Origin of the sequence: Thalassobellus sediminis (assembly GCF_044386045.1) — a bacterium.
Taxonomy (GTDB): Bacteria; Bacteroidota; Bacteroidia; order Flavobacteriales; family Flavobacteriaceae; genus Thalassobellus; species Thalassobellus sediminis.
Genome location: NZ_JBISCD010000040.1, coordinates 1,672,471 through 1,730,141, shown reverse-complemented (window position 1 = coordinate 1,730,141; position 57,671 = coordinate 1,672,471). Strand labels below are relative to the sequence as shown.

General features: G+C 30.5%; 58 protein-coding genes and 2 tRNA genes (2 of these 60 only partly in view). 32 read left to right on the top strand and 28 right to left on the bottom strand.

Annotation, left to right across the window (positions count from 1 at the left end; translation table 11 throughout):
* Window positions 1-1,142: the 3' portion of an aminotransferase class V-fold PLP-dependent enzyme gene (locus tag ACH5TW_RS14230; RefSeq protein WP_439337170.1), read on the top strand. The gene continues 373 nt to the left of window position 1, outside the view; the window shows 1,142 of its 1,515 coding nt (coding positions 374-1,515); its start codon lies beyond the left edge, outside the window; its stop codon occupies window positions 1,140-1,142.
* Window positions 1,143-1,293: 151 nt separating this feature from the next.
* On the opposite strand, the gene ACH5TW_RS14225 is transcribed toward ACH5TW_RS14230, so the two are convergent.
* From ACH5TW_RS14225 to ACH5TW_RS14185, 9 genes are all read right to left on the bottom strand, one after another.
* Complete coding sequence (locus ACH5TW_RS14225) at window positions 1,294-3,897, bottom strand: alpha/beta hydrolase family protein (RefSeq protein ID WP_439337169.1); 2,604 nt, start codon at window positions 3,895-3,897, stop codon at window positions 1,294-1,296.
* A 6-nt stretch (window positions 3,898-3,903) separates the two neighbouring features.
* Window positions 3,904-5,892 carry a TlpA family protein disulfide reductase gene (locus tag ACH5TW_RS14220; protein ID WP_439337168.1) on the bottom strand — a complete coding sequence of 663 codons (1,989 nt, stop codon included), beginning with the start codon at window positions 5,890-5,892 and terminating at the stop codon, window positions 3,904-3,906.
* A 17-nt stretch (window positions 5,893-5,909) separates the two neighbouring features.
* On the bottom strand, window positions 5,910-7,268 hold the full coding sequence (locus ACH5TW_RS14215; RefSeq protein WP_439337167.1) for a RagB/SusD family nutrient uptake outer membrane protein: 1,359 nt from the start codon (window positions 7,266-7,268) through the stop codon (window positions 5,910-5,912).
* A gap of 29 nt (window positions 7,269-7,297) precedes the next feature.
* Window positions 7,298-10,885, bottom strand: a complete 3,588-nt coding sequence (locus tag ACH5TW_RS14210) for a SusC/RagA family TonB-linked outer membrane protein (RefSeq protein ID WP_439337166.1) — start codon at window positions 10,883-10,885, stop codon at window positions 7,298-7,300.
* A 98-nt stretch (window positions 10,886-10,983) separates the two neighbouring features.
* Complete coding sequence (locus tag ACH5TW_RS14205) at window positions 10,984-12,162, bottom strand: FecR family protein (protein ID WP_439337165.1); 1,179 nt, start codon at window positions 12,160-12,162, stop codon at window positions 10,984-10,986.
* Between the two features lie 203 nt (window positions 12,163-12,365).
* Complete coding sequence (locus ACH5TW_RS14200; RefSeq protein WP_439337164.1) at window positions 12,366-12,908, bottom strand: RNA polymerase sigma-70 factor; 543 nt, start codon at window positions 12,906-12,908, stop codon at window positions 12,366-12,368.
* A 169-nt stretch (window positions 12,909-13,077) separates the two neighbouring features.
* Window positions 13,078-13,152, bottom strand: a tRNA-Pro gene (locus ACH5TW_RS14195).
* Window positions 13,153-13,219: 67 nt separating this feature from the next.
* Complete coding sequence (gene trxB, locus ACH5TW_RS14190) at window positions 13,220-14,200, bottom strand: thioredoxin-disulfide reductase (protein WP_439337163.1); 981 nt, start codon at window positions 14,198-14,200, stop codon at window positions 13,220-13,222.
* 631 nt (window positions 14,201-14,831) lie between these two features.
* Complete coding sequence (locus tag ACH5TW_RS14185) at window positions 14,832-15,860, bottom strand: LacI family DNA-binding transcriptional regulator (protein WP_439337162.1); 1,029 nt, start codon at window positions 15,858-15,860, stop codon at window positions 14,832-14,834.
* 159 nt (window positions 15,861-16,019) lie between these two features.
* Between ACH5TW_RS14185 and kduI the strand changes: the two genes are divergently transcribed.
* Window positions 16,020-16,862: a 5-dehydro-4-deoxy-D-glucuronate isomerase gene (kduI, locus tag ACH5TW_RS14180; RefSeq protein WP_439337161.1), complete on the top strand. Its 843-nt coding sequence runs from the start codon at window positions 16,020-16,022 to the stop codon at window positions 16,860-16,862.
* Window positions 16,863-16,873: 11 nt separating this feature from the next.
* The gene (locus ACH5TW_RS14175; protein WP_439337160.1) at window positions 16,874-17,665 is read left to right on the top strand and encodes a gluconate 5-dehydrogenase; all 792 of its coding nucleotides are present in this window, start codon (window positions 16,874-16,876) and stop codon (window positions 17,663-17,665) included.
* Between the two features lie 65 nt (window positions 17,666-17,730).
* On the opposite strand, the gene ACH5TW_RS14170 is transcribed toward ACH5TW_RS14175, so the two are convergent.
* Window positions 17,731-17,805 (bottom strand) — tRNA-Pro (locus ACH5TW_RS14170).
* Between the two features lie 143 nt (window positions 17,806-17,948).
* Between ACH5TW_RS14170 and ACH5TW_RS14165 the strand changes: the two genes are divergently transcribed.
* From ACH5TW_RS14165 to ACH5TW_RS14095, 15 genes are all read left to right on the top strand, one after another.
* The gene (locus ACH5TW_RS14165; RefSeq protein ID WP_439337159.1) at window positions 17,949-20,237 is read left to right on the top strand and encodes a TonB-dependent receptor family protein; all 2,289 of its coding nucleotides are present in this window, start codon (window positions 17,949-17,951) and stop codon (window positions 20,235-20,237) included.
* Between the two features lie 22 nt (window positions 20,238-20,259).
* Window positions 20,260-21,387 (top strand): PQQ-dependent sugar dehydrogenase, encoded by a 1,128-nt coding sequence (locus ACH5TW_RS14160; RefSeq protein ID WP_439337158.1) that lies wholly within the window; start codon window positions 20,260-20,262, stop codon window positions 21,385-21,387.
* Between the two features lie 5 nt (window positions 21,388-21,392).
* Window positions 21,393-21,788, top strand: a complete 396-nt coding sequence (locus tag ACH5TW_RS14155) for a c-type cytochrome (RefSeq protein ID WP_439337157.1) — start codon at window positions 21,393-21,395, stop codon at window positions 21,786-21,788.
* A gap of 65 nt (window positions 21,789-21,853) precedes the next feature.
* The gene (udk, locus tag ACH5TW_RS14150; RefSeq protein WP_439337156.1) at window positions 21,854-22,459 is read left to right on the top strand and encodes a uridine kinase; all 606 of its coding nucleotides are present in this window, start codon (window positions 21,854-21,856) and stop codon (window positions 22,457-22,459) included.
* Complete coding sequence (locus ACH5TW_RS14145) at window positions 22,460-22,786, top strand: FtsB family cell division protein (RefSeq protein WP_439337155.1); 327 nt, start codon at window positions 22,460-22,462, stop codon at window positions 22,784-22,786.
* The gene (locus ACH5TW_RS14140; protein ID WP_439337154.1) at window positions 22,779-24,152 is read left to right on the top strand and encodes a methylmalonyl-CoA mutase subunit beta; all 1,374 of its coding nucleotides are present in this window, start codon (window positions 22,779-22,781) and stop codon (window positions 24,150-24,152) included. The genes ACH5TW_RS14145 and ACH5TW_RS14140 overlap by 8 nt, the downstream gene beginning before the upstream one ends.
* 1 nt (window position 24,153) lies before the next feature.
* Entirely contained in the window at window positions 24,154-24,753 is a 600-nt protein-coding gene (locus tag ACH5TW_RS14135) for a hypothetical protein (protein WP_439337153.1), read from the top strand.
* A gap of 48 nt (window positions 24,754-24,801) precedes the next feature.
* On the top strand, window positions 24,802-25,446 hold the full coding sequence (locus ACH5TW_RS14130) for a hypothetical protein (protein ID WP_439337152.1): 645 nt from the start codon (window positions 24,802-24,804) through the stop codon (window positions 25,444-25,446).
* A gap of 196 nt (window positions 25,447-25,642) precedes the next feature.
* On the top strand, window positions 25,643-26,407 hold the full coding sequence (locus ACH5TW_RS14125) for a ParA family protein (protein WP_439337151.1): 765 nt from the start codon (window positions 25,643-25,645) through the stop codon (window positions 26,405-26,407).
* 3 nt (window positions 26,408-26,410) lie between these two features.
* Entirely contained in the window at window positions 26,411-27,328 is a 918-nt protein-coding gene (locus ACH5TW_RS14120; RefSeq protein ID WP_439337150.1) for a ParB/RepB/Spo0J family partition protein, read from the top strand.
* Window positions 27,318-27,932: a DUF5683 domain-containing protein gene (locus tag ACH5TW_RS14115; protein WP_439337149.1), complete on the top strand. Its 615-nt coding sequence runs from the start codon at window positions 27,318-27,320 to the stop codon at window positions 27,930-27,932. The genes ACH5TW_RS14120 and ACH5TW_RS14115 overlap by 11 nt, the downstream gene beginning before the upstream one ends.
* Before the next feature lie 2 nt (window positions 27,933-27,934).
* On the top strand, window positions 27,935-28,642 hold the full coding sequence (dapB, locus tag ACH5TW_RS14110) for a 4-hydroxy-tetrahydrodipicolinate reductase (RefSeq protein WP_439337148.1): 708 nt from the start codon (window positions 27,935-27,937) through the stop codon (window positions 28,640-28,642).
* A gap of 67 nt (window positions 28,643-28,709) precedes the next feature.
* Window positions 28,710-30,281, top strand: a complete 1,572-nt coding sequence (gene lepB, locus ACH5TW_RS14105; protein ID WP_439337147.1) for a signal peptidase I — start codon at window positions 28,710-28,712, stop codon at window positions 30,279-30,281.
* Between the two features lie 97 nt (window positions 30,282-30,378).
* On the top strand, window positions 30,379-31,002 hold the full coding sequence (locus ACH5TW_RS14100; protein WP_439337146.1) for a WbqC family protein: 624 nt from the start codon (window positions 30,379-30,381) through the stop codon (window positions 31,000-31,002).
* Window positions 31,002-31,310 carry a DUF6122 family protein gene (locus tag ACH5TW_RS14095; RefSeq protein WP_439337145.1) on the top strand — a complete coding sequence of 103 codons (309 nt, stop codon included), beginning with the start codon at window positions 31,002-31,004 and terminating at the stop codon, window positions 31,308-31,310. The genes ACH5TW_RS14100 and ACH5TW_RS14095 overlap by 1 nt, the downstream gene beginning before the upstream one ends.
* 41 nt (window positions 31,311-31,351) lie before the next feature.
* Here the strand turns inward: ACH5TW_RS14095 and ACH5TW_RS14090 are convergent, their stop codons facing one another.
* The 8 genes from ACH5TW_RS14090 to ACH5TW_RS14055 form a co-directional block, all read right to left on the bottom strand.
* The gene (locus ACH5TW_RS14090; RefSeq protein ID WP_439337144.1) at window positions 31,352-32,386 is read right to left on the bottom strand and encodes an endonuclease/exonuclease/phosphatase family protein; all 1,035 of its coding nucleotides are present in this window, start codon (window positions 32,384-32,386) and stop codon (window positions 31,352-31,354) included.
* A gap of 25 nt (window positions 32,387-32,411) precedes the next feature.
* Complete coding sequence (locus ACH5TW_RS14085) at window positions 32,412-33,302, bottom strand: rhomboid family intramembrane serine protease (protein ID WP_439337143.1); 891 nt, start codon at window positions 33,300-33,302, stop codon at window positions 32,412-32,414.
* Window positions 33,302-34,126 carry a rhomboid family intramembrane serine protease gene (locus ACH5TW_RS14080; protein WP_439337142.1) on the bottom strand — a complete coding sequence of 275 codons (825 nt, stop codon included), beginning with the start codon at window positions 34,124-34,126 and terminating at the stop codon, window positions 33,302-33,304. The genes ACH5TW_RS14085 and ACH5TW_RS14080 overlap by 1 nt, the downstream gene beginning before the upstream one ends.
* A 3-nt stretch (window positions 34,127-34,129) precedes the next feature.
* Complete coding sequence (gene mutL / locus ACH5TW_RS14075; protein WP_439337141.1) at window positions 34,130-35,989, bottom strand: DNA mismatch repair endonuclease MutL; 1,860 nt, start codon at window positions 35,987-35,989, stop codon at window positions 34,130-34,132.
* A 3-nt stretch (window positions 35,990-35,992) separates the two neighbouring features.
* Complete coding sequence (locus ACH5TW_RS14070; RefSeq protein WP_439337140.1) at window positions 35,993-36,280, bottom strand: riboflavin synthase subunit beta; 288 nt, start codon at window positions 36,278-36,280, stop codon at window positions 35,993-35,995.
* Between the two features lie 19 nt (window positions 36,281-36,299).
* Entirely contained in the window at window positions 36,300-36,545 is a 246-nt protein-coding gene (locus ACH5TW_RS14065; protein ID WP_439337139.1) for a hypothetical protein, read from the bottom strand.
* Window positions 36,546-36,638: 93 nt separating this feature from the next.
* Window positions 36,639-37,124, bottom strand: a complete 486-nt coding sequence (gene ribH / locus ACH5TW_RS14060; RefSeq protein ID WP_439337138.1) for a 6,7-dimethyl-8-ribityllumazine synthase — start codon at window positions 37,122-37,124, stop codon at window positions 36,639-36,641.
* An 18-nt stretch (window positions 37,125-37,142) separates the two neighbouring features.
* The gene (locus ACH5TW_RS14055) at window positions 37,143-37,913 is read right to left on the bottom strand and encodes a tetratricopeptide repeat protein (protein ID WP_439337137.1); all 771 of its coding nucleotides are present in this window, start codon (window positions 37,911-37,913) and stop codon (window positions 37,143-37,145) included.
* Window positions 37,914-38,051: 138 nt separating this feature from the next.
* Here ACH5TW_RS14055 and recF point away from each other — a divergent pair, with 138 nt between their 5' ends.
* From recF to ACH5TW_RS14030, 5 genes are all read left to right on the top strand, one after another.
* Window positions 38,052-39,131, top strand: a complete 1,080-nt coding sequence (gene recF, locus ACH5TW_RS14050) for a DNA replication/repair protein RecF (protein WP_439337136.1) — start codon at window positions 38,052-38,054, stop codon at window positions 39,129-39,131.
* A gap of 10 nt (window positions 39,132-39,141) precedes the next feature.
* The gene (locus tag ACH5TW_RS14045; protein ID WP_439337135.1) at window positions 39,142-39,822 is read left to right on the top strand and encodes a mutarotase; all 681 of its coding nucleotides are present in this window, start codon (window positions 39,142-39,144) and stop codon (window positions 39,820-39,822) included.
* A 35-nt stretch (window positions 39,823-39,857) separates the two neighbouring features.
* Window positions 39,858-40,154, top strand: a complete 297-nt coding sequence (locus ACH5TW_RS14040; protein WP_439337134.1) for a DciA family protein — start codon at window positions 39,858-39,860, stop codon at window positions 40,152-40,154.
* 97 nt (window positions 40,155-40,251) lie between these two features.
* On the top strand, window positions 40,252-40,443 hold the full coding sequence (locus ACH5TW_RS14035; RefSeq protein ID WP_034044451.1) for a cold-shock protein: 192 nt from the start codon (window positions 40,252-40,254) through the stop codon (window positions 40,441-40,443).
* Between the two features lie 164 nt (window positions 40,444-40,607).
* A complete protein-coding gene (locus tag ACH5TW_RS14030) occupies window positions 40,608-40,799 on the top strand; it encodes a cold-shock protein (protein ID WP_439337133.1) in 192 nt (63 codons plus the stop codon).
* 77 nt (window positions 40,800-40,876) lie between these two features.
* Here ACH5TW_RS14030 and ACH5TW_RS14025 read toward each other — a convergent pair whose 3' ends face one another.
* Window positions 40,877-41,296 (bottom strand): nucleoside-diphosphate kinase, encoded by a 420-nt coding sequence (locus ACH5TW_RS14025; RefSeq protein ID WP_439337132.1) that lies wholly within the window; start codon window positions 41,294-41,296, stop codon window positions 40,877-40,879.
* 88 nt (window positions 41,297-41,384) lie between these two features.
* On the opposite strand from ACH5TW_RS14025, the gene ACH5TW_RS14020 reads away from it, so the two are divergent.
* From ACH5TW_RS14020 to ACH5TW_RS13995, 6 genes are read left to right on the top strand one after another with little or no spacing between them, the layout of a single operon-like run.
* The gene (locus ACH5TW_RS14020) at window positions 41,385-42,407 is read left to right on the top strand and encodes a DHH family phosphoesterase (RefSeq protein ID WP_439337131.1); all 1,023 of its coding nucleotides are present in this window, start codon (window positions 41,385-41,387) and stop codon (window positions 42,405-42,407) included.
* Window positions 42,400-42,936, top strand: coding sequence for a gliding motility-associated peptidyl-prolyl isomerase GldI (gldI, locus tag ACH5TW_RS14015; RefSeq protein WP_439337130.1), 537 nt, complete (start codon window positions 42,400-42,402; stop codon window positions 42,934-42,936). The genes ACH5TW_RS14020 and gldI overlap by 8 nt, the downstream gene beginning before the upstream one ends.
* A 10-nt stretch (window positions 42,937-42,946) precedes the next feature.
* Entirely contained in the window at window positions 42,947-44,074 is a 1,128-nt protein-coding gene (locus ACH5TW_RS14010) for a peptidylprolyl isomerase (protein WP_439337129.1), read from the top strand.
* A 56-nt stretch (window positions 44,075-44,130) separates the two neighbouring features.
* Window positions 44,131-45,057 carry a prolipoprotein diacylglyceryl transferase gene (gene lgt, locus ACH5TW_RS14005; protein WP_439337128.1) on the top strand — a complete coding sequence of 309 codons (927 nt, stop codon included), beginning with the start codon at window positions 44,131-44,133 and terminating at the stop codon, window positions 45,055-45,057.
* A gap of 1 nt (window position 45,058) precedes the next feature.
* Window positions 45,059-45,541 (top strand): DUF192 domain-containing protein, encoded by a 483-nt coding sequence (locus ACH5TW_RS14000; RefSeq protein WP_439337127.1) that lies wholly within the window; start codon window positions 45,059-45,061, stop codon window positions 45,539-45,541.
* Between the two features lie 19 nt (window positions 45,542-45,560).
* Window positions 45,561-45,935 carry a DUF423 domain-containing protein gene (locus ACH5TW_RS13995; RefSeq protein WP_439337126.1) on the top strand — a complete coding sequence of 125 codons (375 nt, stop codon included), beginning with the start codon at window positions 45,561-45,563 and terminating at the stop codon, window positions 45,933-45,935.
* Between the two features lie 73 nt (window positions 45,936-46,008).
* Here the strand turns inward: ACH5TW_RS13995 and ACH5TW_RS13990 are convergent, their stop codons facing one another.
* Both ACH5TW_RS13990 and ACH5TW_RS13985 read right to left on the bottom strand, forming a co-directional pair.
* Window positions 46,009-47,004, bottom strand: coding sequence for an FAD:protein FMN transferase (locus ACH5TW_RS13990; protein ID WP_439337125.1), 996 nt, complete (start codon window positions 47,002-47,004; stop codon window positions 46,009-46,011).
* On the bottom strand, window positions 47,005-47,382 hold the full coding sequence (locus ACH5TW_RS13985) for a DUF8840 domain-containing protein (RefSeq protein ID WP_439337124.1): 378 nt from the start codon (window positions 47,380-47,382) through the stop codon (window positions 47,005-47,007).
* 82 nt (window positions 47,383-47,464) lie between these two features.
* On the opposite strand from ACH5TW_RS13985, the gene ACH5TW_RS13980 reads away from it, so the two are divergent.
* Entirely contained in the window at window positions 47,465-48,907 is a 1,443-nt protein-coding gene (locus tag ACH5TW_RS13980; protein WP_439337123.1) for an SLC13 family permease, read from the top strand.
* A gap of 60 nt (window positions 48,908-48,967) precedes the next feature.
* On the opposite strand, the gene nqrF is transcribed toward ACH5TW_RS13980, so the two are convergent.
* The 6 genes from nqrF to ACH5TW_RS13950 form a co-directional block, all read right to left on the bottom strand.
* A complete protein-coding gene (nqrF, locus tag ACH5TW_RS13975; RefSeq protein WP_439337122.1) occupies window positions 48,968-50,275 on the bottom strand; it encodes an NADH:ubiquinone reductase (Na(+)-transporting) subunit F in 1,308 nt (435 codons plus the stop codon).
* A gap of 1 nt (window position 50,276) precedes the next feature.
* Window positions 50,277-50,987 (bottom strand): NADH:ubiquinone reductase (Na(+)-transporting) subunit E, encoded by a 711-nt coding sequence (gene nqrE / locus ACH5TW_RS13970; protein ID WP_439337121.1) that lies wholly within the window; start codon window positions 50,985-50,987, stop codon window positions 50,277-50,279.
* An 82-nt stretch (window positions 50,988-51,069) separates the two neighbouring features.
* Window positions 51,070-51,717 carry an NADH:ubiquinone reductase (Na(+)-transporting) subunit D gene (locus ACH5TW_RS13965; RefSeq protein WP_439337120.1) on the bottom strand — a complete coding sequence of 216 codons (648 nt, stop codon included), beginning with the start codon at window positions 51,715-51,717 and terminating at the stop codon, window positions 51,070-51,072.
* Between the two features lie 2 nt (window positions 51,718-51,719).
* The gene (locus tag ACH5TW_RS13960; RefSeq protein WP_439337119.1) at window positions 51,720-52,460 is read right to left on the bottom strand and encodes a Na(+)-translocating NADH-quinone reductase subunit C; all 741 of its coding nucleotides are present in this window, start codon (window positions 52,458-52,460) and stop codon (window positions 51,720-51,722) included.
* Between the two features lie 2 nt (window positions 52,461-52,462).
* Window positions 52,463-53,689 carry an NADH:ubiquinone reductase (Na(+)-transporting) subunit B gene (locus ACH5TW_RS13955; RefSeq protein ID WP_439337118.1) on the bottom strand — a complete coding sequence of 409 codons (1,227 nt, stop codon included), beginning with the start codon at window positions 53,687-53,689 and terminating at the stop codon, window positions 52,463-52,465.
* A complete protein-coding gene (locus ACH5TW_RS13950) occupies window positions 53,689-55,041 on the bottom strand; it encodes a Na(+)-translocating NADH-quinone reductase subunit A (RefSeq protein ID WP_439337117.1) in 1,353 nt (450 codons plus the stop codon). The genes ACH5TW_RS13955 and ACH5TW_RS13950 overlap by 1 nt, the downstream gene beginning before the upstream one ends.
* Before the next feature lie 166 nt (window positions 55,042-55,207).
* Here ACH5TW_RS13950 and ACH5TW_RS13945 point away from each other — a divergent pair, with 166 nt between their 5' ends.
* Both ACH5TW_RS13945 and apaG read left to right on the top strand, forming a co-directional pair.
* Window positions 55,208-56,458 carry a type IX secretion system plug protein gene (locus ACH5TW_RS13945; protein ID WP_439337116.1) on the top strand — a complete coding sequence of 417 codons (1,251 nt, stop codon included), beginning with the start codon at window positions 55,208-55,210 and terminating at the stop codon, window positions 56,456-56,458.
* 117 nt (window positions 56,459-56,575) lie between these two features.
* Window positions 56,576-56,962, top strand: a complete 387-nt coding sequence (gene apaG / locus ACH5TW_RS13940) for a Co2+/Mg2+ efflux facilitator ApaG/CorD (protein ID WP_439337115.1) — start codon at window positions 56,576-56,578, stop codon at window positions 56,960-56,962.
* Window positions 56,963-56,998: 36 nt separating this feature from the next.
* Here the strand turns inward: apaG and ACH5TW_RS13935 are convergent, their stop codons facing one another.
* Window positions 56,999-57,671 carry the 3' portion of a DUF6695 family protein gene (locus ACH5TW_RS13935; RefSeq protein WP_439337114.1) on the bottom strand. The gene runs 320 nt beyond the window's last position, so only the last 673 of its 993 coding nucleotides appear in the window; its start codon lies off the right edge, out of view — the gene reads right to left on this strand; its stop codon occupies window positions 56,999-57,001.

Here is a 57,671-nt window from a genome sequence, read left to right as displayed (position 1 = left end):
AGTTTCAGCGTATTTTAGGTATTAAATTAAATGAAAATTTAAAAGATTACACCCAAGTTCCTGAAGAAAAGAGACCTATTATTTTTGTGTCTCATATGGAACATCACTCTAACCAAACTTCTTGGTTAGAAACCATAGCACGCGTAGAAGTAATTCCTTCTAATAGTGAAGGTTTACCATGTACAGTAAGTTTAGCTTATTTATTAAAAAAGCATAGTGAAGTTCCAATTAAAATAGCAGCCATTACAGGGTGCTCAAACGTAACCGGAATACGAACAAATTATTATGAAGTTGCAAAAATGATGCATCAAAATAATGGTTTATGCTTTGTTGATTTTGCATGTTCTGCTCCGTATGTTAAAATTGATATGCATCCAGAAGATGAAGACGAGTATTTAGATGCTGTTACATTTTCTCCACATAAATTTCTAGGAGGTCCTGGAACATCTGGCGTTTTAATTTTTAATAAAAAATTATATAAAAACTTAGTACCAGATAACCCAGGTGGTGGCACTGTAAGTTACACCAATCCATGGGGTGATCATGATTATATTGACGATATAGAAACACGCGAAGATGGTGGCACACCTGGTTTTTTACAAGCTATTAAAATAGCAATGTCCATTAAGTTAAAAGATAAGATGGGTATTGAAAACATACTTAAACGCGAGCATGAACTCATTACTATCATTTTTGATAGCCTAACTAAAATTGAAAACTTAAAAATACTTGCTCCAGAAAACACTGATAGATTAGGTGTAATTTCTTTCTATATAGAAGATGTACATTATAACTTAATTGTAAAATTGCTTAATGATAGATTTGGAGTACAAACAAGAGGAGGTTGTTCTTGTGCTGGAACTTATGGACATTATTTATTAAATGTGGATCAGCCAACATCTAAATCAATAGAAAAGAAAATTTTAGAAGGTTGTTTAATTGAGCGTCCAGGATGGATTCGTATGTCTATTCACCCAACCATGACAAATGCCGAGGTTCGATTTATCTGTAAATCTATTGAAGAAGTTGGAAAAAACTACCGCGAATGGCAAAAAGATTACACACACGATGCTGTAAAAAATGAATTTATTCATAATAGTAATATCGTTATTGAAAAAGATATTATTAAAAACTGGTTTTAACTGGTTATCACATAGGAAACAGCTCTTTTTTTTTAATATAAAAGGCAGACTTTTTAAAGACTGCCTTCTTTTAACTTCTATTATTTAGAGTGACTAATTCAAATAAGAAAACTTAAATAAAGTTTACAGCTAGAAGCTTAATTTTGGTTAATTACATCCAATCTGGTTGTTTTTCATCTTTTAAATAAAAATCAAAAAAGGATTGCATTTTCTCTGTCCAATCAATTCTGTTTTTATAGGCATTTAAGGTGTGTCGTTCATCTTTATAGTTAATAAGCCAACTTGGTTTACTCAAGCGTCTTAATGCAAAAAACAGCGACATCCCTTCTTGAAAAGGCACCGAAAAATCATGATCGTTATGAAATATTAATGTTGGCGTTTGAATATTTTTAGCAGAAAAAACAGGTGAGTTTTTTATGTAAGTATCTGGCGCATCAAATAACGATGCTTTCATTCGGTATTGATCGGCTTCGTATTTAAACATGTTAGACAAACCATTGCCTCTATAACTTAAATAACTAGAGGTAAAATTACTAACACCAGAACCTACAATAGCACAGTTAAAAACATTGGTTTGGGTTAGTAAAAAAGAGGTTTGATAACCACCAAAACTATGCCCTTGAATACCTATTTTACCTTTAGTTGCAATACCTTTTTTTATTAAATATTCAACACCACTAACAGCTGCATTATATGCACTCATTCCTGGTTCGTTTAATGTATAATGTACATCTGGTTGAAAAACAATATAACCTTGACTTACATAGGTAGGAATATTGATACTTGAGGTACTAAATTCAGGTGTATGATAGTGATGTAATTCTTGAGTATGCTTTTCATAAAAATGTACAAGCATAGGATAGGTTTTATTTTCATCATAACCTTCTGGTAAATAAAGTACACCTTCGTTTTTCTCGCCTTTATAGGTTTTCCATGATACTAATTTAGAAGTTCCCCAAGCGTATTTATTTTGCTGAGGATTTATATTTGTAATTTGCTTCTGATTTTTGAAACTTTTATCAGCCCACCAAATATCTGGAAAACGAGAATAGCTTTCTCTACTAAATAAATAAGCATTATCATTTCCTGAGGCTTCTAAAATTTTTATATCACTATCATCATATTCTACGAGTTTTTCAACAGTGTTATTTTGCAATGTATAGATGCCTGAAGATTTCGTTTTTATATTAAAACTTTTTAAAAGTAATGGCTTTTCTAAAGACAAATCACCCATAAATGATGATTTATTAAAGCGAAATTGTAAATGGTGTTTTCTACCATATTCTCTAGTAATTGAATACGATTTTTTACGCCCAGTAAGATCTATTGCCCACAAATCATATTTACCATAAACAACAACTGTTTGTCCGTTATCTAACCAACCTGCAATATCGTAAGAAGTAGATTCTAATCCCATATCGCTTTCTGTATTCCAAAGTGGGTATTTGATATCGTTACCTATGTCTTTAAATACAGGCTTTTCATCGTTTGGGTTTAATGCCATCCAAACTTTCTTCTTACTATTAAATAATACAGCATAAGCACCGTTAGAATTCCAATATGGAGGATTTAAAACACCTTCCATCAATAAAGTTCTAGAATTATTTTTAAGATTTACTAGATACAAATCAAACCGTTCGCTAAATTCCCAATCTAATGCAACCTCATATTTTTCTTTATTAGTTTCAAAAACACTTGTGTAATTTTCGGTATTGGGAGCTATGACTTGGTCATAATTACCTGAAGATATTTTAACGCATGTCTTTTCTGCTATATTATAGATATAACGTGATGGTTTCTTTTTGATTTTCTGACCTCGTAATTTTTCGAAACGGCGCGCCTTAGTGCCTTCATTCCATTTCCAAATATCAACATCTGTTTTAGCTTGGTTTCTACCTCTATTTCTGTCAAAATGTGGTTTTAATTCAAGGCTAATGGTATTTGTATTGGCATTTAAAAGATATGCTTTTCTTAAAAATTCAACCGATGTATCTTCACATGTAATGGTATCAAAATCTAAAATTTGCTTAGTTATTCCAGATTTTAAATTGAAATAATACAACAAGTTAGTAGTTTCTGAATTTTCAGATTTTAATGTAAATGTACCTTCTGTTTTATTTGAGTTTAGTTCGAAATCGCCAAAATCGTTCGCATTACAGGTATAAAAAGTTTTATAAGGACCTCCAATACCACCTTGTTTTAAAGATACTTTTCCTGCTTCTTCTTGAACAAAAATGATATCGTGATCGTTATTATAGGCTTTAAATCTTTTTACATTATTTATAACAAGGCTGTCATTTTTTTCAAGATTATAATACACCAATTTTTGTAAAGCGCCTCCATTTACAAAGGGACCGAAATGATTATAAAATAAAAAATCACTATTCTTTATTGCTCTAGTATAATCGGTAACCGACCAATAACGTTTTTTATTTGAAGCTAAATCATGTAAAAAAACGCTATCGTTTTGAGTGTATTTCAACCAGTTTTTAGTACCAACAAACTCTAAATCATTTACATTATTTAAAATAATTTGTTGGTTGATTTTAACGTTTTCAATTGTTATTGTATTAGCATTAGTTTCTCTTTCATCTTGATATGCTATGCTATAAAACAGCCAATTACCATTGTGTGACATACCTTTATTTGCTAAATGTTTCCATGATTTATAAGCTAGCGTGTCTATACTTTTTTTCTGACCTTCTACATGTTGCACCAGTAAAATAGCAAAGCAAATTAGGATAAATTGTTTCATAACAAATTAGATGTCTTCAGATTTTAAAATATCTATAACGGCAGATAATTCATCAACCAACTCTAAAGGGTTTACTCCAGAACCTTCTGATGAATATCTTATTTTTCCATTTTTAATAATAACTTTTCTAGGAATACCACTTGAATTAAAAAACGCTGCGAATTTTGAAAAAGTAACATTATTTGTTTTATCGGCAGCTGGTTTTTTATCAAATAACACATTGAAATTATAACCTTTTTTCTTGATATAAGCTTCAGCTTGTACTTGATAACCTTCTTTCGTTTCCATAGTAGAAATAAAATAAAAACGAATTTTAGGATCATTTTTGTATTTATCAACTGCCATTTGCATACCAGGAAATGCTTTTTTACAAGGCCCACACCATGTTGCCCAAAAATCTATGATAATAATGTCATCCTTGTTTTCTGAAATAGTAACAGGATTACCTTGAGCATCTTCTACACTAAATTTAGGGCTTTCTGTTTTTAAAATTTCGGTCTTTAAAATTTCAATATTAACAGCCTTATTTTTCGTTTTTAGTTTTTCTAGATATGTATCAAAATTATTTTCTTCATGCCCTTCTTCTAAATATACCTGCTTTAATCTTTCTATCATTAGAGGCGATAGCGCATTATAACTTGCTGCTTTTTCTAATAATGGTAAAACTGGACGTTTAAGTACTTCTAAAATAGACATATGCAATTCATTTACATTTGAATTTTCATATAATGTATCTTTAGATAGTTTGTCGAAAAAGCTTAAAGCTTCTTGATATTCTTTTTCAGCAAAAAGTAATTTTATATGTGTTTTAAGTTTTGCATCTAATTGCTGTATTGCATTATCAGTACTTTGATTAGGTGACCAGTATAAACCATTCATATAAGATAGATCTTCTTTTTTATCCATCATATTTGCTATCATTATTTTTGAAAGCTTTAAGAGTGTTTTTGTGTCTACTGTTTTAAAATGAAGTGCTTTTGAAATATTATGATGGTAACTATCATTAATACTTAAAAAATTCATTTGAGGCAATAAAGCTTCTATTTTGTTATATTCTTTTGTTGAAAAATACAATCTAAATAACTCGCTGTAAACTTTATTATAAATATACTGCTGCTCATCTGGTACATTTTCATCATCTGGAAAGGTTGTTAAAAATGTATTTAAAGCTAGAATTTTATCCGAGCTATCTGTAATCGTTCTAAGTTTTTGAAATTCTAAAAAACGCATTTCAATTCCCCTTGGGAATTTTTGTAAAATGACAGTTTCTAAGCTATCTGCTGCTGATTTATTTTCAAGCGTATATGCAAACAGATTCTTTATTTTTAGATATTCAGGTTCGTATAATTTGGGGAAATCATTTAAAAATCGATGTAGCATTTTATTACCAAACGCCTTATAATCATCCGGTTTTCTAAGTTTTGCAATTTTAATATAGCTATTGATAAAAAGAGGAAAAAAAGTTGTGTTTTCTTTAATTTCTTTTTTTATCCAAAGCTCTGTTGCTTCTTGAGATACCGAAAATTCTTTAAAATAATTTCCAAATTGCTGATTGAAATCTGAGTTTCTAAAAGTTCCCCAAGCCAAATAGCTTCCTGGGATTTTTTGTTGCGCCTCTGTAATAGGCGTGTACATAAAACCAATATCATTATTAGTATCTGTAACAACACCTTGATCTGTATTGGCTAAAAATTTAAAGGCTATAAAAGCACAGTCTTTAGGAATTGTATATTCACCATTCCAAATACCGCTACCTTTTGTAAGTTTTACATCAGCTATTTGCCATTTGTAATTTATAAAAGTATAAACAACACCTTGTATGTTAGCTGTTTTCTCTAACGGCCCTCCTACTGGGTTATATGTAAAATGAAGAGTTGTTTCTGATATTACAGGTTGTGTAATGCCTTGTAATCTTGACTCATTTTCGGATGCTTGTGCATGACAAACAAATAACCACATCATCATAACGATGATGTGGTTTAGTGTTTTTTTCATAAAAAAACAGGTTGCTATTAATTATCTAATTCTGGGTTTAAATCGATATAATTTTGAAATATTGGAAATACATAACCGTCACTATTTGGTTCTAGGGTAAATGTTTCTCCTAAAAATTCTCGAGTTTTAGTTTCTTTATAACGGTCTTCTAAGTTTAATCGTTTTTGATCAAACCATCTAAAACCTCTTCCTATAAATTCTTTTTGTCTTTCGGCTATAACTAAATCAAGAGCATCTTCTTTAGTTGTTGCTGTTGCTTCATAATCAGAACCATCATCAAATCGCTTTGCTCTTAAGGTATTTAATTGCTCTAAACCAAGTTCTACGTTGTTTAATCGCACTTGACTTTCTGCTGCTATTAAATACATCTCTGGTACAGACACCCCTACATTAATACCATTTGTATAACTATAACTGTCAAGACCAAAACCTCTACCTTCAAAAGATGGCCAAAAATTGAAACCTGGCGCTGTATACACATCATATCTAGCATCTACTGCATCAAAACTATCTATCAAGCTTTGAGAAAGTGACGCTCCTTTAAAACTAAACTGTATTTTTTTACTGAAAATAATTTCTGGATTATCTAATAACGCAGGGTAACCGTAAGGGTTATATCGAATAGCTGCGATATCGATAAGTCCATTTTGTAAATTCAATGCGTTTTCTGCATGTTCTAAAGCCAATTCGTAATTACCCATATATAAATATGTTCTTGCCAAAAGTGCATAAGTAGCAGCTTTAGATGGCAATACATTAAATTCTGGTAAATTTTGAATGTTATATGCTAATGCATTTTCTAAATCGGAAATAATTTGCTCATAAACCTCATTTACTGTAGATCTTTCTAAACTGCTAAATAAATCTGGAGTTAATAATAAAGGCACAGCTTTTTCATTAGCTGTATTTGCTCCATCGTAATGTGGCGCATAAATATTAACTAGTTGTAAATATGAATATGCTCTGTTTACATAAGCTTCAGCAATAATTTCTTCTTTTTCTGATTCGCTACCGTTTTCACTTTCCAAAACACCATCTATAATGACATTAGAATAGTAAACGGTTAAATACAAGCTATTCCAATCTGAATCGCCTTGGCCAGAATTATAAATAGCTGGTTGCCATGTATAACTATTAGTCCATATATCGTCTATTTGAGATTGGAAATCTCCAGTAATTTCAGTATCATCATTAGCTAAAAGATACATCCCTCCTACATTTTCTGTAGGCATATAATTATTAGCCACCCCTCTATAATCTGACGTGTATTTTAACACACGGTCATTACCTACGGGTTCAATTTCTACATAATCGCTACAAGCATTTAAACAACATAAAATGCCAGTAAAAAAAGTTATATATTTTATTATTTTCATCTGTTTTTATTTTAATTAATTATACTTGTTTAAAATCCTAAGTTAAATTGTAACGTGTAATTTCTCTCAGGAGGTAGTGTACTATAATTATTATTTGACAAGTACAGAGGATCTATACCTTCATCGTTCTTACGCCATATAATACCTAGGTTTCTTGCAGTAAAAGATACACTCATAGACTTGAAGAAAGTATTTTTTAACCATTGACTAGGCATATTATACCCTAATGAAATTTGTTGCAACCTTAAATGATCGGCAGGTAGTACATTGATGTCGGCATTTTGAAATCTATTTAAACTATTATAGCTAATATTAGCTAAACCAGGCACATTAGTAGTTAACTCATCTCCAGGAGTTTTCCATCTATTTGCAACAATAGCATCATTACTTACACTACCAAAATGTCCACCAACATATGTAGGATAATTTTGTAGCACTCTATTTCTAAATACATGTCCCATATAATAGGTCATACGCACTCCTACACTGAAGTTTTTATATGAAAACGTATTAAAAAGGCCTCCGAAATAAGGTGCTTGAGCTACTCCCATATACTCAACATCTTCTAGATTAATTTGATCATTCCATACAGAAGCATCAATAATATCACCATTTTCAGCAAATATTTGAGATTGTCCTGTAGCATCTAAACCAGCCCATTTATAAGCATACACACTTCCAAGAGGTTTACCTGTAATAGGAGAACCTTGACCACCTATAAGTTCATACTCAGCTGTTGGTTCAAATCTAGAATCTGTTACTTCGTTTGTGTTATATGAGAAGTTAAAAGTACTTTTCCATTGAAAATCTCCTCTAAATATAAATCCTGTTAAACCAAGATCTACTCCTTTTCCTTTTAATGTTCCAGCATTATATTGTAAATAAGACCAACCATATGTAGAATTATGAGGTAAATAAGTTAGGATGTCTTCAGATTTTTTAGAATAAAAATCTAAATTACCTGATAATCTATTATTAAATAAACCAAAGTTTAAACCAAAATTCCATGTATTAGTAATTTCCCATTTTAATTCAGAATTTTCAGGTAATGAAATATCTGTAATAGGTAATTGTGTATTCCAATCATTATTTCCAACACTTATAATAGCATTACTATTTCCAATTCCTCCTGAAGGAGCACTACCTCCTTTACCATAAGTAGCTTTTAAACTTAAGGTATTTAACCAATCTGCATTTCTTAAAAAGTTTTCTTCACTAATATTCCAGCTTACACCAGTAGACCAAAAAGGTATGGCTCTATCTTTTCTAGTTTTTGCACCTAAAAGATTAAAATCATCTAAACGAATACTACCAGAAACAGTATATTTATTTTTATATGAATAACTTCCTAAAGAATAATAAGACAAAGCTCTATCTTTACTTTTAAATACATTCTGATCTACACTTGGTAAATACTCATCCCAACCAAATATAGAAGGGTATTGAGAATTTGTTTCTTGTGATGTATTAGTATTAGTATCATAACCGTAACGTGTTTGTGAAGAACCTTCTCCACGCTCTTCTCTAACTTCAGAACCTGCAGTAAAACTAATATTATGAATATCATTAAAACTCTTATTAATATTTAATTGCAAACGCATACTCTGACTAGTAGTTTGTCTATTACTAGTACTATAATGTGCTCCTAATGGAATACCATAAACACGCTCACCAAATTGGTAAGTAGTAGCTTGATTAAGTAAATTTCTTGTATAATAACTATCAAGTTCATTTAATGTATTTGTGCTATTTTTAATTGAAGTATACATACCTGAAGCTTCTACATTTAACCAATCTGTTACTTTTGCGGTTAATTTTGCATTCAAACGAATATTATCTCCTTTCGTTTTGGTATTAGACATATTAAGTTCGTCTAAATAATTATAAGTCCATGGTAAATACCCATTATCGACTCCAAGCCCTTGCTGTTGTATCGCTTCTGGAGTAAACCTTAGATAATGATTAATGCCATTACCGCTAGCATCTACAATCATATCATAAGGATGTAAAGCAGAACTTGCATTATAAGGAGAACTTGTAGCATTTGATAAAGCATCATTTGCTGTATTATTTTGTATATAATCAGATTTCACATAATTAATACCTGTTTCAAGAGATAAAATAGAATTAAGCTTCACCGTATTGTTCAAAGTAACATAATAAGCACTTGAATTATTACTTTTCATAACAGCATCATCTTTATTATATCCTGTTGAAATATAATAGTTATGCGTATCGCTACCACCAGATATAGAAAAATCGTATTGTTGAGAAACCGAATTACCTAATAAATACTTATTAATTTGGTCTTGATTATTTCTATTTGAAAGTTCGTTTAACATTGCATTTTGCTCAGCTTCGGTTATTTCACCACGTTGAGCTTTAAACATAATATTTTGTACTTCTGAAGGGTTTGTATTTTGCCAATTCCAACTATTATCAACCAAGAAGCCACCATTTACCATTTCTTTTTCAAAATCGACATAATCACTTGTTGACATTTGACGAAGATTATCTAAACTAATTTTACTTCCAATAGTTGTTGAAGAACTAAAATTAACCGTTGGTTCTTGAGATTTTCTTCCTGTTTTCGTTGTTATTACAATAACTCCATTTGCCGCTCCTGAACCCCAAATTGCTGCAGCTGCAGCATCTTTAAGTACTGTAATACTTTCTATGTCATCAGAATTTACATAACTTAGTATAGATTTACCTTGAGATCTTTTTGTTAAATCAAAACCATCCTGAGGCAATGGAAAACCATCAATAACAATTAAAGGTTCTGTTTTAGAAAAACTATTAGTACCTCGAATTTCTATTTCTCCCGTTTTAACATTAACGTTAACACCTGGTGCAATACCTTCCAAACGTTCGTTAATATCTATTGTTGGTGTTTTTTCTAAATCTTTAGCAGTTACAAATCCAAAAGATCCTGTAGCACGTTCTTTTGGGATTTTTGTATATCCATTTGAATAAGATACTATATTAACTTCATTAAGCTCTGTTAACCTTTCTTCCATGGTTACTGCTATATAGCTTCTACTATTAACAGGTACTTCAACATCTTTAAAGCCTAAAAAAGAAAAAATAAGCGTATCGTCTGATTGTACTGTTATTTTATAACTACCATCATTTTTTGTAACATCCCATTTATCTTTCGATTTGTTTATAACAGTTACACTTGGCATTGGGACACCATTTTTATCTGTTACAATTCCTGAAACTTCAATTTCTTGTTGGTTAGCAATTTTAGCTTGAGTATTAGGCACTATAATAATTAAATTATCCTCAGTAAACTTAGCCTGATAATTACTACCTATTATTTGTGATACAACCTCTAATAAATCTGTATCCTTTACATTTACATTAACTAATTCTTTTACATTAAAAGTGTCATAATTATAGAAAAATGTAACACCAGTTTTTTCTGTTAAAGTATTTAAAACATCATAAACTGATTTGTTTTCAACACTTAACGTTACTTTTTGCGAAAATGCAAAAGCCGTAACATTTATAAAAATTATAAAAAGTATTAAAGATTTTCTCATGAGATCAAGAATTTTATCCCAATAATCATTTCGATTTTCATTGGGAATTCTGCATAATTTTTTTTTCATACATTTGAGTGTTTAGATTGTTAATTAAAATTTGTTGTTAGTTTGCGACTAAACGTCTATTATACCGGGAAATGTTGGCGCATTTTCCGGTTTGTTTTTTAATATATTTTTACTTCATAAACATCTCCCTTTAGGGTGATTTCATAATTTATATTTGCTGTTTGACTTATAATATCTAATAAATAATCTAATGGCTTATTTTTTAAAACAACACCTTTAAAAAGTTTTTGTTTTAAAGCTTCGTTTGCAAAAGAAACCTCAAAATTATACCACCGAGACATACGTAGTAAAATATTTTCTAATGATGCATTGTCAAAATAAAACTCGCCACCTTTCCATGCACTATAAATTTTAGCATCTACATTTTTAACAGCTAAAACACCTGATTTTGCTTCGTTATATGCAGCTTGCTCTCCTGGATTTAAATAAACAAAGGATGCTTTATTACTAAATTGTTCTGCCATGGTAACTTTTACAGCACCTTCTTGTAAGGTTGTTGTAAAATACGGATCGTCATTATAAGCACTAATATTAAAATGAGTCCCTAAAACTGTAACATCTCCATAATTGGTATTTACGATAAAAGGTTTTAATGCATTTTTTGCAACTTCAAAATAAGCTTCACCTTCTAATTGAACTTCTCTGTTTTGTTTTCCGAATTTTACTGGGTATTTTAAAGATGATTTTGAGTTTAACCACACTTTCGTTCCATCAGAAAGTTCAAGACTATAAATACCGCCTACTGGAATTTTTAAAGTATTATAAACAAATGCTTGTGTAGCAGAAATTGAATCTGCAGAATAAACCAGTGTATTATTAGCATTTGTTATGCTTAAGTCACCTTCCTCTGTAATAGTTTCATTTTGATGGTTATCCAATTCTACTTGCTTTCCATTGGCTAAGACTAAAATTGCTTTTTCAGTTCCTGGTGAAACCGTATTAACAACTTCAACTTTTTCTTTTTGAAAAACAAAAGGAAGCGCTATTAAAAGAACAAAACAAGCTGCAACAGCATATCTAAAAAACGGCTTTTTATAAAGTGGAATTACTTTTCTTGGAGGAGCAACATTATCTTCCTGAATAGCTTCAAGAATATTAATTAACATCTTATTTTTAATGGTGTTCTCTGGCCCTAATGCTTCAACCCATTCGTTATTTATTTGAAAGCTTTCATAGTAATTGACCAATTTTTTCACTTCTTCAAGTGTAATTTTACCATCGAGATATTTTTCAATTAAAGCTTTGAAATCCTGATTATTAATGTGATTAGTATTCATTTACACTATATTAACAGTTTAGTTACATTAATATAGTATCATTTAAAGAAGACATCCCCTAAAAAAAATTCATATTTTTTTTATTTAATCAAATAATTATTCAACATAAACCACGAATTGTTTAAACGATTTGCAACAAATCGCACATAACTAAGACAATTCAACAAAATGAAAGAGTATTTTACTTTGTTTTAAAGAAGCTATTATAATAAAAAACTTAAAGCATGCCCTAAAGAAACTCTTAATATTCTAAGCGCATTCGTAATATGGCTTTCAACAGTTTTTGTAGAAATATTTAGTTGAGCTGCAATTTCTTTATGAGTTAAATTTTCGTTTCTACTTAATTTATAAACCTGCTGACATTTTTCAGGTAAACCATCAACAACAATTTTTATATATGCTTTTAATTCTTTATGCATAATTTGTGTTTCGGGTGTAGCATATTGAAAGCGCTTATCTAAATCTTCTAATAATTCTACGCGTATAATTTTGTTTTTTCTAAATTCGGAAAATACTTTATAACGCACACAAGCATATAAATAACTTTGTAATGTTACTTTTATTTGAAGTTGTGAACGTTTATTCCAAATGTCTATAAAAACATCTTGAATAATTTCTTCGCAAACTTCTTTATCTTTAAGCAAATTGTAAGACGATATGAAAAGTGGCTTCCAATAAATATCGTAAAGCTTTGTTAGTGCTCTTTTATCATCTTTTTTTAGACCTTGAATTATTTCATTGTCCATATTGACCATAGAGAGATGTTACAAATTGAAATAAAACTTTGGTGAATGACAAAGATACGGAAATGTTTTTTTAGCAAAGGTTCCAGTAATTAGATTAAAAATTAATATGCTCATAAAATTCTTAACTTAAAAAAATATAACTCTTTTGCTTTAAAACTTTATTATTTAGTCGGGATGACAGGATTTGAACCTGCGACCACACGGCCCCAAGCCGTGTACGCTAACCGTACTGCGCCACATCCCGAATTATATTAATATCATAAAAAAGCCGAAGCTAAAAATTAGCTTCGGCTTTTTTATAAAGTTTTATTCTAATTGTAATTTGAGGTAGACACCTCAAAAGAAGCATCTTTAGACGCTAAATAGCGCTCAGCATCTAACGCTGCCATACAACCAGTTCCAGCTGCAGTTACGGCTTGTCTATAGACATGATCGGCTGCATCACCAGACACAAAAACACCTTCAATATTTGTCTTAGATGATCCTGCAACATTAATTATATATCCTGTTTCGTCTAATTCTAAAAAATCCTTAAATATATCTGTGTTGGGTTTATGACCAATAGCTACAAAGAAACCAGTTACTGGAATTTCTGTTTTTTCGTTTGTTTTGTTATTAAAAACACGCACTCCTGTTACCACTTGACCATCACCTAATACTTCATCCGTTTCAGTATTAAATAAAATCTCTATATTCTCCGTATTTTTTACTCTATTCGCCATAATTTTAGAAGCTCTAAATTCATCTCTTCTAACAAGCATTGTTACTTTTTTACAAAGTTTAGATAAATAATGAGCTTCTTCACAAGCCGAATCTCCTGCACCTACAATAACTACTTCTTGGTTTCTATAAAAGAATCCATCACAAACAGCACATGCAGAAACACCACCTCCAAGTTTTAAATATTTTTGTTCAGAATCTAATCCTAAATATTTAGCAGAAGCTCCAGTTGATATAATTACAGTATCACAATGAATCTCTTTAATATCGTTAACCCATACTTTATGTATATCTCCAGAAAAATCTACTTTTGTAATCCAACCATCACGAATATCAGCATCAAATCGTTGGGCTTGTGCTTGTAATTGCATCATCATTTCTGGACCTGTTATTCCTTCTGGATATCCTGGAAAATTCTCTACTTCGTTAGTTGTAGTTAATTGTCCTCCAGGTTGCGTTCCTTGATATAGTACTGGGCTCATATTAGCCCTAGCAGCATATATTGCAGCTGTATAACCAGCAGGACCAGAACCTATTATTAAACATTTTACTTTTTCTATTGTATCAGACATAATTACTATTAAGTTTTATAAAACAAAAGTAGAATTTTTGATTAAAACCTTACGTATAAGTTATCAACAGTTTTTATTTATATATAATTACTTCTTATTAAATAAAAACAGATGGACATTTTTTGGTAAATAGTAATAATACACAACTAACTATTTAAAATTAATACCATGAAAACATGTTTGATTATTATTTGCATCTCACTATTATTTTCTTGTAATAAAAATACAAACAAAACTAATCTAAAAAAACTCTAATGATATTTATATTAAAGCACTTCCATTAAAAGTAGGAAGTTAACTAGCTATTAAAACTATAAGGGAGATAGCTCTATAGAGACCACCAAACCCTACAACTCACTTAAACTAATAAAAATATTTACTGAAACTAAAATAATGTAGAGTAGATTAAGAACAATGAATTGTCTAGATTGGTTTAGTGTTGAGAATTACACTTTTAAAGACGGTATTTTAACAGAAGTTTATATTAAGGTTAAAAACCTATGAATAGTCGTATATAAAAGCTAAAAAGAATTTTACTTTTAAAAAACACTTTAATTAGAATACATTTAGTCAAATTGAATTTAATAATATAGGAAAATCTATTTATGCAGAAACCATTTTAAAAATAAAATTATTTTCTTTTTGAAGAATCTCGCTCTATTAATTTTGATTCTAAAATAATGGTCTGACCTTTTTTAGGAATGCTTTTATTAACAATATGCTCTAGTAATAAATCTGTTGCTAATTTCCCTATTTTAAACCCAGATTGATCTATTGTTGTTATTGATGGCTCTATAACTCTAGAAACAGGTTCGTTACTAAATCCAACAATAGCGACATCTTCTGGAGTTTTAATTCCATGTTCCTTTAAATATTTCATAGCACCTATAGCTGCTAAATCATTAGATGAAAATATACCATCGATTTTCAAACCTCTTTCTAAAAGTTTTTCTATACATTCGTACCCGTCTTTTTCCATAAGTCTAGAACTTAATATATACTCACTTTTAAATGGAATATTGTATTTTGCTAAAGCAGCTTCATAGCCTTCAAAACGTTTTTTATAAATCTCAACCTCTAATGGTCCGGAAAAGTGAACAATATTTTTACACCCTTCAAGAATTAAATGTTCAGTAGCATCAAAACCTCCTTTAAAATCATCAATAATTACACAACTATAACCTGGTATATGGCAATGCCTGTCAAAAAACACAAGCGGAACACCACTCTTTTTTAGAACTTCTAAATGTTTATAATCAATAGTTTCCATAGAAACCGAAATAAGCAACCCATCTACCCTATTAGAAACCAAGCCGTCTACAATTTTCTTTTCTCTTTCTAATTGATCTAAAGATTGACAAATAATAACATTAAAACCTGCCTGATATGCCGTTTCTTCAATACCTTGAATTGCTGAAGAAAAAAAGTGTCGAGATATTCTAGGAACAACAACACCTAATGTATGAGTAACATTTTTACGTAGATTTGAAGCGAGTAAATTACGCTGATAACCCAATTCTTCGGCTTTAGCCAAAATCATTGCTTTTGTATCTTCCTTAACTCTTGGGCTATTATTTAATGCCCTTGAAACAGTTGAACTATCAATTTTTAATGCCCTAGCTATATCATGAATAGTAGGTTTATTGATTTTATTAATCACTTATTTTAATTAATTAATATTAATGTTGATAACAAATATAAGTATTAATTTAAATCCAATCGATTGGATATAAATTAATTTTAATACATTTGTAAAATCTCCATCAATATTTTTTGAAAAAATAAAAAACTTACAAATAAAATTAATAAAACTAAGATAATGAAAAGCAATTACGAAGTTAGGTATGCTGCATCTCCACAAGATGTTAAATCATACGATACAGAAAGATTAAGAAACGAATTCTTAATTGATAACTTAATGGAACCTGATGCATTAAACCTAGTATATTCTCACTATGACAGGTTTATTTCTGGTAGTGCTGTTCCTGTTAAAGGCGATTTAAAGCTTGAAGCAATAGACCCTTTAAAGGCAGAGTATTTTCTTGAAAGAAGAGAATTAGGTATTATTAATATTGGAGGTTCTGGAACCGTAATTGTGGATGGAACAGAATATGAATTAGATAATAGAGAAGCTTTATACGTTGGACAAGGAAACAAAGACATTACTTTTTCTAGTAAATCTTCAAGTAATCCTGCCTTATTTTATTTAAACTCAACACCTGCTCACAAAGCATATCCAAATAAAAAAATTGGTATTAATGATGTTGAAGTTGTTGAATTAGGTGCACCTGATACAGCAAATGCTAGAACATTAAGAAAATACATAGTAAATAGTGTTGTTAGCGTTTGTCAATTACAAATGGGAATGACTGAGCTTAAATCTGGAAGTGTTTGGAATACTATGCCAGCACATGTTCACGACAGAAGGATGGAAGTATATTTCTATTTTGATGTTCCTGAAGACCAAGCTGTTTGTCATTTTATGGGACAACCTCAAGAAACTAGACATATTTGGATGCAAAATAATCAGGCAGTAATTTCTCCTGCATGGTCTATTCATTCAGGTTCTGGCACAAGTAATTATACTTTTATCTGGGGAATGGCTGGTGAAAACTTAGACTACGGAGATATGGATCATTGTAAAATAAACGAATTAAAATAAAAAATAAAATTATGTCTATAAACTTATTTGACCTTACAGGAAAAGTTGCCTTAATTACAGGAGCTGTACACGGTTTAGGAATGGCTATGGCAAAAGGTCTTGGAAATGCAGGAGCTACAATAGTTGTAAATAATAATTCTGAAGATAAATTAACTGAAGCTGTTAAGGAATATAGAGCTTGTGGTCTTAATGCTCACGGCTATGTTTTTGATGTTACTGATGAGAAAGCTGTTATTGCAGCTGTAGCTAAAATTGAAGCAGAAGTTGGTCCAATTGATATACTTGTAAATAATGCAGGAATTATTAAAAGAACTCCAATTGTTGATATGGAAGTAACAGATTTTGAATTAGTTCTTAAAGTAGATCTTGTAGGTCCATTTATAGTATCTAAACAAGTAGCGAAAGGAATGATTGAAAGAGGTGGCGGAAAAATCATCAACATCTGTTCAATGATGAGTGAATTAGGAAGAACTTCTGTTAGTGCTTACGCAGCTGCTAAAGGAGGTCTTAAAATGCTAACAAGAAGTATGGCTACAGAATGGGCTAGATTTAATATCCAAACAAACGGAATAGGACCTGGTTATTTTGCTACAACGCAAACAGCTCCTATTAGATTAGATGGACATCCTTTTAATGATTTTATTATTAATAGAACACCTGCTGCACGTTGGGGAGATCCTGAAGATTTACAAGGCGCTGCTATATTTTTAAGTTCTAAAGCTAGTGATTTTGTAAACGGACACGTAGTATACGTAGACGGAGGAATCCTTGCAACTATAGGAAAACCTTCTAACGAAGAATAAATTATAAATAAATATAAAAAGAAAAAGCCTTACTAAAATTAGTAAGGCTTTTTCTTTTTATTAAGTCGGGGTGGCAGGATTCGAACCTGCGACCTCCGCGTCCCAAACGCGGCGCGATAACCGGGCTACGCTACACCCCGAATAGTTATCTTTTAACAGGATGCAAATATACTTATTTTATTCACTCTACAAATTCTTTTTAAAAAAATATCCAACAAAAAATAAAACTAAATAACTATTTAAAATCTATAATTTAGCAATCTATTAAAAAATAGTATTTCCTATGTATTTAAACAAAAAAAAAATATTATCTATCATTAGTATTTGCATAGCCTTATTTGGCCATGGACAAATTAAAATAATTGATAATGAAAGTAACGAGAATTTATATAATGTTAAAATAATTAACATTAAAACAAACGATTCTATAATTTCAAAATCAACCAATTACCCAGAAATATCTAAATCAGGAAAATACATTATTAGAAAAGAAGGCTATAATGAAAAAGTTGTAGAATTAAAAAACGACCAGTACTATATTATTCCATTAAGCATCAATCGCTCTGAATTAAATGAAATCATTATTAATGCGAATCATATTCCTAAAAAACTAAAAAAATCAACAAAATCAATTAGTATCATTTCATTAAAAGATATTGAGCGTTCAAATAATATAAACTTCACCTCTGTTTTAAATAGAACACCAGGAGTTTTTATGCAAAGTGGTGCTCTTAACACTAATCGAATTACAATTAGAGGCATTGGATCGAGAAATTTATTTGGCACAGCAAAAATTAGAGCCTATTTTAAAGATATTCCGTTAACTAATGGTAGTGGAGAAACTAATATTGAAGATTTTGAATTAGCGTCTATTTCTCGTTTCGAAATTATTAAAGGTGCAACCTCTAGTGAATATGGAGCAGGTTTAGGCGGAACCATTAATATAACTCCAAAAAATGCTTATTTAAATACATCGAGTATCAATAATGATTTTATAATAGGTTCTTTTGGACTAAAAAAAGGAATTATTAATTTAAATCATGGCACAACCAAAAATAGTTACAGTGTTATTTACAGCAATACACATAGTGATGGATATCGAGAAAATAATGAATACAATAGACAAACATTCACCCTTAGTTCCAATCACTTTTTAACAAAAAAAGATGAGATTTCGTTATTAGCTAGTTATGTTGATTTAAAAGCTTTCATTCCAAGTTCTATAAATGAATCAACATATTTAGAAAGTCCAAAATCTGCCGCCTTTACATGGAAACAATCACAAGGTTTTGAAGATTCTAAAAGAGGGGTTTTTGGCTTATCATGGAAACATAAATACACTAATAAAACAAAGCAAATTACAAGTATATTCTCATCTTTTAGAAATGCTTACGAACCGAGACCTTTTAATATTTTAAAAGAAAACACTTTTGGAATTGGCATCCGCACAAGGCTTTTAGGGCAAATAAACCTTTTCAATAAAAAACTTGAGTATACTTTTGGTGGCGAACTTTTTAAAGACATTTACAAATACAAAACTTTTGAAAACCTATATAAAGATTTTCCTTCTGGAACAGGAAGTGTTGAAGGTTTAGAATTATCGAATTTTAAAGAAAAAAGAGACTATTTCAATGTTTTTTTTGAAACTAATTATGAGTTTTCAGAAAAAACAACACTTTCTATAGGTTTGAACTTAAATGAAACATCTTATAATTTAGAGGATAGATTTACAGTTTCAGAAACTAATATAGATCAGTCAGGTAGCTATAAATTCAAAAACATCTTATCTCCAAAACTTGGTATTTCTCATTTAATTTCAAAGAATTTTAGTGCTTTTTCAAATATAAGTCACGGCTTCTCTCCTATTACACTTTCAGAAACCTTATTACCGGATGGACAAATAAATACAAATTTGAAACCTGAAACTGGCTGGAATTTTGAAATAGGCACACGTGGTTCTGCTCTTAATAAAAAACTACAATTCAACCTTGCTCTGTATCGCTTAGATATAAAAAATCTACTGGTTTCTAGACGTACAGGAGAAGATGAATATATTGGTATTAACGCAGGGAAAACGCAACATGATGGTTTAGAAATGTCTTTAAACTATAATTGGTTGCAAAATGAAAGCTTATCAATTAGTAGTTTTTCAAATTTTACATTTAACAACTTTACCTTTAAAGAATTTATTGATGATGAAAATAATTTTTCAGGAAATGATTTAACAGGTGTACCTTCTGAAATTTTTAATGCTGGCATAGATGTTGAAACAGCTTTTGGGTTATACGGAAATATTAATTTTCAACATGTTGGAAGCATGCCAATAACAGACTCTAATAGCTTATATTCGAACAGTTACAACTTAACAAACCTCAAATTTGGCTTCAAAAAAAGTCTTAACAAAAAGCTAAAATTCAATCTATATATTGGTATAAACAATATCTTTAATGAAACCTTTGCATCTCAAATATTAATAAATGCATCCGGATTTGGCGGTAACGCACCACGTTACTACTACCCCGGAAACCCAATTAATTATTATACAGGTCTAAATCTAAATTATATTTTTTAATGTAACTTTAAATCAAAAAATCATGAAGAAACAGATTTATTTTCTAATTATAGCAACACTTATCTCTTTTTCAGCATGTGCACAACAAATAGATTCTGAAATAAAAGCAGAAGACCAAAAAAATGTAAATTACACAACAGAACTTATTGTACCAGATTTAAACATTCCGTGGGGCATGGTGTTTTTACCTGATGGCAGTATGCTAATTACCGAAAAAACAGGAGAAATTATACACTTTAAAAATGGTAATATAACAAATATAAAAAGTACTCCAGAAGTTTATGTGCGTGGGCAAGGAGGGTTAATGGATATAGAATTACATCCCGATTACGAAAATACTGGTTGGATTTATTTATCATTTTCTTCATCTGAAGGAGTAGGCGATGGTGGCAATACTTCTATTATGCGCGCTAAACTAAAAAATAATACTTTAGTTAATAAAGAATTACTTTATAAGGCTGAACCTAACTCAAAAAAAGGGCAACATTTTGGGTCTCGAATTGAGTTTGATAATGAGGGTTACTTATATTTTTCAATTGGTGATCGCGGACAACGCGATGTAAACCCGCAAAATATAACACGAGATTGTGGTAAAACTTACAGGCTTAATGATGATGGAAGTATTCCTGAAGACAATCCTTTTATTAATACGCCTAATGCCAAAACAGCTATTTTTAGTTACGGACATAGAAACCCACAAGGCATGGCAAAAAATCCATTAACAGGAGCCATTTGGGTTAATGAACATGGACCAAGAGGTGGTGATGAAATAAATATTATAGAAAAAGGCAAAAACTTTGGGTGGCCTGTTATTTCTTATGGTATCAATTATAGCGGAACACCTTTTACAGATATTACAGAAAAAGAAGGCATGGAACAACCGCTTTTTTATTGGGTACCATCTATAGCCCCAAGTGGAATGGCATTTATTACATCTAACATATATCCCGAATGGAAAGGAAGCGTATTAGTTGGTTCTTTAAAATTTTCATATTTAGAACGCTTAGTACTTAAAAACAATAAAGTTATAAAACGCGAAAAACTATTAAACAACATGGGGCGCGTTAGAAATGTACGCCAAGGTCCTGATGGTTATATTTATGTAGCTGTTGAAGGAAAAGGAATTATTAAAATCATCCCAAATAAATAAAACACATGAAAATATTATTTTTAAGTTTAATTGTAGCAGTTTCATTTTCATGTAACTCTCAAAGTAATGATTTAAAAGCAAGCATAGATAGAGGTAGCGAAATATATACCGATTTTTGTATCTCGTGTCATTTACCAAATGGAACAGGAGTTAGAAAGATTTATCCACCACTTGCAAAGTCAGACTACTTATTAAAAAATAGGGAAGCCAGTATTAAGGCAATTAAATTTGGGTTAAATGGCAAGATAACAGTTAATAACGAAACATACAATAATACTATGACAGCTTTAGGCTTAAGTGACGATGAAGTTGCAGATGTTATGAATTATATTTATAACAGTTGGGGAAATAAAAACGAAAAATTAGTTACTGAAGAAGAAGTTTCTAAAATTAAAAAATAAAAGCGATTACCTTTATAAAACTATACATTTAACTAACTTTGTAAAAAGCTAATTAAATAACAAACATGTTAATTATAGGAATTGCAGGTGGTACTGGCTGCGGAAAAACTACGGTTGTAAACAAAATACTAAATGAACTTCCTGAAGGTGAATTAGGTATTATTTCTCAGGATTCTTATTATAAAGACACCACGCATTTATCCTATGAGGAACGGGTTAAAATAAATTTTGATCATCCTAGGTCTATAGATTTTGATCTGTTAACAAATCATTTAAAAGCATTAAAAAATAACGAAGTTATACACCAACCTGTTTATTCGTTCGTTAAACATAACAGAACAGGTGATACTGTTTTAACGCACCCCAGAAAGGTAATGATTGTTGAAGGCATCTTAATTTTAACCAATCCAGAATTACGAGACCTTTTTGATATTAAAATATTTGTACATGCTGATACTGACGAGCGTTTAATCAGAAGGCTAAAACGAGATATAACAGAACGTGGTAGAGATATTGATGAAGTTTTAACAAGATACCAAACTACATTAAAACCAATGCACGATCAGTTTATTGAACCTATGAAAGAGTATGCAGATATTATTATACCAAACAACAAACACAACACGGTTGCGATAGATATTGTTCGCACCATAATAAACGAAAAACTCTAAGTGGCAAAATTCAATCAAAATAAATATTTAAAACCATTTAAAAACTGGTACGTTTTAATTCTAGCAATTTTTGCTGTTTGGATGATTTTTTTTGACACCAATTCATGGTTCATTCACAACGAATTGAATAATGATATTAATGACCTTGAAGCTGAAAAAAAATATTACGACAGAGAAATAGAGAAGGACAAAAAAGGCATAAAAAAATTAAGTACAGAAAAAGGCTTAGAAAAATTTGCTCGTGAAGAATATTATATGAAACGCGACAATGAAGAAATTTTTATAATTGAATACGAAGACAGTTTAAAAGTAAAACAAAATGACTAAACGGTTATTTAATGAATTTGATTCGGTTTCATCAAAGCAATGGAAACAAAAAATTCAGTTTGATTTAAAAGGAGCTGATTATAACAGTACCCTTATTTGGAAGACTTCTGAAGATATTTCGGTTAAACCATTTTACAATGCCGATGATTTGCATGAAGGCTTAACCACATCAAACACTAAAACAACGGAATGGAAGATTTGTCAATCTATTTTTGTCGCTAATGTTGAGAAATCAAATTTAAAAGCCATTAGTGCTATTAAAAGAGGTGCCGATAGTATCAAATTTATTATTCCTTCTGAAACGGTTTCAATTGAAATTTTATTAAAAAACATCGATTTAAATACGACTTCAATTCATTTTGAATTACAATTTTTATCTATCAATTTTATCAAGATTATTTCTACTATTTCCGCGAAAGCAAAAATCTATTATCATACAGATATTATTGGAAATCTTGTAAAAACAGGAAACTGGTTCAACAATCTTAAGGATGACTTCTCTCAATTTGATGCTATTGTAAAACAAACAAAATCTTTAAGTATTAATGCATCGTTATATCAAAATGCGGGAGCAACTATAGTACAACAATTAGGATATGCATTAGCCCATGCAAACGAATATTTAAACCACTTAGACACTACGCTTACTAGTGAAGAAAAAGAATCTATTAACATCAATTTCAACATAACTGTTGGCTCAAACTACTTTTTCGAAATTGCAAAACTACGAGCGCTTCGATTACTCTGGAAAACGTTGGCTTCAAAATATAAAATAAACACGAATTGCCACATTACAGCAACACCTTCTATACGTAACAAAACATTATACGATTATAATACTAATATGTTACGAACTACCACAGAGTGTATGAGTGCTATTTTAGGTGGTGCAAATACTATTTATAATGCGCCTTACGATTCCCTTTTTCATAAAAACAATGAATTTGGAGAACGTATAGCCAGAAATCAACTATTAGTTTTAAAACATGAAAGCTATTTTGATAAAATTGACAACCCTACCGATGGTGCTTATTATATTGAATCGTTAACAAATCAATTAGCAGAAAAAGGCTTAGAATTATTTAAAGATATCGAGAAAAGCGGTGGTTTTTTAAAACAATTAAAAGCAGGCACTATCCAAAGAAAAATAAAAGAAAGTGCAACAAAAGAACAACAACTTTTTGATAGAGGTAAAAGTATATTATTAGGCACCAATAAACATGTTAACCCTAATGATAATATGAAAAATGAACTAGAAATTTATCCTTTTGTAAAAACCAATCAAAGAAAAACATTGATTGAACCTATAATAGAAAAACGATTATCAGAAACATTAGAACAAAAACGATTAAAAAATGAACTTTAACATGAACTCAAATTTAAAACTTATTGCATTATTTTTAGGAATGACTTTACTAAGTTGTAAAAACGAAAACACGTTACCTGAATTTAAATATAGTGACAAATCCATTGCTTTAACATGCACTGATGTCAATTCAAAATTATATAATGAAGCATTGTATTCATTTGAAAATGATATCTTAATTTTTTATAGTAAAAACAAACCAAACCCATCTTTAATTCAAGCTTATAGCCAGTTTATTAGAAATGCTCGTTATGGAAGAGCTAAATATGAAGAAATCATTTCAGAACATACTTCAAATATTTTTAAGACACTAAAGCAAGACAATGATTTATGGGATGCTAACAACACAAAAAGTCATTTAAATTATAATAGTAAGCTTATAAAATGTATTGCAGAGAATTTAAAAGATGAAAATTTAAAAACAACATTTAATGCGCTTTTATCAACAAATAGCATGAGTCCAAAGTTATTTGCTTCACCATTAGCTACAAAATATAGAAATGTGATTTCAGACAAACATTTAGCATCATATGTAGCCTTCGATTTATTTTATGCCAATTTATTTAACTTAGATTTATCTAAATTAAATTTTGAGAAATAGAATTTATTTACATAATTAATTATTACAAGATAAACATTATTATACCTATTGAATAAAAAAAACTCAATAACATCATTCTTTTTAATTGTAATTCCTTTATTCATGGTTTCCTGTTTAAGAATGCCATCAGATATAAATAATTGGATTAATATTGATAATATTAAAGACATAAAAGGAACCTATCATTTTCTAAGTGATGATGGTATAAAAATTTATCTACCAGAAAGCTTTAAAAAATATTCAATAGCAGAATATCAGCATTTATTAGATTCATTAACAACCAAAGAAGATTATCAATTAGAAATAAAACGTCTACAACATTTAAAACAAATGAAAGGTAATTTTTATATTTTTTTTGAGGAAGACACACGCTCTACATATACAATAAACACCATGCCATATATGCCACTAAACAAACAAGATGCACAATATATTTTGGGTTTAATATCTATGAATAACAAAAAGGTTTCTAAAAAAACCGATTTAGAGTTTACTAAAATAACAGCTAAATACAATAGTAACTCAAATGTTCAAATTTTTAAAGCAATACATAGAATTGACAATTATAAAAAAAAATCAACTAGCTTTAATTCATCATATGTCGTGTCTTCAAACAAAAAAACTATTTATGTGCAATTATTAACTGGATTTGAAGCTAACTTCGATTTATTTCTACAAAAGATGATTTTATAAGGAAAAAATAAAACCACTAATAAATATTTTTTTTACAGGTACAGTATAGCATATAAAACCTTAAAAAAGAGATTAAAAACATAAAAATATATCCAAATATATCTATTTTAATAATAGACTGTACGTTCTTAACATAATCCATTTTTATTCCTCATAAATAATCGTATTTTTACCGTTAATAAAACCAAATCATTTAATGGGTAAAATCATTGCAATTGCTAACCAAAAAGGAGGTGTTGGAAAAACAACAACATCTATAAACCTAGCCGCTTCACTAGGCGTTCTAGAAAAAAAAGTATTACTTATTGATGCTGACCCTCAAGCAAATGCAACTTCTGGAATTGGAATTGATGTAGAATCTGTTGAGATAGGAACCTACCAACTTTTAGAACATTCAAATTCAGCAAAAGAAGCTATTATTAAAACAGAAACACCAAACTTAGATATTATTCCGTCGCATATTGACTTAGTTGCTATCGAAATAGAGCTTGTTGATAAAGAAGAACGCGAATACATGCTAAAAAAAGCATTACAAGAAATTAAAAACGATTATGACTATATTATAATTGATTGTGCGCCATCGTTAGGCTTATTAACACTAAATGCTTTAACGGCTGCTGATGCTGTAGTAATACCTATACAATGTGAATATTTTGCACTAGAAGGTTTAGGCAAGTTACTAAACACAATTAAGAGTGTTCAAAAAATTCATAATCCAGAATTAGATATTGAAGGCTTATTACTTACCATGTACGATTCGCGCTTACGATTATCTAATCAAGTGGTTGAAGAAGTACAAAAACACTTTAACGATATGGTTTTCCAAACCATTATACAACGTAACGTACGCTTAAGTGAGGCTCCAAGCTATGGTGAAAGCATAATTAATTATGATGCTGCTAGTAAAGGAGCAAGTAATTACTTAAGTTTGGCAAAAGAAATTATCAATAAAAACTCCTAAATTATGGCTAAGGCAACCAAAAAACAAGCTTTAGGTAGAGGTTTATCGGCTCTTTTAAGCGACCCTAGCAACGACATACAATCTGTTCAAGATAAAAATGCTGATAAAGTAATTGGTAATATTATTGAATTAGACATTGATTTTATTGAAGTTAACCCGTTTCAACCTCGAACTAATTTTAGCGAAGAATCGTTACGCGAATTGGCTTCTTCTATTAAAGAACTAGGCATTATTCAGCCTATAACTGTTAGAAAACTAGGCTTCAACAAATACCAATTAGTTTCAGGAGAACGTCGTTTTAGAGCTACTAAATTATTAGGATTAGAAACCATTACGTCTTACGTAAGAATTGCTAATGATCAAGAATCATTAGAAATGGCACTTGTTGAAAACATTCAACGTCAAGATTTAGATCCTATAGAAATTGCATTATCATACCAACGTTTAATTGATGAAATTAATTTAACACAAGAGCAAATGAGCGAACGTGTTGGAAAAAAACGTTCTACCATCACAAACTATTTACGTTTACTAAGATTAGATCCTATCATACAAACTGGTATGCGAGATGGTTTTATATATATGGGACACGGCCGTGCTTTAATAACTATTGAAGACCAAGCAACACAATTAGATATATATGAAAAAGTATTATCTAATAAACTATCAGTTAGAGACACTGAAGTTATGGTGCGTAACTTTAATGATAACGACAAAGTAAAAGTACCTTCAAAGAAGAAAGAAGATGAGGTAGAAGAACTTCCAAAGTTTATAAAAAAAGGTGTTAGTACATTCTCAGAATACTTTGGTCATAAAATTGACGTTAAAGTCTCTAAGAACGGTAAAGGAAAAATAACCATTCCTTTTCATTCAGAAGAAGATTTTAATCGTATTAAAAAATTAGTTCAAGGTGCCAAATAAATTCATAATAGCAAGTCTATTCGCATTACTTTTTTGCTTTTCAATAATTGGACAAGAAAAAAAAACAAAAAAACAAAAGCCTAAAAAAGAGATCGTTATAGATTCGCTTGTTACTATTAACGAACCTATAAATCCATTATCTCCGGCTAAAGCCGCTTTTTATTCTGCTGTTTTACCTGGTTTAGGACAAGCCTACAATAAACAGTATTGGAAAATACCACTTGTTTATGCAGCTCTAGGTACTGGAATCTACTTTTACACCAACAATACTAAAGAATACAATAGATATAGAGATGCTTATAAAAGTAGATTAGCTGGCTTTAAAAATGATGAGTTTTATCTTGATTCTCAAGGTGAACCATTAGATACTCCAAGAGTAACTACAGAAGGCCTTGAAAGAGCTCAAAAATTCTATAGAAAGAATAAAGAAATGACACTTTTGGCACTTGTGGGTATTTATGCTTTAAATATTATTGAAGCCAATGTATCATCGCATTTAATGCAATTTAATGTCGATGAAAACTTATCTTTAACACCACATTATAAAATGAATGAGATTGATGCAACAGGCAATCTCGGATTAACCTTAAATTTTAAATTTTAATTATGAACATTGCTTTACTAGGATACGGAAGAATGGGACAAACCATAGAACAAATTGCCATTAAACGTGGACATAATATTGTTTTAAAGGTTGACAAAGATGATAGAGATTACGATATAACAAAAGCAGATGTTGCTATAGATTTTAGCATACCTAACGTTGCTTTCAACAACATATCTAATTGTTTAAATAATAATGTTCCTGTTATTTCTGGAACAACGGGTTGGTTAGAAAATTATGATAATGCAGTGGCTTTATGTAAAGAAAAAAAGGGCGCATTTATTTACACTTCTAATTATAGTTTAGGAGTTAATATATTTTTCGAGTTAAATAAAACATTAGCAAAAATGATGAGTAATTTGAAACAATACAATGTTTCAATGGAAGAAATTCATCATACTAAAAAGCTTGATGCTCCTAGTGGGACAGCCATCTCATTAGCAAACGATGTTATAGAATTTAACACTAATTTTAAAGCTTGGGAATTAGATGCAAAAAAAGAAGACACTACAATTCCAATTGTAGCTAAACGTATCGAAGACGTACCCGGAACACATACAGTTAATTATGAAAGTGAAGTTGATACAATAACTATTGAGCACATTGCGCACAACAGACAAGGGTTTGCCCTTGGTGCCGTAATTGCAGCTGAATGGATTGTTGGTAAAGCAGGTGTTTTCACAATGAACGATGTGTTAAATATTGGTTAATACTTATAACTTTATGTAACAACATAAGGAAGTTTAACTACTAACAAAAAAATTAAAAATTACGATTATGACATTGATGCAATGGTTTATATTCATTCTAATTATTCAAGTAATACATGGTTTAGGCACTTGGAAGCTATATATTAAAGCAGGCAGACAAGCTTGGGAAGCTTTTGTACCAGTATACAATGGTGTTATTTTAATGAAAATCATTAATCGCCCTTGGTGGTGGGTAATTCTACTATTTTTACCTATTGTAAACATAATTATGTTTATAGTAGTTTGGGTAGAAACCGCAAGGAGTTTTGGTAAAAACCAACCTATAGACACCTTTTTATCTATTATTACACTTGGTTTTTACAACTACTATTTAAATTATTTCACCAATGTAGAACATGTAAAAGATAGAAGTATTAATCCGAAATCTGGTTCTGGTGAATGGACAAGTTCTATCTTATTTGCTATTGTAGCAGCAACAATTGTTCACACGTATTTTATTCAACCTTTTACAATCCCTTCTTCTTCATTAGAAAAATCATTATTAGTAGGCGATTTTCTATTTGTAAGTAAGTTTCATTACGGAGCTAGAATACCAATGACAACAGTTGGAGCTCCTATGGTGCATGATACTATACCTGTTTTAAAAAATAAATCGTATTTATTTGATGATCATAAAGGAAGTAATTCATGGATAAATAAACTACAGCTTCCATATTTAAGATTCCCTGGATTTGAAAAAATTGAAAGAAATGAAATTGTAGTATTCAATCAACCTGCAGATACTCTGTTGGATATGAATAACTTTCATCCTGATAGAAATTATTACAAACCAATAGATAAGAAAACCAATTTAGTAAAACGTTGTGTTGCTATTGCTGGAGATTCTTTAGAAGTACGTGATGGTTTTGTTTATATAAATGGCAAGAAAAATGTATTACCAGATCGCGCACATTTACAATTCAGTTATTATGTACAACCTAAAACCAATCAGTTTAATCCTAAATACTTAAAAGAACGTTACGACATTACAGATGGTTTTGGAATTATAAATAACAAAAACACTTATTACTTTTCTGCTATTTCTGATGAAGCATTAGCTAAATTTAAAAATCACCCTAACGTAGCTAGTATTACTCCTAATATACAAGAGAAAGGAGTAAGAGATTCAAATATTTTTCCACATGACCCTAATTATAATTGGAATGTAGACTTTTTTGGTCCTTTATATATACCTGAAGCAGGAAAAACAATTGACATAAACCTAGACGTATTACCATTGTATAAACGAGCTATTTCGGAATACGAAGGCAACGAATTAAAAGTTAAGGGCAACCAAATTTTAATTAATGGTGAAGTAGCAACTTCATATACCTTTAAACAAGATTACTATTGGATGATGGGTGACAACCGCCATAACTCAATTGATGCAAGAGCTTGGGGATTTGTTCCTTTTGACCATGTAGTTGGTAAACCTGTATTTATTTGGATGAGTTGGGATGGCAAAAACCCTAGATGGGAACGTTTCTTTACTACCGTTAGCGGATCAGGAAAAGCTACATCTGTTTTCATTCCGTTTATAGTTTTACTATTTGGATTATTTGGATTTAATAAATGGAGAGCACGAAAAAAAAGTAGTTAATTTGTTAATATTTGTCATTCCTGCGAAGGCAGGAATCCGCAATCTAAAATAAGTTTCAATTTATAAGATTCCTGCCTACGCAGGAATGACAGTACAAATGAAAATCATCATTCATCCAACATATTTTCCAAACATTGCACATTTCGTTGCTATGGTCAAAGCAAAGGAAGTAAAACTTGAGGTTGATGATAATTTTTTAAAACAAACCTATAGAAATAGGACTTATATATACGGAGCTAACGGAAAACTGACTTTAAATATTCCTGTTATACACACGCAAAAAAATCGTCAAAAATACCGTGATGTTAAAATTTTTAATGAAGAAAAATGGCAAAGTCTTCATTGGAAATCATTGCTTTCAGCATACAGAACCTCTCCTTTTTTCGAATATTACGAAGATGAACTTCAACCCTTATTTGATCTAAAAGTTGATTACATTTTAGATTTTAATTTAAAATGTTTTGAAGTTATTTGCGATTGCCTACAATTAGAATTAAATATTTCTAAAACGGAAGTTTATCAAAATACAATTGAAGGGTTTTCAGATTTCAGATATTTAGTAAACGCTAAAAAAGAACAACCTCACACTTTTGATACTTATACACAAGTTTTTAATAATAAACATGGTTATATCCCTAATTTAAGCATCTTAGATTTATTATTTAATGAGGGCCCTAATGCTTTAAATTATTTAGAAACTCAAACTATAATAACTCAATAATGCTACAAACCTTTGCGCATTACGGATGTCATATTTTTATTCCGTTACTTGTTGCTTTACTTTTCTATAAAAGAACATGGAAAACAGCCTTTTTAATTATGTTTGCGGGCATGTTAATAGACTTAGACCATCTATTAGCAACTCCTATTTTCGATCCAAATAGATGTAGTATAGGTTTTCACCCGCTTCACTCCTATTTTGCTATTTTGTTTTATGTATTTCTTTTAATTCCTAAAAAGTCACGATTAGTTGCATTGGGCTTAGTCATACATATTTTTTCAGATTTTGTAGATTGCTCGTTTATGTAATAATTTAGAAACAAATTCCTGTCTACACAGAAATGACAAACTTATTTATCCATACTTAAGTTCGTCATAACAGGATAATGATCTGAATATTGGTTTTCATAAGTCTTAAAACCATTTACAGCAAAAGCATCATCAGCAAAAATAAAATCAATTCTTACTGGAAAGAATTTAAAATCGTAAGTACGTCCAAAACCACTCCCGCGTTCTTTAAACGTGTCATTTAAATCGCCTTTTATTTTTCTATACACATACGAGAACGCTGTGTTATTAAAATCGCCACAAATAACCATTTTATATGTGCACTGTTTTTTATGCATTAAAAATAATTCAGTTTGAAACTGTTGCATTTTAAAAGTTCTTCCAACACGTTTTAAAAGACGTTCAGAATCTTCTTTTTTGAGACTTTCAACCTTTGTATCAATATGTAACGATTCTAAATGAATATTATAAAAACGTATGGTATCCACTCCCTTTACAACATCTGCAAAAATAGCATTATTACCTGTATCTGGAAATTCAACAGAACCAGAATTCACAATAGGAAACTGAGAAAAAATAGCTTGTCCATATTTTGTTTTTTTACCTGAAAGCTTTTCAAACTTATGTTTAAAAAATGACAAATCGATATTTTTATGTGGATGATATTCCTGAATACTTAAAACATCTGGTGCTTCCGTTTTTATAAAATCTACCATTTTAGTTTCAACACCTTTCTCAGGAATCCAATCATACAAATTAAAAAGACGAACATTATAATTCATCACCTTTATATCCTGAGGGTTTTCAGTTTTTTCTGAAGATGAAAACTTATATAAAGTTCCAAAAGACAAATATCCAATTAACAGAATTACGAAAGACAACATGAATTGCTTTTTCCGTTTTACTAACCAATAGATAAAAAACAAAACATTGATTAAACCAATAAAAGAAACACCTAAATTAAGAACTGATAATATGGAAAATGTTTTAGGAGGTAAAAAAGGTAAAGCATAAGAAAACAGTAACAAAGTTGCAAAAACAACATTGATGAAATAGATTATTTTATCAATAAAACGCAACTTTTTCATATACTTCATTATTTTTTTTAGAAGCTAAATCATATTACTTTCCTGCTCTAAATAAATATTCCTTTTCTTCGGCAGTTAAACCATCATAACCACTTTTACTAATCTTATCTAAGATAATATCAATTTTTTTCTGGTTATTAAACTCATTAAAATCAGCTTTCTTAAAACCACCAACTTTGCTTTTATTTTTGTGTACTGTTTTTAAAGGTGTTTTTTTTGAAGGTTTAAACATATTTGTAGTGCTATCCATAAGCGCTTCAAACCCTTTACCTATATCATTACCTTTCAGTAATTGCTTAGCATATAAATAACCTAATAAAGCACCACCTAAATGGGCTAAGTTCCCTCCAGAATTACCCAAAGGATCATTAAGACCTGCGACCACTCCAATAACATCAATAATAACAATAGCTAAACCTACGTACCAAAGCTTTAAATTAAAGGTGAAAAAACGCACATCTTGATTAGGCATATATGCACAAAGAAATATTAACAAAGCTCTTATAGCTGCCGAAGCACCAACCAAATGCGTATTAACACCAAACACACTAGGAAACAACGTGTAGCAAAGCATATATAACAATCCTCCAGACATAGCTCCTAAAAAATAAATATTCAATGCCATTTTAGGGCTAAACAAGTTTAAAAACATACGCCCTATAAAATACAACCATAACATATTAAACAAAATATGCATGAAATTATAATGTAAAAATGCATAGCTAATAATTGCCCAAGGCTTTAAAATGAAATTAGAAAAGTCACTAGGTAAATCTAGCCACTTCAAACTAGTCTCATCAGGAAGAGTCAAAAACTTAGTTAGCAAATAACCAATAATAAAAACTACTATATTAATAGCAATAATTTTTTCTAACACATTAAGATTAGATAATTTTTCTTTTATGTCTTGAGAGAGAGTTGTCATTAGTTCCAACGATTTCTATTAAACTGCGTTTTTTTCCAATACCACATAATTAAAAAGCCTGTTAATGCACCTCCAACATGTGCAAAATGAGCTGTATTACTAGGACTAAATATAGAATGCCCACTTAATCCTGAAATTAAATCTAAAATAATAATTCCTGGAATAAAATATTTTGCTTTTACAGGAATTGGCAAAAATATCATCATTAATTCAGCATTAGGGTTCATCATTCCAAATGCTACCATAACACCCATAATACAACCAGATGCTCCTACCATTGAACTATTGTTTGTAACAACATTCATTTCATACAAAGCATTAAATGCTGATTGATCAATAACAGAAGAATTAATTCCATATTCAGAAAAAACCTGAATCATTTCTTTTGATAAAATTTTACTGTCAAAAACATTACCATTCAAAATATTTAAATTAATAATTTTATCCACTAAATCATTTGGCAATCCTAATGTTGAAATATCATTTAATGATGGAATATATTGAAAATAATAATACCCAACCTGCAAAGCTACAGCGCCTAAACCTGCAGAAATATAAACAAACAAAAAACGTTTAGACCCTAAAACTTGCTCAACTGGAGAACCAAACATCCAAAGCGCAAACATATTAAACAAAATATGTGAAACACCTCCATGCATAAACATGTGCGTTATTATTTGCCAAGGCCTAAACTCATCATTCTTTGGAAAATACATAGCAAACCATTCATAAAACAATTCACCATTACCTATGGACAAAGTACCAATAAACATAATCACATTAATGATTATTAAATGCTTAACGGTTTCTGAAATCCTCATCATAATCTATATAAATTTTTTATCTAACTCATCAACACTCATCGTAACAAATGTAACTCTATTAGTAGGCGAAACATTAGGTTCTTTACAAGCAAACAACTTATTTACCAAATGTTCTTGTTCATCTTTTTGTAATGATTGCCCTGTTTTAATAGCTAAACTTTTAGCCATAGATTTTGCTAATAAATCGGCAGCACTAAAATTACTATCTGGCACTTCATTCTCAACATCACTAATTAATTGTTCTAAAATAATAGAAACCTCACTTTCTGGCACACCAACTGGCACGCCTGTAATTTCTACCAACTCTTCTTTAACGTTAGAAAACATAAAACCTGTATGTTCTAAATCATCTTTTAATTGCTGAATAACAACAATTTCTTGAGTTGAAAAATGCAACTGAAGCGGAAACAACAATTGTTGACTCATAGCTTCCTTAACCGTTAAGTTTTGAAGAAAATCTTCATACAAAACACGTTGATGCGCGCGATGTTGATCGATAATCATCATACCAGATTTAATAGTACTTACAATATATTTGTTATGAAGTTGATAGGTAGTATGAGTATGCTCTACTTCTTTATCATTTTCAAATATAGACACGGTTTCTGCCTCACTTTCAAAATGCACTTCACTAAAATCTTGTTCGGTTTTGGTGCCTTTAGATTCTAATCCAACATATAAACTTTCCCAACTAGAACTAGAAGCTGGTTCTTTTTTATAAGCCACTGCCCTAGCTTTAGAAGCGGTTTCTTCTTTAAACGGATTAAAGCTTCTATCTATTTCTATTTTAGGAGTATCTGCTTTGTCTTTATTACTATAACTGTATGGTGTATCTAAACTAGGATCGCGATCAAAATCTAACACAGGTGCTATATTAAACTGTCCTAAACTATGTTTTACAGCCGATCGTAATAAGGCATAAAGCGTATGCTCATCATCAAACTTAATTTCTGTTTTTGTTGGATGAATATTAATATCTATAGTTTGCGGATCTACCGTAAGATTTAAAAAATAACTTGGATGCGTACCGCTTTTTAGTAAACCTTCAAAAGCCGAAGAAATAGCATGATTTAAATAGGCACTTTTTATAAAACGGTCGTTCACAAAAAAATACTGTTCGCCTCTAGATTTTTTAGCAAACTCTGGTTTTCCTACAAATCCTGAAATTTTTAACACCTCGGTTTCTTCTTCAACAGGTACTAATTTTTCATTTGTTTTATTTCCAAAAATATTGACTATACGTTGTCTAAAATTACTAATTGGTAAATTAAATGATTCACTTCCATTATTATAAAGTGCAAAACTAATATCTGGATGCGCCAATGCCACACGATGAAACTCATCAATAACATGGCGTAATTCTACTGTATTTGATTTTAAAAAATTGCGTCTAGCAGGAATATTAAAAAACAAGTTTTTTACAGAAATAGAAGATCCTTTAGGTGTTACAACAACTTCTTGAGAGGTAACGCTGCTACCTTCAATAACTATAACATTACCAACATCATCACTTTCCTGCTTTGTTTTTAATTCTACATGTGCAATAGCAGCAATACTAGCTAAAGCTTCACCACGAAACCCTTTAGTGTTTAATTGAAATAAATCATCGGCACTTCGAATTTTAGAAGTTGCATGACGCTCAAAACTTAATCGGGCGTCAGTATGACTCATACCTTTACCGTCATCAATAACCTGTACAAGTGTTTTACCTGCATCTTTTATTATAAGTTTAATAGTTGATGCTCCTGCATCTATAGCATTTTCAAGAAGTTCTTTAACTACTGATGCTGGACGTTGTACAACTTCTCCAGCAGCTATTTGATTTGCTACATGATCTGGTAAAAGCTGAATGATATCTGCCATGTATTATTTAGAAAAGAAAATAGATAAATCGAAATCGATGATAAAAAGAAATAATAAAACAAGCACAGCTACAATAATAATTATGCGTCGATTTGCTTCTTTATCTTTATTAGTTTTTAATTCGTTTAAAGCATTAACAAATTTAGTTTTCAACCCATTGTTATTACCAACTGTTGTTCTATATTCATCAAACTTATGTTTAATTTCATAAGGATTGCCTTGTCCTTTATCATCATAAAAGCGAGGTGTATAACTAAACTTTTTATTTTTACGCAATTTTAAGATTCCCATAATTTCTAAGTTTTTTAAGTTACATGTATTTTTTTTCTAATAAATACATACAAATCAATAATAATACCAAAACAAAGATTAAGGTACGCATTGACATAGACGCTCCTACTTTACGTTTATTATTTTGCTTCCATTTTGAAGCAAAATCCTTTTCACTAGATGTTTCTAAGTCAGAATTACCTTCTTCTTTTGAAAATCTTGATTGATAATTAAACGATTTATTTTTACGCTGTTTAAACAAAGTGTATGAATGCTTATACCTCAAAAATACTTAAAAATAGGGAGAAACTAAGAATTGAAATGCCAAAAATTGTTAACAAAACACCTTAAACAGAATACTCTTAAAATTTAAAAATGACTAACTATTATTTCTTAACTCAGCCATTTTTATAGCAGCTATAGCAGCTTCAGTGCCTTTATTTCCGTGTTTACCTCCAGAACGCTCGATAGATTGTTGCATATTATTATCGGTAAGCACACAAAAAATCACGGGTGTTTCATGCAATACATTAAGGTCTTTGATGCCTTGTGAAACACCTTCGCAAACAAAATCGAAATGTTTCGTTTCACCTTGAATTACACTACCAATAGCAATAACAGCATTTACCATTTGCTCTTGCATTTTCTTACTTCCGTAAATAAGTTCAAAACTACCTGGAACATTCCAACGCACTATATTTTCTGGCAATACACCATTTTCGATTAAAGCGTCGTAAGCCCCTTGGTATAAGCCTTCGGTAATATTATCATTCCATTCTGAAACAACAATCCCAAACCGAAATTTACTCGCGTCTGGGATTGTTGCTTTATCGTAATCTGATAAATTTTTATTTATCGTAGCCATTTTATATTAAAATTGGTACTATTTATTTGCTAAAACTTTTGCTTTTCCAATAAAGACATCAACCGTTGAAGCTTCATTAGCATTAGGAAACTCTTCTTTTATTTTTTCGAAATATGATAAAGCTTTATCAGCTTTTCCTAAATCTAAAGCAATAGCTCCTGCTTTATATAAATACATTGGTGTTGTATATCCATTGTTACGCATATTAGCAGCTTCTTCATAATACCCTAAAGCATCATCTTTCTGGTTTAATTGCACAAAAGCATCACCTATATTTCCTTTTGCTAAAGGCGCTAAAATTTCGTCATCACTTTTAAAATTACTTAAATACTCAACGGCATTCTTGTAATCTTTTAACCTTAAGTAAGCAGTACCTGCATAATAGTTAGCTAAATTAGCCGATGGTGTTCCACTATATTCTTCAATAATATCTAACATTCCAAATTTACCTTCACCACCATTTAGTGCCAAATTGTATAAAGAATCTTTTTTCGCACCAGTTACAGCTTCATCAAAATATTTCTGAGCTTGAAACATATCGTTCATAGCATTTACCTGCTTTGGTTTTGCTACATATTCTTTATAAGCTAAAGACCCTAAAACTACCGCAGCAACGAGTCCTACTATAATAAAAATATATTTTTGATTCTTAGCAACAAAGTCTTCAGTTTTAGATGCCGTTTCATCTAACGTATTAAACACTTCTGCAGTTGTAGAACCTTCTTCTATATTCTGTTCTTTCTCTACTTTATTTTTAGGTTTATAACCTCTTTTATTATAAGTCGCCATTTATTCTTTCTAAATTAATGTGGCGCAAAAATATAATTTTTCTTCAGAACTAAAAGGGTATTTATTTGATATTTTTCAATAATTTGCACTTCTTTTTATGAATTACAAGTTCGAAGCACACAATAAGTTGCCATTTTTATGATTTTAAAATCACTTTCATTACTTAATTACAAGAATTTTGATAGTAAATCATTTACTTTCAATGAGAAAATAAACTGTATTGTTGGTAATAATGGTATTGGTAAAACCAATGTTTTAGATGCTATTTATCATTTATCTTTTGGAAAAAGTTATTTTAATCCGGTAGCAACTCAAAACATTAAGCACAATGAAGACTTTTTTGTGGTTAATGGTGAATATGAAAAAGAAAGTAAACCTGAAAAAATCATTGTTAGCCTAAAACGCGGACAACAAAAAGTAATTAAACGCAACGGAAAAGCCTATGAAAAATTTAGCGAGCACATTGGCTTTTTACCTTTGGTAATTATTTCGCCTGCCGATAGAGATTTAATTATTGAAGGCAGTACTACACGTAGAAAATTTATAGACAGCGTTATTTCGCAAAGCGATAAAAATTATTTAAGCTATTTAATAAATTACAACAAAATCTTGGCACAGCGCAATGCCTTACTTAAATATTTCGCACTTAATCATACGTTTAATAAAGACACCCTCGAGGTTTACAACAAGCAACTTACCGATTATGGCTCTCAAATTTTTGAAAAACGTGATTCTTTTTTAAAAGCATTCATTCCTATTTTTAAGTCGCGTTACGAAGCCATTAGTAATGGAAATGAAGTAGTTGATTTAAAATACCATAGTGATTTATTTGAAAATGATTTAAACACACTATTACAACAAGCTATTAACAAAGATAAAGCGCTACAATATACCAGCGTTGGCATTCATAAAGACGATTTACATTTTAATATAGCAGAACATCCTATTAAAAAATTCGGAAGTCAAGGTCAACAAAAATCGTTTTTAATAGCCTTAAAATTAGCGCAATTCGATTTTATAAAAGCACAGAGCAATGTAAATCCTATTTTACTATTAGATGATATTTTTGATAAACTGGATGAAAACCGTGTTTCACAAATTATTAAGTTAGTAGATGACGAGAATTTCGGACAATTATTTATAAGCGACACACATGCCGAACGTACTGAAGCAGCTGTAAAACAAGTGCATCAAAGTTATGAGATTTTTAAGCTTTAAACTTGTTTAAATGAACCTTAACGAGCACTACAACAATCTTTACACAGAATCTATTCAAAAAATATCTAATAACAATTATCAAATTGATGATTTAATAGAATCTTCATTAGATAAAAGATTCGGAATCACACTTGTTATAAGACCTTCTATTGAAGTTAAAAATGAAATTCAAAAATTTCTAAATGAACTAAAATCAATAGATTCAAATCAATATTATTATCAAAATTCAGATATCCATATAACAGTTATGTCTATTATATCATGTTATGATGGATTTAAATTAGAAAACATCAAACAATCTGAATACATAAAAATTATTGAAGAAAGCATCATTAAAAATTCTAATTTAAAAATTGATTTTAAAGGAATTACAGCATCTCCTTCATGTATTATGATACAAGGTTTTATGAATAACGAATCTTTAAACAACATAAGAAACAACTTAAGAGAAAACTTTAAAAACACTACCTTAGAGCAAAGTATTGACAAACGTTATTCTATACAAACAGCACACAGTACAGTAGTTCGTTTTAAAGAAAAATTAAATAAAAAATCTGAATTATTAAAAGCCATTGAAAGCTTTAAAAATTATAACTTTGGCTCATTTTCTGTAAACAACATAGAATTAGTTTATAATGATTGGTATCAAAAAGAAAAACACGTAAGGAAATTATTTAAATTTGATATTTAAGAATAAAACCGACTTAACAAGTTATAATAGACACTATGGCAAAACGTAACAACGAACATATAAGCATAAGTGACGCATTAAGAGAATTTGTTGAAACCAATAAATTAGAAAAAGGTTTAGACAAAGTAAATGTTGCCGATGCTTGGGCAAACCTTATGGGAAATGGCGTTAACAACTACACAACATCTGTAAATTTAGAGCGAGATACCTTATATATACAATTGAGTTCTAGTGTTCTTAGAGAAGAATTAAGCTATGGTAAACAAAAAATAATAGACATGCTTAACGAAGAATTAGGCAAAGAAATTATTAAAAAACTGGTACTGCGATAATTAGATATTTTAAAATATTATAAATATTTTAAAATAAAAGAAAAAGCTATCATTATTTATGCTACCTTTGAGACTTAATTATTTTAATACAAATACAATGAGTAAAGGTACCGTAAAATTCTTCAACGATTCAAAAGGATTTGGATTTATCACTGAAGATGACAACAACAAAGAACATTTCGTACACATTTCAGGACTTATCGATGAAATTCGTGAAGGTGATGCAGTTGAATTCGATCTACAAGAAGGTAGAAAAGGATTAAACGCCGTAAACGTAAAAGTAATCTAAGATATATACTTTAACAATTACAACTTAAAAGTCTGTCAAAAATATTTGACAGGCTTTTTTTTATTTCTTATCTTTTCCTCGCATAACTCACTGTTAAGTAGAAAATTATTATTTGGCATTAAGTTTGCAATCCAATTAGTAATTAATTTAATATTTTTAAAACAATGAGTAAAGGAACAGTAAAATTCTTCAACGATTCTAAAGGATTCGGATTTATAATAGAAGAAGGTTCAAACAAAGAACATTTTGTTCACATTTCTGGATTAATCGACGAAATTCGCGAAGGCGATGAAGTTGAATTTGATTTACAGGAAGGTAGAAAAGGTTTAAACGCAGTAAATGTAAAAGTAGTTTAATATATATTACTAACATTATTGAAACAAAAATCCCGCAACAATGTTGCGGGATTTTTTATATAAATATTTTTTAATACTTAAAACATATCTCTTCCAGAGAAATGAAAAGCACCTTCAATAGCAGCGTTATCATCGCTATCACTTCCGTGTACTGCATTTTCACTAATTGAATCTGCAAACATTTTACGAATAGTACCTTCGGCCGCATCAGCAGGGTTTGTAGCACCAATTAAAGTTCTAAAATCTTCAACTGCATTTTCTTTTTCTAAAATTGCAGCAACAATTGGTCCACGAGTCATATATTCAACTAACTCTCCAAAAAACGGACGCTCATTATGAATTGCATAAAATGTTTCAGCATCAGCTTTAGTCATCTGTGTTAATTTCATTGCAACAATTCTAAATCCTGAAGCTGAAATTTTTTCTAATATTGCGCCAATGTGTCCTTTTTCAACCGCATCTGGCTTTAGCATTGTAAATGTTCTATTTGTTGCCATTTTATTAAATTTAATTTTGCGCAAAAGTAATGTATTTCTATTTAAAAACAATATAAACAAATTTTAAAAAATTGTATCTTCGCTCACTATGACAAAAGAAGATATTACAAGTATAAAACAGCTACTTTCAACAAAAAAAAAGATAGTAATTGTACCACATAAAAACCCTGATGGCGATGCTATTGGCTCTACTTTAGGTTTATACCACTACTTATTAAAAAACAACAATCACGATATTACAGTAATAACGCCAAATGATTATCCTAGTTTTTTAAAATGGATACCAGGAGAATCTACTATTTTAAAACACGATTCGCAAACAAAAACTTGTAATGATTTAGTTGAAGCTGCCGATATTATTTTTACCCTAGATTTTAATGCATATCATAGAACAGGAAATATGGAAACTGTTCTAGAAAAAAGCAGTGCTATTAAAATAATGATAGACCACCATCAAGCGCCAGATAATTATGCCACCTACATGTTTAGTGATGTAAGCATGAGTTCTACCTGCGAAATGATATATCATTTTATTGATATGCTTGGTGATACCGATGCTATAAATGTTGAAATTGCTACCTGTTTATATGTGGGAATCATGACAGATACAGGCTCTTTCAGGTTTCGTTCTACCACAAGTAGAACGCACGAAATTATTGCACATCTTATAGAAAAAGGAGCAGACAATACCCAAATTCATAATAATGTATACGACACTAATACCTACGAACGTTTACAATTATTAGGATGCGCCCTTAATAACTTAAAAGTTATTCCAGAATCTAGAGCGGCCTATATTAGTTTATCGCAAGAGGAATTATTTAAATATAATTATAAGAAAGGTGATACCGAAGGCGTTGTTAATTATGCGTTATCTTTACAAAACATAGTACTTGCTGCTATTTTTATTGAAGACAGACAAGAAGGTATTATAAAAATATCGTTGCGCTCGAAAGGCGATTTTTCGGTTAACGAATTATCACGCTCTCATTTTGAAGGTGGTGGTCATACAAATGCTGCCGGAGGAAGAAGTCATTTATCACTAAATGATACTATTGAAAAATTTATCAATATATTACCTAGCTATAATAAATCCCTGAATAATGAATAAATTTTTAACATTAATATGCATTGTATTTATAGCGGCATGTAAAAGTCCTGAGGCTAGAAAACCTATATCTACTAAATCAGGGTCTATTATTAATGCTTCCATAGAACGCAACAAAAAATTAAATGCTAAAGAACAAGCTGCTATTCAAAAAATTATGGAGCAGCAAAATAATACATTCATAGCTTCTCAAAGCGGATTTTGGTACTACTACAATCTTAAAGTTGAAAATGATTCTTTAAAAACACCCGTTTTTGGAGACATTATAAACTATAACTATGATGTAAAACGCTTAAATGGAGACCTTATTTATTCTAAGGAAGAAATAAAAACTCAAACGTATGCTATGGATAAGCAAGAGCTTTTCACAGGTTTACGTGAAGGTTTAAAACTTTTAAAAACTGGTGAAACAGCAACTTTTATATTTCCATCACAAAAAGCTTATGGTTATTATGGAGATGAAAATAAAATATCACACAATACACCTATAGTTTGTGAAGTCACCGTAAATTCTATAACAACCCAAAACTAAATATATTACAATGCACCTATTAAAACATACTATTAAAATTTCATTCTTAGCATTATTAATAAGTTTTACAGCATGTAAAGCACAATACCCAGATCTAGAAGACGGCATGTATGCTGAATTTGTAACTACAAAAGGTATTATGGTAGCAAAACTAGATTACGAGAAAACACCCATTACAGTTGCCAATTTTGTATCATTAGCCGAAGGAGAAAACATCATGGTTAATGAAAAATATAAAGGAAAAAAATTCTATAATGGCACCATTTTTCATCGTGTTATTAATGATTTTATGATTCAAGGAGGCGATCCTTTGGGTAATGGAACTGGAAACCCAGGTTACAAATTTATGGATGAGTTTAACCCTGATTTAACACATGATAAAGCTGGTATTTTATCTATGGCTAATTCTGGACCAAAAACAAATGGAAGTCAGTTTTTTATAACAGATAAACCTACTCCACACTTAGATAACAGACATACTGTTTTTGGAGAACTTGTATTAGGATTAGATGTAGAAGATAGCATATCAAATGTAAAAACAGGCGCTAATAATAAGCCCGAAGTAGATGTTGTTATTACAGAATTAAATATTATACGAAAAGGAAAAGAGGCTAAAAAGTTTGATGCTCCAGATATTTTTGTGAATCATTTTGCTGAAGCTGAGAAAAAAGAAAAAGAAGCTGCAGCAAAAACTGAAGCGCTTTTAAAAGCAACAAAAGAGAAATTTAGCAAACAAAAAGAAGAAGCCATCACCCTGCCATCTGGTTTACAATATCTGATTACAGAAAAAGGAACTGGTAAAAAATTACCTGAAATTGCAGAAGTATTAACCCATTATTCTGTTTATTTTGAAGACGGAAAATTACTTGACACAAGCAAACTAGAAATTGCAGAAACTCTTAATGCTGTTAATGAAAGAAAGAAAGCTGCAAATGCTTACAAACCTATTCCTGCCGATATTAGCCCTGACGCTAAAATGATTGCAGGCTTTAAAGAAGGTTTACAACAATTAAGTATTGGAGATAAAGCTACTCTTTTTATACCATACCATTTAGCTTACGGAGAAGCTGGAAACAGAGGTATTCCTGGAAAAACGAATCTTATTTTTGAAGTTGAAATTATTGAACTAATTAAATAAATTTTAACACTAAAGAGATTTCAAACTTTTATATTTACGTTGAAAAAACAAAAACTATGCAACTATTAAAATTTGATTGGAACCCAATAACTGGCATTGACATTATTGGAAATTTCAAACTCCATTTTTACAGCCTTATGTGGGTTACAGCATTTATTGTTGGATGGTATATTATGAAACGTATTTTCACAAAAGAAAAAGTATCATTAGATTACTTAGACCCGCTTTTTATATATACGGTTTTAGCAACCATGCTAGGAGCTCGTTTAGGTCATGTGTTATTTTATCAATCGGAATTAATAAGTCAAGATTTCTTTAGCATCTTTTTACCTTTTAAATTCAAAGGTGGTTTTGAATTTACAGGTTTTCAAGGACTTGCTAGTCATGGTGCTGCTATAGGTATTATTATTGGTATGTATTTATACCGAAGAAAATACAATTACAAATCGCTTTTATGGATTTTAGATAGAATTGTAATTTCTGTAGCTTCTGGTGCTGTTTTTATTAGAATTGGAAATTTTATTAATTCTGAAATTATTGGAAAAGTAACCGATTCTAATTTTGGAGTTCGTTTTATTCAAGATGAATATTACAAAAGAGAAATTACACAACTTACAGGAATCAAGGATGTGAAAAAAGCATATGCTGCTGTTACTGACAATCCGCAATTTGCTGAGTTATTAGACAAAGTACCTTATCGCCATCCTGCTCAATTATATGAATCGTTTTGCTATATTTTTGTGTTTTTAATTTTATGGTATTTCTATACTAAAACTAATAAAAAAGACCAAACAGGCTTTCTTTTTGGACTATTCTTAGTACTACTTTGGACTATTCGTTTCTTTGTTGAGTTTGTTAAAGAACCACAAAATCAAGAACGAGCAGATTGGTTCCTAAACACAGGGCAATGGTTAAGTATTCCGTTTGTGCTATTAGGACTTTACTTTATGTTCATTTTTAAACCGAAATCAGTTGTAAAATAACATGTTATTGAAACGATATACTTTATTAATTGTTAGTGTACTATTTATAATCTTTTCATCATGTAAAGAAGACAAAAAGGTTGTAAAGCAAACAGAAGTAACTTTTACTAAGGAAGGCGAACTATCCATTATAAAATCAGATTCCACAAAAGTAAATTTAGATATTGAAATTGCTGACACTGATTTTGATATACAAACAGGATTGATGTACCGAGATTCTATGGAGAAAAATCAAGGCATGCTATTTGTTTTTAATGACTTTAAAGAGCGTTACTTTTATATGAAAAACACGCGTATTCCTTTAGATTTAATCTATATTGATGATGCTTATAAAATAGTAAGCTTTCAAAAAAACGCAAAACCTTTTGATGAAAGTTCGCTACCTTCAAATGCACCAGCAAAATATGTTTTAGAAATTAATGCTGGTTTGGTTGATACTTGGAAAATTTCTGTGGGTGATAGTATAAATTACACACAAAAATAGCTTACTAAACCGCACTTTAATGACACAACAAACTATAATTGCTACCGCTGCTGCTTTCGGAATGTTATCTGTAATATTTGGTGCTTTTGGAGCTCATGCTTTAAAGAAAATATTATCTACAGAACAATTACATAGTTTTGAAGTTGGTGTAAAATACCAAATGTATCATGCTATTGTTTTATTAGTTTTGGGCTTTAATGCTGAAATGATAACAACTGCAACATATTGCTGCTTCACTATTGGCATTATACTATTCTCTTTTAGTATTTATGGCCTTGTTTTAAGTGATGCTAAAGGCAAAAAGGTAAAGTTTTTAGGACCTATAACTCCAATTGGCGGTTTACTTTTAGTTAGCGGTTGGTTATTGGTATTAATTCATGCTTTATCTTTTTAATACCTTTTCTATATTAAAAATTTATAAAACTGCTAAATTTCAGCGAAAGCGATAGAAGATTTTATTCTTTCACTTATTCAGGAAAACCATTTAAAGTCAAAGTCTCAAATTCCTGTTTATCATTTTCAAAAATTAAAAACACTTTAAGTTCTTGGTGTGTTTTTAAAAAATCTTTTATTTTCTCAATCCCCATAGCTTTAAATGCTGTAGCATAGGCATCGGCTGTCATACAATCATCTGCAATTACAGAAATACTCAACAAATTAGTTTTACTTGGATAGCCAGTTTTAGTATCGATAATATGAGCATAACGATTGCCATTTTCATCTACTTTAAACTTTCTGTAGGTTCCTGAAGTTGCCATAGATTTATCTTTTAGAAAAACAACCTTATTTATAGATTGAGAACTATCAAAATTAGGATTCTCTACGCCTACTTTCCATAAATTTTTACTTGAAATATTTTTACCTTTTGCTCGAAGTTCTCCTCCAATATTAACAAGATAGTTTTCCACATTTTGACTTTCTAAATACCTACCAACTACATCAACGCCATAGCCTTTTGCAATGGCATTAAAATCAATAAATGCACCCAATGGTTTAACTATTTTATTTTCAACAATAGATGCTTTATCAAAACCAACCGATAGCATCAGTTTATTGATTTTTAAACTATCTAAATCAATAACTTTTCCTTCTGGACCAAAATCCCATGCATTTACTAAAGCGCCAATTGTAGGGTCGAAAGCGCCTTCTGTTTCTGTAAATATTTCTTTAGATGTTTTAAATACATTTTTAAAATGAGCATCAACATCAAATGCTTCATTTCTATTAATTTTTGAAATATCTGAATTTACCTGATAGGTGGACATCGATTTATTAATTACATAAAACAAGCTATCAAGTTGTTTTTCATAATTAATTTTGGAATCATATGTAACCTGATAAAATGTTCCAAAAACAGTCCCTTCAATAAAAATATTCTTAAAAGGTTGTTCGGGGTCTTTTTTTGAATCCTGTTTACACGAAAAAAAAGCAACACAAAAAAGGATTAATAGTATTCTATTCATTTAATTCAAATTAGTTTCTAAAACTTGTATTCCATTATATTCTAACAAATACTCTTCATTTAAATAAATAGCAGCTTTTTCCTTATCGTTATTACCTAAACCAACGCCTGCATATAATACTTTGGCATCATTTTCTCTAGCGTGTTTTTTAAAAGATTCCATCCAAACAACATCAAAATTATTAGGATTATCTGGCAATATTACAGCTCTTACAATAACAAAATAATACTGTTTGTTTTTATCCATACAAACAAATTGCGGATGCTTTTTAAGCTTACTATTAATAGCTATAAATTCAAAACCACGTTGTTCTAAATCTTTTCCAACATGATTCATGGCTAAATTGTGTAATTCTTGTTCTGTAAGCGGTTTACTCATACTGCAAAATTACTACTTATATCTATTTCATTAAAATTTTGTTTAACTTTAAAACCATTAATAAATTATTTGACATATATAAATGATCAAACACCATTCTACCTCTAAAACAATTGGACTTTTTTTAGGCCCCGTATTATTTATTTTTATTCAATTTTTATCTTTAGAAATAATTTCTGAAAAAGCAGATACTGTTATTGCTACAGCGCTATGGATGGTTTGCTGGTGGATAACAGAAGCTGTCTCTATTTCTGTAACCTCTCTCTTACCTCTATTACTATTTCCTTTATTTAAAGTTATGCCAATTGCAGATGTTGGCTCCAATTACGGAAGCCCAATTGTATTTCTTTTTTTTGGTGGATTTGTTTTAGCTTTGGCTTTAGAAAAAGTAAATCTGCATAAACGAATTGCTTTAAATATTATAAAAAAGACAGGTACCACGCCCAATAAAGTTATTTTAGGCTTTATGATTGCCACAGCATTTATGAGCATGTGGATAAGTAATACCGCAAGCACAGTTGTTATGCTCCCTATTGCAATATCTGTTATTAATTTATTGATTAATGACAAAGATGGTTATACTAAAAAAGATAAAAATTTCGCATTAAGTATTATGCTTGGTATTGCTTTTTCTGCTAATGCAGGTGGCATTGCAACAGTAATTGGCACACCTCCTAATTCGGTATTAATAGGTCTACTAGAAAATGAATACCATATTGAGGTTTCATTTTTTAAATGGATGCTAATTGGACTACCTTTTTCTGTACTTCTTATTACAATAATATATTTTGTTTTAGTAAAATGGATGTTTCCAAATACTGGTTTAGTTTTTAGTACTTCAAAAAATATTATTGACGATGAACTTAAAATACTAGGAAAAACTACTGGTAAAGAAAAACAAGTATTAATAACATTTGGTATTACTATATTTCTTTGGATTTTTAGAAGTCTTATAAACTCATTAATCCCCGGCTTAGCATTAACAGATACCATAATTAGTATTTTTGGAGCTTTAGCATTGTTTACTATTCCATTTAATTTAAAAAAAGGAGATTTTATCTTAAAATGGAATGACACTCAAAAATTAGCTTGGGGTATTTTAATTCTTTTCGGAGGTGGTTTAGCTTTAGCTAAAGGCATGTCTGGAAGCGGAATAATAAATGTAATTGCAGAAACTATAACCAATAGCAATATAAGCATACTACTAATGGCTATTTTACTAATTACTTTAATGCTTTTTATGACAGAGTTAATGAGTAACGTTGCTTTAACTGCTGTTTTAGCTCCCGTAGTAGCTGGAATAGCAATTGGCTTAGAAATACCTATGTTATATCTTTTAATTCCAGTTACAATAGCAAGCAGTTGTGCTTTTATGCTTCCTATGGCAACACCTCCAAATGCCATTGTTTTTGCAAGTGGACATGTTAAAGTGAGAGAAATGGCAAGAGTAGGTATTATTTTAAATTTAATTGCAGTAGCATTATTAATACTACTATTTAAGTTTTTTTTACCATTAGTATTTTAATTAAAAAGCAAAAGCCAACTTTAAAAGTTGGCTTTTGCTTTTTAATAATTTGTAGAATCTCTATCCTCCAAAATCATCAAATCTTATATGCTCATCTGGAATACCAAAATCTTCTCCCATTTTCTGAACGGCTTTGTTCATTAATGGAGGTCCACAGAAATATAATTCTATATCTTCTGGAGACTCATGGAGACTTAAATAATTATCGATAACACAGTTGTGAATGAATCCTACGAAACCATCACCTGGTGCATCAATATTTTCCTTTACTTTCCAGTTATCTTCTGGTAAAGGTTCAGATAAAGCTAAATAGAATTTAAAGTTAGGAAACTCTTTTTCTAACTCATAGAAATGCTCTAAATAGAATAACTCACGTTTAGAACGTCCACCGTACCAATACGTAACTTTACGACCCGTTTTTAAGGTTTTGAATAAGTGATATAAGTGAGAACGCATTGGTGCCATACCAGCTCCACCACCTACATAAAGCATTTCGCTTTCTGATTCGTTAATAAAGAACTCACCATAAGGTCCAGAGATTGTTACTTTATCTCCTGGTTTTTGGTTGAAGATATAAGATGAAGCTATTCCAGGATTAACATCCATCCAGCCTCCTTTCGCTCTATCGAACGGTGGACAAGCCACACGTACGTTTAACATAATTTCACGTCCTTCAGCTGGAAAAGAAGCCATAGAATATGCACGTTCTATAGTCTCTGTATTTTTCATTACTAAAGGCCATAATTTAAACTTATCCCATTCTGCTTGAAACTTATCTGGCGTTTCGTGCTCTTCAGGATGCGCTGTAATATCCATATCAGAATACTTTACTTCACAAGGAGGAATTTCAATTTGAATATACCCTCCTGCTTTGTATCCCATATCTTCTGGAATTTCAACAACAAACTCCTTAATAAAAGATGCTACGTTATAATTTCTAACAACGGTTGCTTCCCATTTCTTGATTCCGAAAACCTCTTCTGGAATCGTAATGTTCATATCTTGCTTTACTTTTACTTGACATGACAAACGAGCTCCGTGTTGTAATTCTTTTCTTGAAAAGTGAGGCGTTTCTGTAGGTAGAGCTTCTCCACCTCCAGATAATACATGACATTCACATTGAATACATGTTCCTCCACCACCACAAGCAGATGGTAAAAATATTTTTTGAGAACCTAGAGTAGATAATAAACTACCTCCTGAAGCTACTTCAATTTCACGTTCACCATTAATCGTAATTTTTACTGGACCAGATGGTGATAATTTTTGTTTTACAAATAATAACAATGCTACTAACAACAATGTAATTACTAAAAATGCTGTTACAGTTGCTATAACCGTTCCTAATGTACCTGCGGCTAATATCATATTACTTATTTACTTTTATGTTGTTAGCTAACACTTCTGTTTTGTCTTTAGAATCAACTTTAACAGTCTTTTCTTCTTTAGGAGCTTCTTCGTCACCTCCTGTTAACATACCTCCAAAGCTCATAAACCCTATCGCCATTAAACCTGTAATGATGAATGTAATTCCTAAACCTCTTAATGCTGGTGGCACGTTTGAATATCTAATTTTCTCACGAATTGCAGCAATAGCTAAAATTGCTAAAAACCATCCAATACCAGAACCAACACCATAAACTGTTGCTAATCCTAAAGTAGGTATTTCACGAGATTGCATGAATAATGACCCTCCTAAAATAGCACAGTTTACTGCAATTAATGGTAAGAAAATACCAAGTGAGTTATATAATGATGGTGAAAATTTCTCAACAACAATCTCTACCAATTGTACCATAGTTGCAATGGTAGCAATAAACATGATAAATGATAAGAAACTTAAATCGTAATCGGCATATTCTGCTCCTAACCAAGATAACGCTCCTGGTTGTAATAAATATTGATCTAATAACCAGTTTAAAGGCACCGTAATTAACATTACGAAAATAACTGCAGCACCAAGACCAACAGCTGTTGCTACCTTTTTAGATACCGCTAGGTAAGAACACATTCCAAGGAATGTAGCAAATACCATGTTATCTATAAATATCGATTTAAAAAATAATTCTATATATTCCATTTTTTATAAGTCTTCAGTTTCAGTTTACAATCTTCAGTTTTAGCATTAATTGCTTACTGAATAATGGTTTACTGCAAACTAATTAATGATCTTCTATTAATGATGTATTTCTACTACGTTGAACCCAAATGATAATACCAACTACAATTAATGCCATTGGTGCTAATAACATAAATCCGTTATTTTCATATCCATATGCATAAACTCCAGTTTTCTCAATAGGATCTCCTAAAACTTTAATTCCTAATAAAGTACCAGCCCCTAATAATTCTCTAAAAAATGCTACTATAATTAAAATAACACCATATCCTAAAGAGTTTCCTATACCATCTAAAAATGATCTCCAAGGTCCGTTAGCTAAAGCAAAAGCTTCAAAACGCCCCATGATAATACAGTTTGTAATAATTAATCCAACAAAAACCGAAAGTGTTTTACTTAACTCATAAGCAAATGCTTTAAGTACTTGATCTACTATAATTACTAAAGCAGCAACTACAATTAACTGTACAATAATTCTAATTTTTGATGGAATAATGTTTCTCATTAAAGAGATAACAACGTTTCCTATTCCTAATACAAATAATACTGAAACAGACATTACGATAGCAGCTTCTAATTCTGCTGTAATAGCTAAAGCTGAACATATTCCTAATACCTGAATAGTAATAGGGTTATTATCTGCTAACGGATCTTTAATTAATGCTGCGTCTTTTTTTGATAAAAGTCCCATAATTATTTCAATGTTTTAAAATAAGATACATATTGTCTTAATTCAGACTTTAACATTGCTGAAACTCCGTCACCTGTAATAGTGGCTCCTGCAATAGCATCTACCTCGTTATCATTCTTCTCTAAATTCTTTGGATCGTTATTTCCTTTAGCAACTGTAATGCCTTTAAAAACACCGTTACTCATTAAGTTTTCACCTATAAAATCGTCCATAAAGAAACGTTGCTTAATGTTTGCTCCTAAACCAGCTGTTTCTGCTTTGTGATCGAAATAAGCACCTTGTACTACCATGTTTTTATCCATAGCAACATAGCCCCAAATAGCATCCCAAAGTCCTTTTCCTCTTATAGGAGCTATATAAAATGTTTTACCATCTTTATTTCCAACAAACAATGGTAACCTTCTTTCGTTTCCAGCTTTTGCACTTGTTTGTTCTTTCTTAACATCTATTAGATAAGCTTCTTTATCTTCAGACACATCACCACCTTGAATAACTAATTGTTTCGAGATGTATTTAGCAAATAACTCAGGTGCTTCATCTGTAGAAACAAAAATAGCACTGCTTTCATCGTTTGCATTAACGCCCATGGCGTATAAAATATTCTGTTGCTTTTCTAAACGTTCGTTATTATCAATTCTAGGTTTTAAAGAAGACGCTGTAAACGCTAATAAACCTCCAACAACAATTACCATAGCAATGGCAAAAAGTATTGTATATGTATTTGAATCCGTTTTATTACTCATGATTAAGCCGTTTTAACTTTTAAACGTTTCATTCTTTTCTTCACATTTCCTTGAACCACATAATGGTCAATTGTAGGTGCAAACACATTCATTAACAGAATAGCTAGCATAACACCTTCTGGATATGCAGGATTAAAGACTCTAATTAATATAGATATAAATCCTACTAAAAATCCGTAAATCCATTTTCCTTTAGTAGTTTGAGATGCTGTAACAGGATCGGTAGCCATAAACACGGTACCAAAAGCAAAACCACCAATAAGTAAATGATGCCAAAACGTTGTACTCATTAATCCGTAAAACTTACTACTTTCAGTAATAATTCCAGCATCAACAATTTGATTAAAAATTAATCCCATTACTAAAGCTCCAAGAGCAGAAGATAACATGATTCTCCAGCTTCCAATTTTAGAAAAGACTAAAAACAAACCTCCTAATATAATTAATAATGTTGATGTTTCTCCAACAGAACCAGGTATAAACCCTAAGAACATATCGGAAACAGAATAAGCCATCTCTTTTCCTTGCGCCAATGTTCCTAATATAGTTTCACCAGAAATAGCATCTAAATTTTGTCCATCAGCAATAAGTTTATCTTGTGCTACTGCCCCTTCAACCCATACTTTATCTCCAGACATCCAAGTTGGATATGCAAAGAATAAAAAGGCTCTAATAGTTAATGCAGGATTTAAAATATTCATTCCTGTTCCTCCAAAAACTTCTTTACCAATAACAACACCAAAGACTACTGCTACTGCAAGCATCCATAATGGAATATCTACTGGTACAATTAAAGGCACTAACATTCCTGTTACTAGATAGCCTTCTTCTACTTCGTGCTGATTAATAATAGCGAATATGAATTCAATTCCTAAACCAACTCCGTAAGACACAATAACTATTGGTAATATTTTCCAAAAACCAATTAAGAAGTTATCCATAGACCAAAATTCTGGACTAAAGAATCCTGAAGTTACTGCTTGAATATCTCCAATCTGAACATTATGTTGGTATCCAGCATTAAACATTCCGAAAATCAAACAAGGTACCATTGCCATAATAACGGTATTCATGGTACGCTTTAAATCATCGGCTGCTTTTATATGAGTGCCATTATGTGTGGTCTCATTTGGCAAGTATAAAAACGTGTGGATTGCTGAAAATGCTGGCAACCACTTTTTGCCTTTATTCTTTTCCTTAAAATTATGTAAATTCTCTTTTAAACCCATTATCCTATCTCTTTAAGCATTAAGTCTAATCCTTCTCTAATTATTTTTTGATGTGGTTGTTTAGACACACATACAAATTCTGTTAATGCAAAATCTTCAGGTGCTACTTCGTACATTCCTAAAGCTTCCATTTCATCTAAATCTTTATACATACAAGCTTTTAAAATTTGCATTGGAAAGATATCTAATGGAAATACCTCTTCGTAAGTTCCTGTAGTAACAAAGGCACGATGTTCACCATTTGTATTGGTATTTAAATCGTATTTCTTTTTAGGATTTAACCAAGAAAAAGTCATTGCTCTTGATGTAGAGACCTTATTAAATACTGGTTTATTCCAGCCAAAAAGCTCATAATCATCACCTTCAGGAATTACAGAAACTACATTACTGTAATAATCTAAATTACCATCTGGCTTTACTTGTTTTCCTGTTAATACATTACCAGAAATTATACGATCGTTAGCATCTTTAGCAACACCTTTATCATAAATAAGAGTCGATATTTCACTTCCTATTTTAGTAACAAAGTATCTTGGTTTTTCAACAGATGAACCTACTAGAGCAACTGTACGCTCTGCATTAAACTTCCCTGTTAATAATAATTCACCAATAATAACAAGATCTTGGGCATTAACTGTCCAAACAACTTCACCTTTATTTATTGGGTCTACTTTATTAATTAGTGTACCAACATTACCTGAAGGATGCGGTCCTGAGACTTTATGTATTGTAGCTCCAGACAAACCTGCAAGTGGCGAATTAGAACTTCCAACAGCAATATGCACCTTGCCTTCTGTCAATTTACTTAAAGCTGTAACCGCTGCTTGCAATGCTTCCTCTTTACCTTTTAGAGTAAAATCTAAATCGGCTGCTAAAGGAGCGCTTGCATAACCAGAAACAAATATCGCTTTTGGCGATTTTTCTGGATTGGCAATTACATCATAAGGACGTTGTTTAACAAATGGCCAACAGCCAGATGCTAATAAATGTGCTTTAATGTTTTCTGGTTTTGATGTCTCTAAATTAAAAGCACCATAATCTACATAAGATTGTGTTTTATCTGCTTCAATTTTAATAGCATCAATACGTCTTTTTGGTCCACGTTGTACCTCAATAACTTTCCCTGAAACTGGTGAAGAAAACTTAACCGATTCTTGAGATTTGTCAAAGAACAAAGTATCTCCAGCTTTTACTGAAGTACCTTCTTTTGCAACAAGTTTTGGAATAACGCTGTGAAAATCTTCTGGCCTTATGGTGCAGTAGTTACTAATAATCGCTTGTTCAACGACTTTTTCAGCTTCACCTTTAAGTTTAATGTCCAGACCTTTTTTAATACGAATGTCGTTTGACATATTTATTTTATTGAAATTAGTTGTCTAAAAATCGGGGCAAAAATACAAATTTCTTCAGTAAAAAAAGAAAATGTTATTTCTAGTTTATTATTTGTATTCATTCTAAATAATCAAATACTAATAAGGCATAAAAATTGTATATATTTACTTAAAAATTGATAATTACATGTTAAAAAATATCAAATACACCATATATCTGTTTCTTTTTTCTCTTTTAGGGTTTTCTCAAATTGAAGAAGTAGCTCCTCCAGAATATATAAAAACCATCAATTTTAAAGGCAACACTCCCGAAACTCAATTACCAATTTTAAAATTAGGCGAATATGTTATTCTTGAATTTGATGCTTTAAATGGAGATGAAGCCGATTATTATTATAAAATTGATCATTTTAATTACGATTGGACACCTTCTGTTTTAATGAAATCTGAATTTTTAGATGGGTTTGACAACCAACGCATCAGAAACTACGAAAACTCATACAATACCTATCAAATATATTCGCATTACAAATTAACCATTCCTAATGAACAAACTAAAAAATTAAAAGTATCTGGAAATTATATGCTTTCCATTTATAATTATGATGATGAATTAGTGTTTTCAAGAAAATTTATGATTTATGAAGACAAGGTTAATGTTGGTGTTAACATAAAACGCTCTAGAAGTATTGAGTTTATTGAAGAAAAACAACGTGTTGACATTGTAGTAGGATCTGAGAACATGCAATTTAACAACCCTAAACATACCGTTAAAGCTCTAATTGTTCAAAACAACAACTTAAACACTGCAATATCAAACCTAAAACCTCTTTATACCATTGGCAACAAACTTATATACAAATACGACAACGAAACTAGTTTTTGGGGAGGCAACGAATATTTAAATTTTGAAAATAAAGATGTACGAGCAGCCAATACAGGTATTCAGTTTATAGATTTACAAGATTTATATCATAATTATTTATTTACCAATGTTGTAAGAACCAACAACCCATATACCTATAACCCAGATATAAATGGCAATTACGTTATTACCAATATTGACGCAGATGACCCAAGTATAGAGTCTGATTATGTTTGGATGCATTTTTCGTTACTAGCTAGCGACTATTTAAAAGACAAAACCGTTCACGTGTATGGAAATTTCAATAATTATGTTATTGATGAAAGTACTAAAATGGCTTATAATGAAGGAGAAAACATTTTCACCAATACCATTCTATTAAAACAAGGATTTTATAATTACAAATATGTTGTAGTAAATAATGACAATACTTTTGATGAAGGTGCTATTAGTGGCAACTACTACCAAACTGAAAACAATTACAAAGTTATTATCTATTACAGAGATTTAGGAGCACGCTATGATAAAATTATAGGAATAGGAGAAGGTAATTCTGTTAATATCTCAAATTAAACTATCCGTTTTTGCATTTCAACTAATTTATACATTAAATACAGTAATTTTTATCGCTAAACACTTAATATTTACTAATTTAGCACCCGTTAACAAATTACGAATTTATAACTTATAATGGTTCAACAAGTTACCAGCGGTATAAAAATTTCTGTAGAAACTAACTACGAAGGCTCATTTTATAAAAATTATAAAATACAATATGCCTTTGCCTATACTGTAACTATTGAAAACCAAAGTAAAGATTCTGTACAACTCAATGCACGCCACTGGGAAATATTAGATGCTTTAAACAATATAGAAACTGTTTCTGGTGAAGGTGTTATTGGTAAAAAACCAGTATTAAACCCTGGAGAATCTCATACCTACACCTCCGGTTGTTTATTAACCTCTCCTTTTGGTGCTATGCAAGGACATTATAATATGGTTAACTTTACAACTACCAAAAACTTTGAAGTTACTATACCTACTTTTAAACTAAGTGCTAAGTTTGCTATAAATTAATTTTTCTGAAGATATTTTTAGATCTAAAAAGAAAAACTAAACTTTTCGCTCAAACCTAAAAACTTTCCCATTCTGCTCTACATGAAAGAATTTACAATTAGAATAATGTACAAATTGAAATTCTAAATCGTAATTAAAAGCTGTATCATCTATCACAAACTTGTCGTGTACATCAATATTTCCATAAGGTGAAATACGTTTAAAATGATATTCTACATTATGCTCTGTTTTGTACAACTCAAACCAAGCTCCAGCAGCAATACCAGATAACCATTGTGCTTTTTCATGTAAACCATCAACAGGTTTAGATTCTAATGTTCCAACAAAACTAGGTTTATGATCTTTAAGTTTATCTAAAAAACAACGCAGGTTTTCACTTTTCTGAGAACCTTTAAACTCTGAAATATCACCAGTTTCAGACACTTCAAAAGAATAACTTTCCGTATTTGACAATAATACGTTACCAACAGTACTAGGCGTAAACCATTTAGAGTTTTCTAGATTTTTTTTCATCTTTAAATCGGTTACCGAAGCTATCAATGTATCGGTTACAAAACGCGCACAATTACAAGCATCTTTTATAAAAGCAGCATACCTTATAAAATGTTTGTTCTGCATATTGGTAATATGCGTACGTGCTTTTTCATAATTAACAGCATTACAAACTGAAGCAACTAATTTCCCATCGCCATGTGTTAATTTAGGATGC

What these genes read in the sequence shown, in the direction of transcription:
- lgt (WP_439337128.1), top strand. Translation starts at nt 44,131, where the DNA reads ATGCAACTATTAAAATTTGATTGGAACCCAATAACTGGCATTGACATT.
- ACH5TW_RS14175 (WP_439337160.1), top strand. Translation starts at nt 16,874, where the DNA reads ATGTCTATAAACTTATTTGACCTTACAGGAAAAGTTGCCTTAATTACA.
- ACH5TW_RS14125 (WP_439337151.1), top strand. Translation starts at nt 25,643, where the DNA reads ATGGGTAAAATCATTGCAATTGCTAACCAAAAAGGAGGTGTTGGAAAA.
- ACH5TW_RS14165 (WP_439337159.1), top strand. Translation starts at nt 17,949, where the DNA reads ATGTATTTAAACAAAAAAAAAATATTATCTATCATTAGTATTTGCATA.
- lepB (WP_439337147.1), top strand. Translation starts at nt 28,710, where the DNA reads ATGACATTGATGCAATGGTTTATATTCATTCTAATTATTCAAGTAATA.
- dapB (WP_439337148.1), top strand. Translation starts at nt 27,935, where the DNA reads ATGAACATTGCTTTACTAGGATACGGAAGAATGGGACAAACCATAGAA.
- gldI (WP_439337130.1), top strand. Translation starts at nt 42,400, where the DNA reads ATGAATAAATTTTTAACATTAATATGCATTGTATTTATAGCGGCATGT.
- ACH5TW_RS14220 (WP_439337168.1), bottom strand. Translation starts at nt 5,892, where the DNA reads ATGAAAAAAACACTAAACCACATCATCGTTATGATGATGTGGTTATTT.
- mutL (WP_439337141.1), bottom strand. Translation starts at nt 35,989, where the DNA reads ATGGCAGATATCATTCAGCTTTTACCAGATCATGTAGCAAATCAAATA.
- ACH5TW_RS14120 (WP_439337150.1), top strand. Translation starts at nt 26,411, where the DNA reads ATGGCTAAGGCAACCAAAAAACAAGCTTTAGGTAGAGGTTTATCGGCT.
- ACH5TW_RS14030 (WP_439337133.1), top strand. Translation starts at nt 40,608, where the DNA reads ATGAGTAAAGGAACAGTAAAATTCTTCAACGATTCTAAAGGATTCGGA.
- ACH5TW_RS14070 (WP_439337140.1), bottom strand. Translation starts at nt 36,280, where the DNA reads ATGGGAATCTTAAAATTGCGTAAAAATAAAAAGTTTAGTTATACACCT.
- ACH5TW_RS14160 (WP_439337158.1), top strand. Translation starts at nt 20,260, where the DNA reads ATGAAGAAACAGATTTATTTTCTAATTATAGCAACACTTATCTCTTTT.
- ribH (WP_439337138.1), bottom strand. Translation starts at nt 37,124, where the DNA reads ATGGCTACGATAAATAAAAATTTATCAGATTACGATAAAGCAACAATC.
- ACH5TW_RS14090 (WP_439337144.1), bottom strand. Translation starts at nt 32,386, where the DNA reads ATGAAGTATATGAAAAAGTTGCGTTTTATTGATAAAATAATCTATTTC.
- ACH5TW_RS14135 (WP_439337153.1), top strand. Translation starts at nt 24,154, where the DNA reads ATGAACTCAAATTTAAAACTTATTGCATTATTTTTAGGAATGACTTTA.
- ACH5TW_RS14020 (WP_439337131.1), top strand. Translation starts at nt 41,385, where the DNA reads ATGACAAAAGAAGATATTACAAGTATAAAACAGCTACTTTCAACAAAA.
- ACH5TW_RS14035 (WP_034044451.1), top strand. Translation starts at nt 40,252, where the DNA reads ATGAGTAAAGGTACCGTAAAATTCTTCAACGATTCAAAAGGATTTGGA.
- trxB (WP_439337163.1), bottom strand. Translation starts at nt 14,200, where the DNA reads ATGTCTGATACAATAGAAAAAGTAAAATGTTTAATAATAGGTTCTGGT.
- ACH5TW_RS13955 (WP_439337118.1), bottom strand. Translation starts at nt 53,689, where the DNA reads ATGGGTTTAAAAGAGAATTTACATAATTTTAAGGAAAAGAATAAAGGC.
- ACH5TW_RS14210 (WP_439337166.1), bottom strand. Translation starts at nt 10,885, where the DNA reads ATGAAAAAAAAATTATGCAGAATTCCCAATGAAAATCGAAATGATTAT.
- ACH5TW_RS14205 (WP_439337165.1), bottom strand. Translation starts at nt 12,162, where the DNA reads ATGAATACTAATCACATTAATAATCAGGATTTCAAAGCTTTAATTGAA.
- nqrE (WP_439337121.1), bottom strand. Translation starts at nt 50,987, where the DNA reads ATGGAATATATAGAATTATTTTTTAAATCGATATTTATAGATAACATG.
- ACH5TW_RS13995 (WP_439337126.1), top strand. Translation starts at nt 45,561, where the DNA reads ATGACACAACAAACTATAATTGCTACCGCTGCTGCTTTCGGAATGTTA.
- ACH5TW_RS13980 (WP_439337123.1), top strand. Translation starts at nt 47,465, where the DNA reads ATGATCAAACACCATTCTACCTCTAAAACAATTGGACTTTTTTTAGGC.
- ACH5TW_RS14085 (WP_439337143.1), bottom strand. Translation starts at nt 33,302, where the DNA reads ATGACAACTCTCTCTCAAGACATAAAAGAAAAATTATCTAATCTTAAT.
- ACH5TW_RS14045 (WP_439337135.1), top strand. Translation starts at nt 39,142, where the DNA reads ATGAACCTTAACGAGCACTACAACAATCTTTACACAGAATCTATTCAA.
- ACH5TW_RS13950 (WP_439337117.1), bottom strand. Translation starts at nt 55,041, where the DNA reads ATGTCAAACGACATTCGTATTAAAAAAGGTCTGGACATTAAACTTAAA.
- ACH5TW_RS13985 (WP_439337124.1), bottom strand. Translation starts at nt 47,382, where the DNA reads ATGAGTAAACCGCTTACAGAACAAGAATTACACAATTTAGCCATGAAT.
- ACH5TW_RS14025 (WP_439337132.1), bottom strand. Translation starts at nt 41,296, where the DNA reads ATGGCAACAAATAGAACATTTACAATGCTAAAGCCAGATGCGGTTGAA.
- ACH5TW_RS13945 (WP_439337116.1), top strand. Translation starts at nt 55,208, where the DNA reads ATGTTAAAAAATATCAAATACACCATATATCTGTTTCTTTTTTCTCTT.
- ACH5TW_RS14095 (WP_439337145.1), top strand. Translation starts at nt 31,002, where the DNA reads ATGCTACAAACCTTTGCGCATTACGGATGTCATATTTTTATTCCGTTA.
- ACH5TW_RS14140 (WP_439337154.1), top strand. Translation starts at nt 22,779, where the DNA reads ATGACTAAACGGTTATTTAATGAATTTGATTCGGTTTCATCAAAGCAA.
- apaG (WP_439337115.1), top strand. Translation starts at nt 56,576, where the DNA reads ATGGTTCAACAAGTTACCAGCGGTATAAAAATTTCTGTAGAAACTAAC.
- ACH5TW_RS14000 (WP_439337127.1), top strand. Translation starts at nt 45,059, where the DNA reads ATGTTATTGAAACGATATACTTTATTAATTGTTAGTGTACTATTTATA.
- ACH5TW_RS14225 (WP_439337169.1), bottom strand. Translation starts at nt 3,897, where the DNA reads ATGAAACAATTTATCCTAATTTGCTTTGCTATTTTACTGGTGCAACAT.
- kduI (WP_439337161.1), top strand. Translation starts at nt 16,020, where the DNA reads ATGAAAAGCAATTACGAAGTTAGGTATGCTGCATCTCCACAAGATGTT.
- ACH5TW_RS14100 (WP_439337146.1), top strand. Translation starts at nt 30,379, where the DNA reads ATGAAAATCATCATTCATCCAACATATTTTCCAAACATTGCACATTTC.
- ACH5TW_RS14040 (WP_439337134.1), top strand. Translation starts at nt 39,858, where the DNA reads ATGGCAAAACGTAACAACGAACATATAAGCATAAGTGACGCATTAAGA.
- ACH5TW_RS13960 (WP_439337119.1), bottom strand. Translation starts at nt 52,460, where the DNA reads ATGAGTAATAAAACGGATTCAAATACATATACAATACTTTTTGCCATT.
- ACH5TW_RS14080 (WP_439337142.1), bottom strand. Translation starts at nt 34,126, where the DNA reads ATGATGAGGATTTCAGAAACCGTTAAGCATTTAATAATCATTAATGTG.
- ACH5TW_RS14010 (WP_439337129.1), top strand. Translation starts at nt 42,947, where the DNA reads ATGCACCTATTAAAACATACTATTAAAATTTCATTCTTAGCATTATTA.
- ACH5TW_RS13990 (WP_439337125.1), bottom strand. Translation starts at nt 47,004, where the DNA reads ATGAATAGAATACTATTAATCCTTTTTTGTGTTGCTTTTTTTTCGTGT.
- ACH5TW_RS14055 (WP_439337137.1), bottom strand. Translation starts at nt 37,913, where the DNA reads ATGGCGACTTATAATAAAAGAGGTTATAAACCTAAAAATAAAGTAGAG.
- ACH5TW_RS14200 (WP_439337164.1), bottom strand. Translation starts at nt 12,908, where the DNA reads ATGGACAATGAAATAATTCAAGGTCTAAAAAAAGATGATAAAAGAGCA.
- ACH5TW_RS14215 (WP_439337167.1), bottom strand. Translation starts at nt 7,268, where the DNA reads ATGAAAATAATAAAATATATAACTTTTTTTACTGGCATTTTATGTTGT.
- ACH5TW_RS14155 (WP_439337157.1), top strand. Translation starts at nt 21,393, where the DNA reads ATGAAAATATTATTTTTAAGTTTAATTGTAGCAGTTTCATTTTCATGT.
- nqrF (WP_439337122.1), bottom strand. Translation starts at nt 50,275, where the DNA reads ATGATATTAGCCGCAGGTACATTAGGAACGGTTATAGCAACTGTAACA.
- udk (WP_439337156.1), top strand. Translation starts at nt 21,854, where the DNA reads ATGTTAATTATAGGAATTGCAGGTGGTACTGGCTGCGGAAAAACTACG.
- ACH5TW_RS13965 (WP_439337120.1), bottom strand. Translation starts at nt 51,717, where the DNA reads ATGGGACTTTTATCAAAAAAAGACGCAGCATTAATTAAAGATCCGTTA.
- recF (WP_439337136.1), top strand. Translation starts at nt 38,052, where the DNA reads ATGATTTTAAAATCACTTTCATTACTTAATTACAAGAATTTTGATAGT.